Genomic DNA, 56,209 nt, shown 5'->3' on the forward strand with positions numbered 1-56,209 from the left:
CGTCGAACGGCGGGACGCCCTCGGCCACGGCCGGTTCCGCGCCGGAACCGTCAAGATCATGCTGGACGGCGTCGCCGAGAACGGGACCGCCGCCCTGCTCGACCCCTACCTGGACCGCTGCGGCTGTGCCACCGCCAACCGGGGCACCAGCTTCGTCGACCGGGACCGACTGCCCGACTACGTCACCGAGTTGGACGCCCGCGGGTTCCAGGTCCACTTCCACGCGCTCGGCGACCGCGCCGTACGCGACGCCCTGGACGCCGTCGAGGCCGCCCGCAGCGCGAACGGGCCCAGCGACACCCGGCCGCACCTCGCCCACCTCCAGGTCGTCCACCCCGACGACGTCCCCCGCTTCGCGCGGCTCGGCGCCACCGCCACGATCCAGCCGCTGTGGGCCGCGCACGAACCGCAGATGGACGACCTGACCATCCCGTTCCTCGGGCCCGAACGGGCCGCCCGCCAGTACCCGTTCGGCGGCCTGCTGCGCGCCGGGGCGAGGCTCGCGGCGGGCAGCGACTGGCCGGTCAGCAGCCCGGACCCGCTCGAAGGCGTCCACGTCGCCGTCAACCGCGTCCTGCCCGGGACGGCCGGGCCGGTCTTCCTGCCGGAGCAGCGCATCGGCCTGACCGCCGCCCTCACCGCGTACACCGCCGGCTCGGCCCACGTGAACCACCTCGACGACACCGGCAGCGTACGGACCGGGGCCCTGGCCGACCTGGTCGTCCTGGACCGCGACCCGTACGCCGGACCGCCGGAGGCCATCGCCGGCACCCGGGTCGCGCTCACCTACGTCGGCGGCGAGCGCGTCCACGCCGCCCCCGACGCCTGAGGAACGCGGGCTCAGCCCAGGTGCTTCAGCAGCTCGGCCGCGAGCGGGGCGGAGGAGGCCGGGTTCTGACCGGTGACCAGATTGCGGTCGACGACCACGTGCGGCGCCCACGGCTCGCCCTCCCGGAAATCGGCGCCGATCTCCACCAGGCGGTCCTGGAGCAGCCACTTGGCCTTGCCGGCGAGCCCCGCCTGGGTCTCCTCCGCGTTGGTGAAGCCGGTCAGCCGGTAGCCCGCGAAGGCGTTGGTGCCGTCCTCCCGGCGGGCGGCGAGCAGCGCGGCCGGGCCGTGGCAGACCACGCCGAGCGGCAGGCCCGTCTCCAGCGCGCGGGTCAGCAGGCGGCCGGAGGCGGCGTCGGCCGACAGGTCCTCCATCGGGCCGTGCCCGCCGGGGTAGAACACCGCGGCGTACTCGCCGAGGTCCACGTCCGCCACGGCCACCGGGCGCTGGAGCGCGGTGAGGGACGCGAGGGCGTTCGCGACCCGGTCGGCGCCGTCCTGGCCGCCGTTGACCTCCGGGGCGAGGCTCCCCCGGTCGACGGTCGGAACGACGCCGCCCGGGGTGGCCACCACGACCTCGTGGCCGGCCGCCGTGAACGCCTCGTACGGGGCGACGACCTCCTCGGCCCAGAAGCCGCTCGGGTGCTTGGTGCCGTCCGCCAGCGTCCAGTGGTCGGCGCCGGTCAGCACGAAAAGGATCTTCGACATGGTGTGTCTCCCTGGTGGGTGCGGTCGATGTCCCGACCGTAGGCCCGGACACCCATAGGGAGCCAATGGGGAATCCGATCGCCGGTATCGGCATTCCTATGCCTGAAAAGTGTGGATCACCCGCTTTCCTATGCCTGCCTCGCCGGGTGCGCCGCGATCGACGCGACCGGCGCCGTGTCGCTCAGGTGTCCCACCTGGTGGCGCGCCCGGTCCGCCGCGGCCGGGGTGCCGGAGATGGCCGCCGTCGTGGGGGCGGGCGGCGCCGCCTTGCCCCGGTCGTCGGGCGCGTTCGCCACCGACGACCAGGTGCGCAGCCGGTGGCTGACCGCGTCGTCCAGGCTCACCGGGGCGCCGCGCTGCTCGGCCAGCCGGCTGGCCTCCCGGCCGAGCGCCGCGATGTCGTCCCAGCGCAGCCGCAGTACCACGGACACCTCCGCGCCGCCGTCCGGAAGTCCTCGCATCGCCGGCTCGTCGCGCTCGCTCATCACCGCTCCTGTCGTTGCCGCAGAGACGTTTCACCGCACTAGTACGGAGCACCCGTGCAGCCCGTTCAGTTCGTCGCCGCGGCGGCCTGTCCCCCGAATGGGCGTGCGGCCACCCGCAGGTGCACGCTGGAGGGGTGACGGAGTGACCTGGAGGTGTGTGGGATGAAGACGATCGTCGGATGGCACGTGGACATCGAGTTCACCGAGGACGAGGTCGCGGGCAAGACCCGGGCGGCCTGCATGGTCCGGCTCCCGGACGGCACCGAGATGCGCGCCCACGGCCACGCCAAGCGGCACCCGGACGACATGGAACAGCAGCGCGTCGGCGAGGAGATCGCCGCGGCTCGCTGCCTGAACGAACTCTCACGAAATCTGATGAAGAAGGCCGGGGGTGAGATCGAGGAGGTGACGCACGTCCCGGCCCACCTGGCCATGTGAGCACGCGCGAGCCGGTTGAACGGACGGTCGCGGCAGGCAGCCTGCCGCGACCGTCCGGCATGTGGCGACCCGTCCGGCGAGTGGCGACCCGTCCGGCACGTGGCCGGGACGACCGGCGTGCGTGTGGCCGGGACGACCGGCGTGCGCGTGGCCGTGACAACCCGGCGTGCGCTGGGCCGGGATGAACCCTGCGTCAGGACGCCCGCGCCTCGCGCGTGCGTGACCGGTTCTCCTTCCGGATGGCCTCCAGGAGCTCCGGCTTCGACATCCGCGACCGGCCGGCGATGTCCAGTCGCCCGGCGAGCTCGTAGAGGTGCTGCTTGGACGCGTTCTCGTCGACGCCCTCACCGCTGCGGCCGCCCTGCTGCCGGGGCCGCGCCGCCAGCGGGTCCGACGGGCCCTTGCGGCCGCCCTCCTTGCGCTCCCAGTGGTCGCCGACCTTCTCGTGGGTGTGCTTCAGGGCGCTGTACGCCACCCGGTGGGCCCGCTCGCCCTCGCCGTACTCCTCGACGGCCGAGTCGTGCGCCTTGACCCACGTACGCTGCGCGCTCTTCGGCGAGCGCCGCAGAGTCGACGGCAACTCCTGCTCTCCTGGCACACTCCTCACCTCCGTCCGCTCCACCGTGCTCCACTCTCGGAACGAGTGTCCGCGCCGCGCCGGGACAAACGGCCGCGACGCCGGTCCGGCCGGGTGACACGGCGCCGGTCCGGACGGGTGACGCGGCGCCGCGTCCGCGCCGCGCCTGCCCGGCCACGGCGGGCCCCGCTGGCAGAGTCGGCCCCGTTAACTCCAAGCGCCCCGCCCATGGGGCTGCTGGGCCGGGCCCCCGGACGGGTCGGACATCGTCCGGGGGCCCCGGCTTGCCCGGAAGGTGTGCCTCTACGATGAGGGCCATGAGCCCCGGTCAGCGCCGACGCCGCGTACGCCCCCCGGCGTACCGCGGGGCGCTGCTGATCCTGGCCGTGCTCGCCGGGGTCCTCGCCATGCACGGGCTCGCCCCCGGCACCGCCGCCCCGGCCGCCTCCGGTCACGCCCACGCGCGGCCGGCCGCCCACGTGCCCGGCGACGCCTGTGACCACGTGGAGGAGGGGCGCGGCGGCGCGGGCCATGCCGAGCACGCCGACTCCACGTGCGCGGCCGGCGGGGTTCCCACCACGCCCGGCCACCCACCCCTGCTCGGCGGTCCCGTCTCCCCGGGCGCCGACGCCGGGCGTCTCGCCGCCCCGCGCGGGGCGAGGGCGACCGACCGCGCTCCGCCCGACCTGGCCGAGCTGCAACTCCTCCGCATATAGGGACGCCCGCGCGGCGCACCGCCCTCCCGGTCCGACGGTGAGGACCGGCGCCGTGCCCCGAGCCGTTCCCGATACGCACACGCGAGGAGTTCCACCACCATGACCGCACGACGTCCCTCCAGCCGTACCCGCACGGTCGCCGCCCCGGCCTTCGCCGTTGCCGCCGCGCTCGTCCTCGCCGCCTGCGGCACCGACGGCGGTGACGCCGGCCACACCGGCCACGGCAGCGCGCCCGCCGCCTCCCCGTCCGCCTCCGCGCCGGCCGAGCAGGGCGGCCACAACGCCGCCGACGTGGCGTTCGCCCAGGGGATGATCCCGCACCACCGCCAGGCCGTCGACATGGCCGACATGGCAGCGGAACGGGCATCGTCCAAGGAGGTCAAGGAGCTCGCGGCCGCCATCAAGAAGGCCCAGGACCCCGAGATCCGGACGCTGTCCGGATGGCTCACCTCCTGGGGTGAGCAGGTGCCCGGCGAGGACGCCTCCGCCGACCACTCCGGCCACGGCGACGGCACGGCCGGGATGATGACCGAGCAGGAGATGGACCAGCTCGAGAAGTCGTCCGGCAAGGCCTTCGACACGGCGTTCCTGAAGCTGATGATCAAGCACCACGAGGGCGCCGTCGCCATGGCGAAGACCGAGCAGGCCAAGGGTTCCTACCCGCCCGCCAAGAAGATGGCCGACGGCATCATCGCCTCCCAGTCCGCCGAGATCACCCGGATGAAGCAACTGCTCGGCACCGGCTGACCCCGGCGCGCGGCACACCTACCCGAGGCGCTCCAGCACCTCCCGGCAGGCCTCCCCGACACGTACGTCGCCCAGGTACGCGGCGATGCCGTGATGGTTGGCGCTGTCGTTGGTCACCAGCACGTCCGTGATCCGGTCGACCGGGGCGTACTCGGGGCGCAGGGTGTGGTCCAGGGCCACCAGGTCCCTCGGGTCCGAGGCGTTGAGCCAGGCGTGAACGCCCGGCGGCACCGCGGGCCGTGCGGCCAGGTGGCCCTGGACCTCCGCGACGGCCAGCGGGGAGCCGAGGGTCACCAGGAGCTCGGCCTCCCGCCCCGACTCGGCGAGCACCTCGTACGCGACGACGGAGCCGAGGCCGTGGCCGACGACGACCAGCGGGGTGTCGCCGGCCTTCCCGAGCTCCGTGGTGAGGGCGTCCCGGATGGCGTCCCGGGCTCCGCCGAAGAAGTACGCGTGGGTGTCCTTGAAGGTGTGCTTGACCAGGGTCCGGAGGAGGGCCCTGCGGGCCGCCACCGACTCGGCCATCGTGTCCGCCAGGTACGTCATGTCGCGCAGCCAGCCGCCGAGCGGGTCGCCCGGCTCCCCGGTCCACGGCCCCTCCGGCGCGGGGGATGCCGACTCGAACCAGGCCTCGCCCAGGGTGCGCGCGACGAACTCCTCGGGCGGCTCGTCCCGTACCGGCGCCGGCATCTCGTCCTCGGCGCCCTTGACGCTCTCGGGCCCGCCGTCCAGGGTGTCGGGCCCCGCGTCGGGCAGCGGGGTCCCGTGCCGCACGGGCGCCCAGTACGCCATCAGGGAGTCGTCGCCCAGGTCCCGGCCGAACAGCGCCTGGTCCCACCGCGACTTCAGCAGCTCCGCACGGACCTTGCTGCCGCTGCCGTGGACGTAGATCATCCTGGCGCCCATGGTTCCTCCCGCCCCCCATGAAGAAGCATGAAGAAGACGGTCACTGTCAGTTTATGCCGCCTTATGCCGCCGCGTGGGCCGGGGCCCGGTCGCGGCCGCCCGGGTGGCGGTGGCGCCAGAACCAGAAGACGCCGCAGGACACCAGCGCCCACGCGCCCAGCACCGCGAACGGGAACACGTGCTGGTGGCCGCCGAAGTAGACGGCCGTGTGCTGGGCGTTCACCGAGGCCCCGGGCGGCAGCCAGCGCCCGATGTGGCCGAGCGCGGACGGCAGCAGCGGCCACGAGACCGCGCCGCCCGACGACGGGTTGCCCAGCAGCACCATCAGGCCCCAGGTGGGCAGCATGGCCCACCGCCCCATCAGGGTGTTGAACATGGTGAAGACCATGCCGGACGCGAACATCGTCAGGGCCAGGATCAGCCAGGACTCCACGAACGGCAGGTCGACGGCGCCCAGCAGCCAGTCGACGGTCGCGGCGACGGCGAAGCCGCCGAGCAGCGCGTACGCCAGCGTGAAGGCGATCCGCTCGGCCGGGTTCAGCGCACGGGCGTGCACGCTGAGCTGGATCGCCCCGACGAAGCCGATGATCACGGCGGCGAGGGAGATGTAGAACAGCGCCAGCCCCCGTGGATCGCCCTTCTGCAACGGCTCGACGTCCCGCACCTCGACCGGCACGCCCGTCGCCCGGCCCACGGCCGCCCCCGCCTCGGCCAGCACCTGGGCCACGGAGGCACCCGACGCCCCGACCACGTCCAGCAGGACACCGGCGGCCCGCGGCCGGACGGTGAGCACCGCGAAGACCTCCTGCTCCTCCACCGCGCGGCGCGCCTCGGCCCCGGTGCCGTACCGGCGCAGCTCCAGCGAGGCGTGGAGCGCCCGCTCCATGCCCCCGACGAACCGCCGGCCCTCCGCCGTGTCCGTGGCGCCGACCACCGCCGTCGGGATGTGACGCGGCGTCGGATTGGCCATGGTGTACGTGTACGAGCCGGCGAACAGCGCGGCCGCCACGGCCAGGATCAGCACCAGCACGGTGGCCGGCAGGAAGGGCGACTCCCTGAACGCCGCCCAGGTGTCGGCCCGTGTCGGCGGGCGTCCGTGGGCGCCATGGGCGGCCCGGTCGTCCCCGGCGTCGTCATGCGTATCGGACATGCCGTCAGGCTAAGGCGAACAGATCGGACAAAAAGCCCGGAACGCGCGCGTGGCTCCTCTTCCCGGCCTGAACCGGCTTCGTCCGCGGCGGCAGTGGGGGTACCGTCGGGGTGGGCCGGACGGAGATCGCGGAGGGACCATGGCGGTGCTGCACACCGAGGACGCGTCCTGGCCCGGGCGGCCTTCCCGCCGCTCCCTGGTGTCCGAGGAGTCCCGGCGAGACGGCGTCGTCCACGTGTCGGGACAAATCTACCTGGACACGCTCACGGAGTGGGAGCGGATTCTGGCCGGTCTGTTCCAGCGCGAGGGGGACGTGCACATGGACCTGTCGGAGGTCACCTTCGTCGACGTCGCGGGTGCGACGGCGCTCGCCGGCAGGGCGCAGCGGCTGCCCCGGGACCGGCGGATCGTGATCCACCACCCGCCCGCCTCGCTGAGCCGAGTGCTGGAGCTGTTCTGGCCTGATCTGGTGGCGATCGAGGTGGTGAAGTGAACGACATGGGGGCGACGGCCGATCCGTTCACGCACCCAGCCCTGTTCTACGCGGACGAGGCCGGGTACCTGGCGGGAACCGTCCCGTTCGTCGAAGCGGGCCTCGCCGCCGGTGAGCCGGTCGCGGTGGCCGTCCCCGGCGAGAACCTCGCCCTGCTGCGCAAGGCGCTGGGCCAGGACGCCCGCCGCGTCCGGCTGCTGGACATGACGGAGGCGGGGCGCAACCCGGGGCGGATCATCCCGCGCGTGCTGCGCGGATTCGCCGACGCCCACCCCGGCCGCCGCGTACGGATCATCGGCGAACCGATCTGGCGGGGGCGCACGGCCGACGAATACCCCGCCTGCGCACAGCACGAGGCGCTGATCAACCACGCGTTCACCGGCCGCGCGGCCACCATCCTGTGCCCGTACGACACGTCCGGCCTGGACGCGGTGGCGCTGGCCGACGCCCGCGTCACCCACCCGGTGCTCATCGAGGACGGCGTCGAGCGGGCCAGCGACGCCTACGCACCCGACCGGGTCGTGGCCGGCTACAACCTGCCGCTGTCCGCCCCGCCCGGCGCCCGCGCCCTGCCCTACGACGCCGACCTGCTGCCTGACGCGCGTGGCTTCGCCCTGCGCCACGCGGACGCGCTCGGCCTGCCCCCGGACCGCCGCGACGACGTGGCCCTGGCCGTCTCGGAGCTGACCACCAACAGCGTCATCCACGGCGGCGGCACGGGCACCCTGCGGGTCTGGGCCGAGGCCGGCCACGTGGTGTGCGAGGTGCGCGACCGCGGCAGGCTGACCGACCCCCTCGCCGGCCGCCGCCCAGCCGCCCCCGGCCAACTCGGCGGCCGGGGCCTGCTGTTGGTCAACTACCTCGCCGATCTCGTACGCGTCCACACCGCGGACGACGGCACCACCATCCAGTGCCACTTCCGGCTGCACGCCTGAGTCCTGTGCCCAAGTCCTGTGCCCGGCGCGGGTCCTAGAGTGATCCGCATGAACTCCATATCGCTGGACGGCGTCACCATCCGCTACGACGACTCGGGGCCGCAGGACGGGCTGCCCGTCGTCCTCGTGCACGGACACCCCTTCAACCGCACCCTGTGGGCACCGCAGACGAAAGCGCTGGTGGCGGCCGGGTACCGCGTCATCGCACCGGACCTGCGCGGTTACGGGGACAGTGACGTCGTCCCCGGCGTGACCCCGCTGTCCCGCTTCGCCGACGACATCGCCGCCCTCCTCGACCACGTGGGCGTGCGGCGCGCCGTGATCGGCGGGGTGTCGATGGGCGGACAGATCGCCATGGAGTTCCACCTCCGCCGGCCCGAGCGCGTACGGGCCCTGGTACTGTCCGACACCTCCCCGGCCGCCGAGACCGAGGAGGGCAAGGCCTTCCGCAACAGCCTGGCCGACCGGCTGCTCGCCGAGGGCATGGACGGGTACACGGCCGAGGTCATCGACAAGATGATCGCCCCGTACAACGTCGCCGGGCAGCCGGACGTGGCCGCCCATGTGACGGGCATGATGCGCGCGACCGATCCCGAGGGCGCCGCGGCGGCCCTCCGCGGCCGGGCCGAACGCCCCGACTACCACGCGAGCCTCGCGTCCGCCGCCGTACCCGCGCTCGTCCTGGTCGGCGCCGACGACGTCTACACACCCGTCGCCGGCGCCGAGGCCCTGCACGCGCTGATCCCGCACTCCACGCTCGCCGTCGTCGAGGGCGCCGGACACCTGCCGGGCGTGGAGCGCCCCGAGCGGTTCAACGCCGAGCTGCTGCGGTTCCTCGACACCCTGTGAGGGCCCGCCCCGCCCTGACCGGTGGTCAGTAGGCGGGGGCCGAAGGGGCGGACGGCGAGCCGTAGTCGGGCGACTGCTCGGTGGTGGTCTCGCCGGGAGGAGGCTCCGTGGTCGTCGTGTCCTCCGTCTCCGGGCTCACCGGGGACTCGGGGGTCTCCGGGCTGGGGGAGGACGGTGGCTTGGGCACGGGCGACGACGGGGGCGGGGAGGTCGCGGTGTCGGTGGGGCTGATCGTCGGCGGCTCGGTCTCCCGGTCCCGGTCGGCGTTGGAGTCGCCCGGGTGGCGGGTCACCCACTCGCCGGTGCGGACGTCGACGATGATGAAGACCTTCACGACCTGGGTGGCCGGCTTGACGACGACCGTGTTCGACATGCTGTAGCCGGGCCATCGGTCGCCCACGGGGCGCGGCGCGGTCCTCGTGACGACCGGGTCGCCCAGCGGATTGCCGCAGGCGCACCGCACGCGCGGCGCACCACGGTTGTCGACGAGCACGGCCGTGCCGGCCTGGAGGACCGCCTGGTACGCCCGCGGGGCCCCGTCCCGGTAACCGTGGTTGGTGACCCACGTGTCGGCGCGCAGCCGCAGCGGGGTCAGCGACCGCAGGTAGTCGGGCACGGTGGGCGGCTGGATGCGCAGGGCCGTGGCGAAGGCGCGGTTCTTGGCCGGCTCGGCCGCCAGGTACTCGATCTGGCGCTCGACGTCGCAGCTCGCCACGTTCTTGGTGCCGCCGTAGAGGCCGCGCCGCGAACCGTCGTACTGCCGGACGGCGTTGTCGCCAGGGGGCGGCTGGGTCGTGGGCACCTGGACCGTGGGGGACGGCGAGTCGGCCGGGTCGCGCGCCGTGGAGTCGGTGAACGGGTCGGGGCCGGTGGCCGCGGCGTTCTGGAGGGAGATCGTGCCGCCCCCGCCGCCGCCCCCGCCGTCCCCGTCACCGCCGGGGCGGGTCAGGACGACGGCCACCACCACGGCCACGACGATCGCGGCCGCGGCCAGGGCGATACGGGGGACGGACCGCCACCACGGGCGGCCACCGCCACCCGTGTCACCCGGACCGCCGCCGGGGCCGCCACCCGGACCACCCGGGCCGCCCGGACCACCAGGACCACCGGGTCCGCCGGGGCCACCGGGCTCGCCCGGACCGGCCGGGCCGCTCGGGCCCTCGCCTCCCGGGCGCGTCGGGGGACCACCCTGAGGGTGCGTGGAGTGGCCCGAGATGGGCCCCGGGGGAGGACCGCTGGGGCGATCGGAGGGCGGTTGGGAAGTCACGTTTTTCCCTTTCTTCCGTATCCGCGCCCATTGTGTGTCCCGTAGGGGCGCGGACCGCAAACGCACCGCACCCGCCCAGTGACACACCGCCACCCTCCGCAGGCGAGCCTCCGGCCGCGCGCTTACCGTGGGCACCGTGAGCCGTCACGGACCCAGCACAGAGAGTCAGGCGCCGAGCGGAGCGCGCGGCGCCCTGCACGACTGGGGCGACGCCCTCGTCACCGTGCTCGCCGCGCTGGCCGCCATGGCCGTCATGGCCGCACTCGGCCTGTGGGCGGCGGGCGCCACCGCCCTGCCGGACGGCGCGTTCCCGCGCGTCGTCGCGGCCGTCGTCGTCATCGCCGCCGGCGGCGACGTGGACGTCTCCGGCGCCGCCGGAGGCCTCGCCGGAACGGACGCGGAACTCACCCTGATGCCGCTGTCCGTGACCCTCACCGGGGCACTCGTCGCCGGGAGCCTCTTCCTCCGGCCGCTGCGGCACCGCGCCGTCGCCTCCACCGGCGAACTCCTCGCCCGCGTCGCCCGAACGGCCGTCCTGTGGCTCGCCGCGCTCGCCGCCCTCACCGCCCTGGCCCGGCACACCTTCTCCATCGCGCCGCCCGGCTCGCCCGTCGACATCATCGGCGGCCTGCTGGACGCCACGCCCACCGTCGGCTTCCGCGCGAACGTCGGGCTCACCCTCCTGTTCGGCCTGATCTGGCTGCTCGGCGTCCTCGCCATGGCCCTGCTCGTCTCCCGCAAGGCCCCGCTCCCCGCCCGGCTGCTGCGCTATCAGGAACCCGTCCGCCCCGCCGCCTTCGCGATGCTGCTCCTGCTCCTGGCGTACGTCGCCGCCGGCCTCGTCGCGGGTCTGATCGTGGCGGCGACCCGCGGCCATGCCGCCGAGACGTTCGCCGTGATCCTGCTGGGCCTGCCGAACGTCGTCTGGCTCGCCCTGGGCCTCGGCATCGGCGCCTCCTGGGAGGGCAGGGTCGAGGGCCCGTTCGGGCTGCCGATGCCGCACGTCCTGGACCAGGCGCTGCGCGGCTCGAGGGACACCACACTGGACGTCACCGCACTCGCCCAGCACGACGGGCGGGCCTGGTGGCTCATCCCCGTCGCCGCCGTCCTGCTGCTGGCCGCCGCGGTCGCCATGGCGGTCCGCTCACCCGCCGGCACCAGGCTGTGGCAGTACGCCCTCCACCTGGGCGTCGCCTTCGCGCTCACCATGCTCGTCGTCACGCCCGTCACCCGGGTCGTCGCCCGGCTGGGCCTGTCGATCCTCGGCATCGTGGAGGTCGACGACCTCGGCGGCCAGGTGGCGCTGCGGCCCCATGTGTGGACCGCGGTCGGCCTCGCCCTGCTCTGGGGGCTGGTCGCCGGGGGCCTGGGCGGCCTGCTCGCCGCGCGGGTACGCCGCCCCGGGAAGGTCCCCGCGCCACCGGACGCGCCGTCACGGCCGTAACCCGTTCGGGCTCTCGCCGGCGTAACCCTCATCCTCACCTTGAGCGTCACAGCTCCCGGAACACCGGCAGCGCCCAGGCGGGCGGTGCGGGGGGCGGCCGTTGCGGGCCGCCGTCGCCCACCAGCGCCGCCCGCAGCTCGGCCACGAACTGCAGGCACGTCTCGTACCGCTCCTCCGGAGTCTTCGCCAGCGCCTTCGCCATGATGGCGTCCACGCCGGACGGCAGCTCCGGCCGCTCCCCGGTCAGCGGCGGCGGAGGATCGTACTGGTGCGCCCAGAGCAGCGCCATGTCGTCGTCCCGCCGGAACGGCGGCGCCCCCGCCAGCGTCTCGAACACCACGCAGCCCAGGCTGTACACGTCGCACCGGCCGTCCACCGGCCGCCCCGAGATCTGCTCCGGTGCCACGTAGTCGAGCGTCCCGACGAACTGGCCCACACTGGTGAACCCGGTCAGCGACAGGGACTTCTTCGTCAGGCCGAAGTCCGTGAGGTAGACGTGCTCCGGATGCTCGCTGTCGGTACCCGGCGCGACCAGGATGTTGCCGGGCTTGACGTCCCGGTGCACCAGGTCGTGCGCGTGCGCCGCGTCCAGCGCCGAGGCCACCTGCGCGGCGATCCGCCCCGCCTTGTCGGGCGGCAGGGGACCCTCCCGGTCCAGCAGCGCCCGCAGGTCCTGCCCGGCCACGTACCGCATGGCGATGTAGAGCACGCCCTCGGTCTCGCCCGCGTCGAACACCGGCACGATGTGCGGGTGGTCGATGGCGGCCGCCACCCGCGACTCGTGCGCGAACCGCTTGCGGAAGGTGTCGTTGCGCGCCAGCTCCGGGGCCAGCAGCTTCAGCGCCACCATCCGGTCCAGCCGCAGGTCCCGCGCCCGGTACACCACGGCCATGCCGCCGCGCCCGATCTCGCTCTCCACCCGGTAGTCCGCGATCCGCTTGCCGACCAGCCCGGACGGCCGCCCGGCGGGCAGGTCGTCGCGCGTGACGCGGTCGGTCATCGGCCGTCACCCGTCCGGTCCGGCGGACCGGCCTCGTCCTCGCCCGCCTCCACCAGCCGGGTCGGCTCCTCGCCCGCGTCGGGCACCGCCGCGTGGTCGACCACCTGCGTCGGCTCGTACCCCGCGGGCGGGCCGGAAGCCACGGGCGGCTCCTCGGCGGCGCCCGGGCGCGCTCCGGCAGCCGGCGGCGCACCGGACTCGGGGACGACGGCCGTCGCACCGGCGGCCGGGACGGCCTCCGGGACGGCTTCAGGGGCCGCTTCGGGGCCCGCCGCGCGGTCGGCCGAGCCGTCGGCCGGGGCGGCCGCCGACGGGCCGCCCGAGGTGGCGTACGTGCCCAGCCGCGCGCCGTCGCAGTACAGCCACCGCTCACGCCGCGTGTCGTACATCCACAGCGCCTCGCCGTCCACGACCAGGCCGATCCGCAGCCCCTGCGTCCGCCGCTGGAACGTCTCGCCGTCCAGGCGCCCCGCCGCCAGCTCCTCCGCCGCCCGCCGGTAGCGGCCCACCGCCTCCTCGGCCCGGGCGAGCAGCGGCCGGGGATCGGATGCCGTGCCCATCGGCTGCCCCGCGGCCGGGGGGTCCGGCGGTACGGAGACCAGCAGCCGCCCGTCCACCCAGGCGGACCAGCCGTTGGAACACAGCACCTGGCCCCAGTCGCCGACCCGGTCCAGCAACTGCACGGGCAGGAACGGGTCCAGCGGCACGGTCGGGCGGCCCGGATCGGGCGCCTCCCAGGCCGGCAGCCCCTCGGCGGGTACGACATGGCTGGGCCGGAAGCCGCCGGGAGAGCGGGCAGCGCCCGAGGAGGAGCCGGGGAAGACCATGAAGGGTGCCTACTTTCGCATGATCACCGGCTCGTGCCGGCGCAGCAGCCTCGCGACCACGAACCCGAGGACGACGGACAGCACCACGAGCATCCCCATGTCCAGCAGCCAGGTCGCCATCGTGTGCTCGAACAGCGGGTCCGCCGTCTTGCCGGTCGGCGACAGCCGCCGGATGTCGACCGTCGAGCCCATCGCCCCGAACGCCCACCGGGACGGGATGAGCCACGACAACTGCTCCAGGACGAGCGACCCGTGGATCTTCAGCAGGCCGCCGCAGAACACCACCTGGACGATCGCGAGGAGCACCAGGAGCGGCATGGTGACCTCCTCCTTGCGCACCAGCGCGGACACGAACAGGCCGAGCATCATCGCCGTGAACGACAGCAGCGCCACGGCCAGCGTGATCTCGATCAGCGGTGGCATCAGCACGCCCTTGCCGCCCGGGGCGTTCAGCGGGATGCCGATCAGCGCGACCAGCGTCAGCACGACGGCCTGTACGACCGTGATCAGGCCGAGCACCACCACCTTGGACATCAGATACGCCGATCTGGACAGGCCGACGGCTCTCTCCCGGCGGTAGATCGTGCGCTCCTTCACCAGCTCCCGCACCGCGTTGGCGGCGCCCGTCAGCACACCGCCGACGCACAGGATGAGCAGCACGTTCATCGTCGACTCGCGGCCGAATCCGCCCTCGGACAGCGCCCGGGCCATCGCGCCCATCACGAACGGCAGCGCGATCATGATGGCGATGAACGTCCGGTCGGCGCTCAGCGCGGCCGCGTACCGCCGTACGAGGGTCCGCAACTGGGCGCCCCAGCTCTGGGCCTTCGGTGGCGGGGCCGGCGGCGCGGCGGCCGCCTGGCCGTCCGGCAGCGGCGGCCGTTGCATGGCGCCCGCGATGTACTGCTGGTGCAGCCGGGAGGCGCGGTAGCCGCCCGCCCAGTCGCGGTCCCGGTCGTTCTCGAACGCCTCGAACGCCTCCGGCCACTGCGCGAAGCCGAAGAAGCCCAGGGCGTCCTCGGGGGGCCCGTAGTACGCGATCCGCCCGCCCGGCGCGAGCACCAGCAGCCGGTCGCAGACGTCCAGGCTGAGCACGCTGTGGGTGACGACGATGACCGTACGGCCGTCGTCGGCGAGCCCGCGCAGCATGTGCATCACCGACCGGTCCATCCCGGGGTCGAGGCCCGAGGTGGGCTCGTCCAGGAACAGCAGCGACGGCTTCGTCAGCAGCTCCAGCGCCACGCTGACCCGCTTGCGCTGCCCGCCGGACAGACTGTGGATCGGCTGGTCGGCACGCTGCCCGAGGCCCAGCTCCGCGATCACCTCGTCCACCCGGGCCTGCCGCTCGGCGCGGGCGGTGTCCTCGGGGAAGCGCAGCTCGGCGGCGTACGCGAGGGCGCGCCGCACGGTGAGCTGGAGGTGCAGGATGTCGTCCTGCGGTACGAGGCCGATACGGCGGCGCAGCTCGGCGTAGTCCCGGTACAGGTCACGCCCGTCGTACAGGACCGTGCCCCGGTCGGCCGGGCGCAGCCCGGTGAGCGCGTTGAGCAGCGTGGACTTGCCCGAACCGCTGGGCCCGACGACGCCGAGCAGGCACTTCTCCCCGACGGGGAAGGTCACCTCGTCGATGAGGGTCTTGCGGCCCCGGTCCACCGTGACCGCCAGGTCCTGTACGTCCAGCGACACCTCGCCGGTGTCGGTGAACTCCACGAGCTGGGCCCCGACCAGGCAGAACGCCGAGTGCCCGATGCCGACGATGTCGTCGGGCGTCACCCGCGCCCGGGTGACCGGCTGGCCGTTGAGGAACGTGCCGTTGTGGCTGCCGAGGTCGTGGATCCAGTACGTCCCGTCCGGCTGGGCGAGCAGTTCGGCGTGCCGGCGGGAGACCGTCAGGTCGTCGACGACCAGGTCGTTGTCGGGGCCGCGCCCGATGCGTACCGTCCGGGCCGGCAGCGGGCGCACGGAGGTCGGCTGCCGGAACGTTCCGGTGGCGGCGGGCATCGACACCGAGGACGGCCGCGGCGCGGGGGACGGGGCGGGGGACGCGGGCGGGGCCTGCTCCCAGGCCGGCGAGGGGGGTGCCTGCGACCAGGACGGCGAAGGGGGCGCCTGTTCCCAGGAGGGTGCCTGGCGTTCGGGCTCCGGAGGCGGGGCCGGCGGCGCGGCCTCCTCGGGCGCCGACAGCAGGGCGCAGGGCCCGTCCGCCGGATGCCCGAAGTGGATGACGCTGCCGGGGCCCACGCCCCAGACCTGGACGCGTCTGCCCTCGGCGAAGGTGCCGTTCGTACTGCCCTCGTCCTGTACGGTCCACCGTCCGCCCTCGGGGCGCAGCACCGCGTGGTGCCAGGAGATCCGGGCGTCCGCCAGCACAATGTCGCTCGCTGGGTCACGCCCGATGCGGTACTCCCGACTCGGACTCATCACGGTGGAGTCCCCGTCGATGTCGAGGACCAGCTCGGGCGCGGTGGGCACTTGTGGCCGCTCTCCCATAGGGGAATTTTATCTTTCCGGCCCGACATACGCCTGGGAAGTGCGAAATTCCGGGCCTGGCGCCGCCTCCGACCCCCTGCTCACCGGCCCGGTCGGCGGCGGTAGTCGGCCACGATGCGGACCACGGCGTTGAAGGTGCGCACGCTGTCGGCGGGCCTCGGCTGCCCCAGGGGGGTACCGAGCCGTTCACCCCGGTAGGTCTGGCGCGGGTTGGAGTAGCGGTTGATGCGCCGGCAGGGGCCGCCCGTCGCCCTGCGGCAGCTCGACTCGTACGCCTCCAGCGTCGACCACCTGCCCGACGGCGGGAAGTAGCCACGCGCGCTGTTCACCCCCCGGGGCGCGGTCACGTAGTCGTGCATGGCGCCGAGGTTGTGGGCGATCTCGTGGGCGAGGGAGTGGTGCGCGAGGGCCTTCTGCGCGACGACGCTGTAGCCGTGGCCGCTGGTCCGGGACGTCACGCGCCGGGGCCGGTTGGCGAGCCCGGCGGCGCCCTTGCTGCCGGTCACCACCGTGACCAGGTCGGCCCCCACGCTGTCCCGGAGGCGGGGCAGGTGGTCGGCCACGCCGTCGCCGCGCCGCGCGACCGCCTTCAGCAGGCCGGCCCCGGAACGGTCCAGCCGGGTGGGCACCGGGGCCCGCACGACGCCGAGCAGCCGGAGGCGGGCGTGGACGGCGCCGGCGGCGAACGCCTGGGAGGCGGAGGTGACGGCCTGCCGGATCCGGGCGCGCACGGTGCGCTCGCCGCCCGCCTCGCGGGCCGCCCGGACGGTGAAGCCGGCCAGGACGTCGATGGTGACGATCCGTTGCGCCTGGTGGGGGCGGGGCACGCGCATGCAGTGACGTTTCTTCTTCGTTGGGGCGCGGCACGTCCCGGCTGCCCCCTCCGCCTCGGGCGCGGGCGCGGCCACGGGCGGGGCGGAGGAGGCGGACGGCCGCTCCTGGGCGGGCGAGCAGCCGGTGGTGCTCAGCACCAGGGCCAGCGCGGCGGCCCCCAGTGAGGAATGGGCAAGGCGCATCTCCATCCTTTCGCAGAGCGGAACCCTCAAGGTGTCCTTGCGAGAAGGGTGGTGCCGCATGCGCGGCCCGGCGCCGATTCACCGGTTCGGCCGGGTCGGAAGGGCTACGGAGCCGGAGCCGTCGGAAGGGCTACGGGAGCCGGAGCCGCTTCTCCAGGAGCGTGACCGCGTACGTGTGGCCCGCGCCGCCGTCCTTGGCCGGCTGCTCGCCCACGGCCTCGTACCCCGCCGCCTCGTAGTAGGCGCGCAGCCGCGCGTTGCCGGCCAGGCAGTCGAGCCGGCACAGGCTCCGCCCGGCGGCGGCGACGCGCCGTTCCGCCTCGGCGAGCATCCGGCGTCCGGTGCCGGGCGGGCCGGTGCGGTGGTCGGTCATCAGCCGGTGGACGTAACCGGCCGTCGGGGGCTGCGGCCCCCAGGCGGCGGGGTCGTCCCACCACAGCTCCCAGGCCCCGGCCACCGGCCCGCCGGGGCCGAGCGTGGCGATCCAGACCTCGCCGTCGGCCAGGCGCGCCCGGAAGTGGTCCTCGCCGAGCTGCCCGGGCTTCCACTGGTCGATGCCCCGGGCGAGTAGCCGGCGCGCCGCCTCGTCACGCAGCCGGACCAGCTCAGCCAGGTCGCGCTCGTCCGCGCGCCGGAAGGACAGCGGCGGCTCCCCGGCCGGTTCGAGCAGGCGGGCGCGCAGGGCGGCGACCAGCTCGTCGTCGACGCCCAGCAGGCCCGTGGCGTAGTCCCGTACGGAACCGTGCCGTTCGGCCAGGGCGGCCAGGAACAGGCGCATCACGTCGGCGGGCGCGCGGCCGTAGCCGGGCCAGTCCGGGAGGCGGCCGGAATGGGCGGCCCGCCAGTCGGCGACCAGCCGCTCGGTGGCGAGCTCGGTGAGGGTGAAGTCCTCGACGATGTCGGTCTCGTCCACGCCCATCAGGGCCAGGACGAGCGCGGCCAGCAGACCGGTGCGGTCCTTGCCGGACGCGCAGTGGAAGACCACCGGGCCGTCCTCCGCCCCGGCGATCACCTCCAGGGCCCGGCGCAGTTCCTTGACGCCGTCGTGGGCCACTTCCATGTAGCGCTGGACGAGGTACGGGCCGGGCTCGACGTCCGGGCCGAGGCCGGCCTGGTTGTAGGGCCGGTGCTCGACGCTGAGATTGTGGTAGGCCAGCGAAGGATGGTCGGGGACGCGGCCGTTGGCCTCGATCTCCCAGGGGTAGCGCAGGTCGATGACGGTACGGACGCCCAGCGCGAGGAAGCGGTCCCAGTCCTCGCCCCTGTCCCCGTCCCCGTCCGCCAGCTTCGCCAGGGAGTCGGAGCGGAACAGCGCCCCCCACCGCACGCGCCGGCCGTCCTCCGTGGCGTACCCGCCGAGGTCCCGGAAGTTGTGCAGCCGCTCGAAATTCACATGTCTGTTCACAACGGGGCACTCTATGCGGGGACTTGCCGCAGCAGCAGGGCCGCCGCCTCCCGCGCCTCCCGCGCGGGCGCGGACGAGCCGGCGATGGCGGCGGTGGCCATGGCGCCCTCCGCGAGCAGCGCGACATGGGCCCCCGTCGAGGCGGGGGCGCCCGCCTCGGTCACCAGTTCGGTGAGGTACCGCCGGAACTCCTCCTTGTGCCGGCGCGCGGCCTCCGCGACCTCCGGCGAGGTGGCGCCCAGTTCCCCGAAGGAGTTGATGAACGCGCAGCCTCGGAAGCCCGGTTCCTCGAACCATCCTCGCAGCCAGTCGAAGACCGCGAGCACCCGCTCGCGCGGCGGGGCGTCCAGGGAGTCCACGTACGCGGCCAGGCTGTCGCGCCAGCGGGCGTCGCGGCGCAGCAGGTACGCCTCGACCAGGGCGCCCTTGGAGGGGAAGAGCTGGTACAGGCGCCGCAGGGTGACTCCGGACGCCGACCGGACGGCGTCCATGCCCACGGCCTGGATGCCCCGGCCGTAGAACAGCTCCTCGGCCGCGTCGAGCACCCGGGTCCTGGCCGCCTCGGTGTCCATGTCGCCACTCCCTTGCGTGAGAACCATCGTTCTCGTACGGTACTCGATCAGGTGAGAACGATCGTTCTCGCCCGAGAGGAGACCACTGTGCGCCCGCCCCTGCCGCCGTTCACCGAGGAGACCGCCCGCCTGAAGGTCCGGCTCGCCGAGGAGGCCTGGAACACCCGTGACCCCCGGAAGGTCGCCCTCGCCTACACCGAGGACTCCGAGTGGCGCAATCGCGATGTGTTCCTGCGCGGCCGGGACGAGATCGTCGCCTTCCTCACCGCCAAGTGGCAGCGCGAGCTCGACTACCGGCTCCGCAAGGAGCTGTGGGCCTTCACCGGCGACCGCATCGCCGTGCGCTTCGCGTACGAGTACCACGACGCCGCCGGGCAGTGGTTCCGCGCGTACGGCAACGAGAACTGGGAGTTCGACGAGCACGGCCTGATGCGCAAGCGCTACGCGAGCATCAACGACGTCCCCATCGCCGCCGCCTCGGCACGGATCGTCGTCTGATTCGCGGCGAACGCATCGGTCGTCAAGTCTTGGGAACGCGAGAAGTCGACCCCTGATGATCGGAAAGGCGGACCATGACCGACCCCCGCGAGCCCCAGGACCCCGTCACCCGTCACCCCCGGCCGGACTTCCCCGAGCAGGAACAGCCCCACCCGGGGTGGACCGGCCCGATGGACCCGCCGCCCGACCACGGCGAGGAGTCCTACCGGGGCAGCGGACAGCTCGTCGACCGCGTCGCGGTCATCACCGGCGGCGACTCCGGCATCGGGCGCGCGGTGAGCCTGGCGTACGCGCGCGAAGGCGCGGACATCCTCTTCACCCACCTTCCCGAGGAGGCCGACGAGGCACGCGAGACCGCGAGGCTCGTCGAGGAGTCCGGCCGCAAGGCCATCGCCATGGCGGCCGACAACCGCGACGAGGAGCAGTGCCGCGCCCTGATCCGGCGGGCCACCGACGAGTTCGGGCGGATCGACATCCTGGTGAACAACGCCGCCTTCCAGATGGCCCAGCCGGACGGCATCGAGGCGATCACGACCGAACAGTTCGACCGGGTGATGAAGACCAACCTGTACGGAATGTTCTGGCTGACCAAGATGGCGCTGCCGCACATCCCCCGGGGCGGCTGCGTCATCAACACCACCTCCGTACAGGCGTACAAGCCCAGCCCGCCGCTGCTCGACTACGCCATGACGAAGGCGGCCATCGTCAACTTCACCCACAGCCTGGCGCAGATGGTCGCCGATCGCGGCATCCGGGTGAACGCGGTCGCCCCCGGACCGGTCTGGACACCGCTCATCCCGGCGACGATGCCCGAGACGGCCGAGTTCGGGAAGCAGTCGCCGCTCGGGCGGCCCGCCCAGCCGGCGGAGATGGCGCCGGCGTACGTCTTCCTCGCCTCGTCCGGCGCGAGTTACATCACCGGAGAGATCGTCAACGCCACCGGCGGCACCCCGCTGCCGTGAGCCCCGCGGCCCGCGCGCGAGAGCTGTGGCACCGGGCAGGGTGGGAGGCGGCGGCGGTCGGCCGGTCCGTACGGCGCGCGCTGACCGGCCCCGGGCCGGAGCGGGACCTGGCCGTCCAGTCCATCAAGGCCGCCGGCGCCGCGATCCTCGCCTGGGCGGTGGCCGGCTGGTGGTGGCAGGCCCCGCTGGCGCTGATGGCGCCCTGGACGGCTGTCGCCCTCGTACAGAGCACCGTCTACCGCTCGGTGCGCACCGGCGTCCAGCAGGTCGTCCTCATCGCCACCGGCACCGTCCTGGCCGCCGCGGCCGCCGGGCTGACCGGCAACACCATGGCGGCGATGGCCGTCGTGCTGCCGGTCACCGCCCTGCTCGGCAACTACTCCCGCTTCGAGGACCAGGGTGTCTACGCCTCCACCACGGCGCTGTTCGTCCTGGTGTACGGCTCGTTCAGCGGCTTCGACATCGTGCACCGGCTGCTGGAGACGCTCCTCGGCGCGGTCATCGGCATCGGCGTCAACGCGCTGATCCTGCCGCCCGTCCACCTGCGCCACGCCCACGAGTCGCTGTGCCGGCTGCCCAGGGACGGCGCGGAGCTGCTGCGGGCGATGGCCGCCGAGATGGAGCGCGGCTACGACCGGCCTAAGGCCCAGGAGTGGCACGCGCGCGCCCGGCGGCTGCCGCAACTGCTCGCCGACCTCCGCAGGGCGCGGCTGTGGACCCGCGAGAGCCTCCGCCTCAACCCGGCCGGGCGCCGTATCCGCCGCCCGGTTCCCGAACTGCCCTCCACACAGTGGGACGCGGCCTGGGAGAGCGCCGCCGACCACCTCACGGCGCTCACCCGCATGCTCGCGGAGGCGGCGGGGGACCGCCCCCGGCTCAGGCCGCCGCCGGACACGGTCCTCGGGGACGTACCGCCGCTGCTGCACGCCCTCGCGGACGTGTGCGAGGCGGACTGCGCGGCGCTGGACGCACCGGCCGATGCGGGCGCGGGTACGGGCGGCCGGGACGGCGGTGTTCGCGACGAGGCCCTGGCGCGGGCCTGGGGGGCCCAGCGGCGCCTGAAGGCCCGGCTCACCGAGCAGGACGACGAGACCGCCACGTCGGTCGGGGGCCTGGCGGCCGAGCTCCAGCAGCTCCTGCACGACCTGGAGGAGGCCCGCGTCGCCCCGCGGGGCACATGAGCGTGAAGGCGGCCGTCACCCGGGGCCTTCGTCGGAGCGTTCGTCGTCCGAGCGTTCCTCGTGCCGGCGGGACATCTCCGGGGGCCACTTGCGGGTGTCCCGGGGCTCGACGTAGGGCTCCTCCGACTCCGGCATGCCGCCGCTGATGGCCCGCTGGCGCGCCAGCTCCGCGTCGAGCTCCAGCCCGAGCAGGATGGCCAGGTTCGACAGCCACAGCCAGATCAGGAAGGTGATGACACCGGCCAGGGTGCCGTAGGTCTTGTTGTACGAGCCGAAGTTCGCCACGTACAGCGCGAAACCGCCCGAGGCCAGCAGCCACAGCAGCACCGCCAGCACACTGCCCGGGCTCAGCCAGCGGAAGCCCTGGCCGTGGACGTTCGGCGCCCGCCAGAACAGCAGGGCGATCATCAGGATCACCAGGACGATCAGTACCGGCCACTTGGCGATGTTCCACACGGTGACCGCCTCGTCGCCGAGGCCGATGGCCTGGCCCGCGCGCTCCGCCAGCGGGCCGGTGAACACCACGATCACCGCGCTCACCAGGAGCAGCACCATCAGCACCAGGGTCAGGCCGACCCTCAGCGGGGTCAGCTTCCACACCGGACGCCCCTCGGGGAGGTCGTACACGGCGTTCGCGGTACGGATGAACCCGCCCACGTACCCGGACGCCGACCAGATCGCCGCCACCAGGCTGACCGCCGCGACCACGCCGCTCGCCCCCGGGCTGTCCTGGAGCTGGCGCACCGCGTCCCCGAGGATGTCCCGAACGGAGCCGGGCGCGAGCTGCTGGAGGTTGTCCAGGACGGCGCGTGTCGCCGAGTCGCCGATCATGCCCAGCACCGACACCATGACCAGCAGGGCCGGGAAGATCGACAGCACGCCGTAATAGGTCAGGGCGGCGGCTCGGTCGGGGAGCTCGTCGTCCATGAACTCCTTGCCGGTCCGCTTGAGTACCGCTCGCCAGGAGCCGGCGGACAGGTCGGTGGGCTCGTCCGGCGCCCGCCTGCCCTTCACCCCCGCCGCATTTTCCTTGTCGTCACCTGTGTGTGCCATACCGGCACGGGTTACCCGGGAGGCCTGGCTCAACCCGCCGCCGTAAGGTCGGGACAGCGACTGCGAGGAGGATCCGCCCATGCCCATCGCGACCGTCAACCCCGCCACCGGCGAGACGCTCAAGACCTTCGAGGAGCTCACGCCCGACGGGATCGAGCGGTGCCTGGCCGCCGCCGACGCGGCCTTCCGCCGGTACCGCACCACCACGTTCGCCGACCGGGCCCGCCTGCTCGAACGCGCGGCCGACCTGCTGGAGGCGGACCAGGAGGACATCGCCCGCACGATGACCACCGAAATGGGCAAGCCCCTCACGGCCGCCCGCGCGGAGGCGGCCAAGTGCGTGAAGGCCATGCGCTGGTACGCCGCCAACGCCGAGCGGCTCCTCGCCGACGAGCACCCGCCCGAGGCCGAGGTCCGGGACGCCGGCGCGGCGCACGCGCGCGTGCACTACCGCCCGCTCGGCCCCGTCCTGGCCGTCATGCCGTGGAACTTCCCCCTCTGGCAGGTCGTCCGGTTCGCCGCGCCCGCGCTCATGGCGGGCAACGTCGGGCTGCTCAAGCACGCGTCGAACGTCCCGCAGACCGCGCTCTACCTGGAGGATCTCTTCCGCCGGGCGGGCTACCCCGAGGGCGTCTTCCAGACGCTGCTGGTCGGCTCCCGCGCCGTCGAGGGCATCCTGCGCGACGACCGGGTTGCCGCCGCCACCCTCACCGGCAGCGAACCGGCGGGGCGCTCGGTCGCCGCCATCGCGGGCGACGAGGTCAAGAAGACCGTCCTGGAGCTCGGCGGCAGCGACCCGTTCGTGGTGATGCCGTCGGCGGACGTCGAGAAGGCCGCCCAGGTCGCCGTCACCGCCCGCGCCCAGAACAACGGCCAGTCCTGCATCGCCGCCAAGCGGTTCATCGTCCACGCGGACGTGTACGACGCCTTCGCCGAGCGCTTCACGGCCGGCATGGCGGCGCTCATCGTCGGCGACCCGATGGAGGAGTCCACCGACGTCGGGCCGCTCGCCAGCGAGGCCGGCCGGGACGGCCTGGCGGAGCTCGTCGACGACGCCGTACGCCAGGGCGCGACCGTGCTGTGCGGCGGCCGCCGCCCCGAGCGCCGTGACCCGCGCGGCTGGTTCTACGAGCCGACCGTCCTGGCCGGCATCACCCCCGCCATGCGCATCCACCAGGAGGAGACCTTCGGGCCGGTCGCCACGCTCTACCGGGTGGCGGACATCGACGAGGCGGTGAAGGTCGCCAACGACACCTACTTCGGGCTCAGCTCCAACGTCTGGACCCGCGACGACGCGGACGTCCAGCGGTTCGTCCGCGACCTGGAGGCGGGCGGCGTGTACGTCAACGGCATGACCGCCTCCCATCCCGCGCTGCCGTTCGGCGGGGTGAAGCGCTCCGGGTACGGGCGTGAGCTGTCCGGGCACGGCATCAAGGAGTTCTGCAACGCCACCACCGTCTGGCAGGCGGCCTCCTAGCCACGGCTACAGCGGCTGGACGACCTCGCCGGACGGGGGAGGGGGCGGCGGCGTACCGTCACCGAACGGGCGCCCGCCCAGCTCCTCGCGGTGGTGCGGGGCCCGCCAGCCGCGCAGGTCCGGGCCGCGCGGCACGATCCGCGTCGGATTAATGTCCTCGTGGACCATGTAGTAGTGCCGCTTTATGTGGTCGAAGTCCACCGTGTCGCCGAAGCCGGGCGTCTGGAACAGGTCCCGTGCGTACGCCCACAGCACCGGGTCCTCGGTGAGCTTGTTGCGGTTGCACTTGAAGTGACCGTGGTACACGGCGTCGAACCGGACCAGCGTGGTGAACAGCCGGACGTCCGCCTCCGTGATCGTGTCGCCCACCAGGTAGCGCTGCCCGGCCAGGTGCTCCGAGACCTGGTCCAGCCGGGCGAACAGCCGCGCGTACGCCGCGTCGTAGGCCTCCTGGCTCTTGGCGAACCCGGCCTTGTACACCCGGTTGTTGACGTCCTGGTAGATGCCCTCCATCCGCTCGTCGATCTCGTCCCGCAGCGCTTCCGGGTAGAGGTCGGGCGCGCCCTCGCGGTGCAGGGCCCGCCACTCGGTGTCCAGGTCCAGGGTGATGCGCTGGTAGTCGTTGGTCACCAGTCGGCCGCTCGGTACGTCGACGACCGCCGGGACGCTGATGCCGCCGTCGTACCCCTTCTCCCTGGCGTGGTACGCCTCGCTCAGGAACCGGATGCCGAGCACCGGGTCCCGGCCGTCCGGGTCGAGGGTGAAGCGCCAGCTCCGCTCGTCCTGGACCGGGTCGGCCACGGCGACGGACAGGGCCTCCTCCAGCCCCAGCAGCCGCCGCACCACCAGCGAGCGGCTCGCCCACGGGCAGGCCCGGCTGACCACGAGCCGGTACCGCCCGGCCTCGACCGGCCAGCCGTCCCGGCCGTCGGCGGTGATCCGGTCCGTGAAATGGCTCGCGGACCGCGTGAACTCGGCGGAATCGCGCACGATGCCTGCCCCTTCCGGCGACGAGGACGGACTCACGGCGCCCGGGTACCCGTCCCCGGCGGGGCTTCACTCGGGTTCCGGAGGCCCGCCGAGCGCCTCGTCGATGGCCGGCATCGGTTCGCCTCCGGGGCGCCACCTGCCGAGGAATGGGGCTTGCCGGGCGACGTCGACGAGCTCGACGCGCGCACCGATGCTGTCCACCCGGTGATAGACGAACGGCCGCCCATGGGGACAGCCGGAGAACTCCACCGGCAGGCCGGCCCCGGCCAGGCGCCGGGAACCCTGCCGGACATCGGTGGACCAGAACCCGATGTGATCGAACCTCGCTCCGGCCGACGCGTCCCACGGGCTGCCCGGCGAGCCTTCGATCAGTTCGATGAACGGCGGCCCGCCGGTGGTGAAGACGATGCGGAAATCCCACTCCCCGAGGCGGTCGGACAGCGGATCGCCCCACCCGACCCCGGCCGAGCGCTCGAAGTCCACCATCGCCCGTTCGAGGTCCGGCACGGCGAAGTACACATGGTAGAAGGCAGTCATCCACCCATGATCGAACACCCGCGCCGCGCGGATCGAACATTCGGCTGAGGACAGATCGAGCCGGAAGAGGTGGGCCCGGCAGCACCCAGGCAGCCACGGGACCCTGGATCCGGACACCCCGCGCGCCCCGCCATACCCGCGGCCCGCCGCACCACACGCCAACGGCTCCTCCCGCAAGATCGCCGATGTCCCGGGCGCGTACGGAGTCGCGCTCGACGCGGCGGGCAAGGCCTACGTCGCCAACTGGACGGACGGGCAGCTCATCGCCGTCGAACTGCCGGGCGGAGAGATGAGCACGGTCGTCACCGGCCTGGGGACGTGCGAGGGTCTCGCGCTGGACACCGTCAACGGCTGGATCTACGTCAGCAACCGTGAAGGCCAGTTGTGGCAGATCAGCCGGCGTGCCACCCAGGCCATGGGAGGCGTCGGCAAGGTCGTGCCCCAGGCGGCGTTTCCCGCCTAGTCGTCGGTGCGGGCGCGCAGCGCCGGGGGCCGGCCGCGGCGGCGGCGCGGGCCGGGGCGGAAGGCCAGCATGATCAGCCGCGATCCGGGGGCCGCCAGCGGCTGGGCCGCGCACATCGTCACCCATCCCGGGCCCAGCTCGGGATGGGACAGCGGCCGCTCGTCGCCGTCCAGGGGGCTGTACGCGCTCGCCGACTCGTAGAGGGGTTCCGCCACCGGGTCGGCCAGGACGTCCTGTTCGATCGCGCACAGGGTCTTGTCGGACGGGTCGGCGGCGAGCGCGACACGCAACTGGGGGAGCACCAGGGGCGCCCACGCCGTCTCCCAGTCCGTCAGGACGGTACGGGCCTCCGGCTCGACGGCCATCCACCGCATGGTGTTGGCGGGGACCCGGCGGTGCGGGAAGAGAGCCCCGAAGGGGGCGTTGTGGGCGAGCAGGTTCCAGGAGCGGTCGTTGATGTACGCCGGGTGCGAGATGCCGTCGAGGATCTCCTGCCACACGCCCGGGAGCTCCTCGCCGGAGCGGGAGTCCAGCGGGCGGGGCGGGTCCTGGCCCAGCGCGTACCGCCACAGCGCGATCCACTCCTGCTCGTTCATGCGGAACAGCTTCGCCACGTCCTGGAGGAGATCGACCGGCGGGTTGGGGTAACGGCCGGACTCCAGGCGGCCGTACGTGTCCGGGGCGCGGTGCAGGATCTGGTCGATCTGCGCCTGGGAGAGCCCCCGGGCCCGCCTGCCCTGCCGGGTGGGGCGCGACAGGCCGTGGCTCTCCGGCGTGATCGACGCCCGGCGCTCGCTGAGCAGCAGACGCAGTGCAACCTTGTCCATGACGTTTCTTCCCCGAGGGGGCGGCCGCCGGTTGTGCCGTGGCCGCCGTGGTGTGCCGTGGGCCGTTCCGGGAACATCCGGGACAGGTACCCGGAAGGGCCACACCGGTACGCTGGCCCGTTGTGCGTCAGCGATCAAGCATTCGCGTGGTGCGTACATGCGCACGGCGCACACACGCAGGCGTAAAACGGGGGCAAGGGCAATGGACCAGGACAATTCCGTGCGCGGTGATTCCGTGCCGCCCGCCGGCGCAGGCGGGCACGACGCTCTGTCGGCGGCCGCCAGGGCCCTGTACGCCGCGATCACCAGGGGCGAGCCGCTCGGCCCGGCGGACGGCGCCGCGCTGCGTGAGCTGCTGGAGTGGCGCCTGGTCGCCGTCGACCCCGACCGGCCCGAGGCGCCGATCGCCCTGGACCCGCAGGAGGCGGGCCGGCGCCGGCTCGACGAAGGGCTGCGCGAACTGGCCGCCCGGGCGGCCCGGATGGCGGCGGTACCCGACGTCGCCGACGAGCTCGCCCTGCACTTCGAGCGCGCCAAGTGGCGCTCCGGCGCGGGCAGCGAGTTCCTCGCCGGGCCCGAGCAGGTCGGCGCCCGGATCGGCGAGGCCGTCGGCCAGGCCGAGACCGAGCTGCTGACCGCCCAGCCGCTCGGCCCGCGCGGCGACGACGCCATGGAGGCCGCCCTCGCCCGCGACGCCCGCGCCCTGGCCCGTGGGGTGAGCGTGCGCACCCTGTACCGCGACGGGGAACGGGACGATCCGGCGACCCGCGACCGGGTGACCCGGCTGACCGCGCGGGGCGCCCAGTTCCGTACGCTCGCCGCCCCGTTCCAGAGCTGCGTCGTCGTCGACCGGCGCCAGGCGTTCATCCCCGACCACGTGGTCAACTCCAGCCCCACGCATGCCGCCTGGCACGTGATGGACCGCGCCCTGGTGGCATTCATCGCCGAAGGGTTCGAAGGCGCCTGGCGCCGCGCCGACATCTGGCACGGCGACCCCCGGCGGGCCGTCCCCGACGGCGGGGCAGGGCTGACGCACCGTCAGCGCGAGATCCTCATCGACACGGCGGCCGGTGTCGACCAGCGCATCACCGCCCGGCGCCTGAGCATCGGGCTGCGCACCCTGACCAAGGAGCTCGGGGTGCTGCGCGCCCGCTGGGGCGCCCCCACCCTGGCCGCGCTCTCCTACCAGTGGGCCCTGTCCGCCGAACGGCGGCGGATGACGGAGGAGACGGCCGCTCCGGAGGAGTGAGGGGGCGCGATCCGGCCTCCGGTGGACACGTGGTGGCTGAAGCTTTTTCACCGAAGAAGCATCAGAAGAAATCCCCGGAGGATTCCTGCATCCTGGACGAGTTGATCGGCACGCCTTCCGGGCGCTGGCGGTCCGCGAAACCGCTATTACGGGGGGCGTTGTCCGCGCCTCATGCCAGAAACGGGCAACGCAGGGCACGGGCAGCGTGTCCTGCCGGGCATCGCGTGGATACCGCAAGGTCGAGCCAGGGCCTTCCGGGCCGCCACACCGGATCATCGGTACGTCCCCCGTGATAGGGCGGGCCCTTGCGGCGAACCATGCAGCGACTCATGCGGCGCCCCTTGTGGCGACCTCAACCCACCTGCACGGACGGGGAGTTCACGGGGGCGGGTGCGGCGGCCGGCGGCGGGAGCAGTACTGTGCGCGGCACGCCGCACGTCGTGGCGGCGTACGACCACGTACCGGCACCCGTAACCGTACGGAGGAACCCCCCATGCCCCTGCCCACCGGACCGAGGCGGAACGCCGCCGCCGTCGTGACCGCCGCGCTCCTCGGCGCGGCCGGCACGGTGTTCGCCGCCGCTCCCGCCTGGGCCCACACCCCCTCCTGGTCCGTGACCTGCTCCGAGGTCCAGGTCGACCTCACGGGCTACCAGGACCAGGCCCCCAACGAGGTGACCGTCACCGTGGACGGCAAGGACCTGCTGCCCACCGAGAAGTTCGGCCGGGAGTTCCACAAGAAGCTGCCGCTGCCCGACCACGACAAGGAACTGACGGTCCGCCTGGTCGTCAAGGCCTCCGACGGCGACCAGTTCTCGCGCGACGAGACCAAGACCGCCCCGGTGTGCGAGAACTCCACGCCCACCCCGACGCCCACCCCCAGCACCACGCCGCCCACCAGCCCGCCCGCCACGCCCACCGCCACACCGAGTCAAACGCCGCCCACCGAGACGTCCCCGGCCCCGTCCGCCCCGCCCTCCGCCCCGGCCCCGTCCGCGCCCGCCCCCGGCGGCGGGGACCTCGCCGAGACCGGCTCGTCCGGCGCCACGCCCGTGATCGGCGGCGCGGCGGTGGCCGTCGTCCTGGCCGGCGGCGGCATCCTCTGGGCCGTCCGCAAACGCCGCGCCACCGGCAGCTAGCCGCTCTCAGGCGCTCTTCGGCGCCTCGCGCGTGCGGGTCCAGGTGAGCAGCTCCTCGGCCGGCCAGGTGTTGATCACCCGGCCGGCCGGTACGCCGCACTCCTCGGCCCGCGCGCAGCCAAGGATCTGCCAGTCGAGCTGACCCGGCGCGTGCGCGTCGGTGTCCACCGCGAAGAACACCCCCGCTGCCACGGCCTGCCGCAGCAGCCGCCGTGGCGGGTCCAGCCGCTCGGGGCGGCTGTTGATCTCCACCGCCGTTCCCGACTCGGCGCACGCGGCGAAGACCCGTTCCGCGTCGAACTGCGACTCCGGCCGCTTGCCGCCCACCAGCCGGCCCGTGCAGTGGCCGAGCACGTCCACCAGCGGATTCGTCACCGCCCGCACCATCCGCCGCGTCATGGCGGGCGCGTCCATCCGCAGCTTGGAGTGGACCGAGGCGACCACCAGATCCAGTCGGTCCAGCAGCTCCTCGTCCTGGTCGAGTGAGCCGTCCAGCAGGATGTCGCACTCGATGCCGGTCAGCAGCCGGAACGGCGCCCAGGTCTCGTTCAGCGCGGCCACCACGTCGAGCTGCTCCCGCAGCCGCTCCGCCGACAGGCCGCGGGCCACCGTCAGCCGGGGCGAATGGTCGGTCAGCACCGCCCACTCGTGGCCGAGTGCCGCCGCGGCCCGCCCCATGGCGTCGATCGGGCTGCCGCCGTCCGACCAGTCGGAGTGCAGGTGGCAGTCGCCGCGCAGCGCCGCCCGCAGCGCGGCACCCCGCTGCGGCGCGTCGCCCACCTCGCTCTCCAGCCGCTTCAGGTAGGCCGGTACGTCCCCGGCCAGCGCCTCCCGCACCACCTGCGCGGTCTTCGGCCCGACCCCCTTGAGCTGCTCCAGCGTCCCGGCCGCCGCCCGCTTCGCCGCCTCGCCCTCCCCGAGCGCCGACAGCGCCGCCGACGCGGTGCGGAACGCCTTCACCCGGTACGTCGGCGCCTGTGACCGCTCCAGCAGGAAGGCGATCCGGTCCAGTGCCTCGACGGGGTCCATGCGTTCCTCCTCGGCTAGCCGGGCCGTGACGACGGGCCGATCTCGCACCACACCGCCTTGCCCTCGCCGCGCGGCTCGACACCCCAGCGCAGCGCCAGCGCGTCCAGCAACAGCAGCCCCCGGCCCGACGTGGCCGCCTCACCGGGCGTACGGCGCCGGGGCCACGCGCTGGAACGGTCCTGCACCGTCAGCCGCACCCGCCGGACCGGTTCCGGCAGCACCTCCAGGGTCAGTACGGCGCCGCCCTCCGTGTGCAGGAGCACATTGCCCAGCAACTCGCCGGTCACCAGCTCGGCGTCGTCGGCGAAGCCGCGCATGTCCCAGTCCCGCAGTGCCCGCCGCACCACCGCCCGCGCCTCCGACAGGCCCTGCGGGTCCGCCTGGTGGATGTACTGGTGGATGCGTGGCGCCCGCGGCGTACCCGGGTCCGGGCTGCGCCGCAGCACCAGCAGCGCCACGTCGTCGCCCGCCCCCCACCGCTCCCAGAACCGCTGCGACAGGTGGTCGGCCAGCGCCTCCGCGCCCGGCGGCCCGCTGCTCACCGCCGCCTCCAGCGCGGCCATCCCCTCCCCGATGTCCGCGCCCGGCTGCTCGACCAGCCCGTCCGTGCACATCACCAGCGTCTCGCCGGGCACCAGGTCCAGCCGCGTCTCGGGGAACTCCTCGTCCCCGAAGACCGACGCCACGCCCAGGGGCAGGCCTCCCGGCAGCTTGGGCTGCCCCACGCGCCCGTCCGTGTGCCGGATCAGCAGCCCCAGGTGGCCGGCCCGCACCACGCGTACCGTGCCCGAGTCCAGGTCGACCTGCGCGTACGTACAGGTGGCGAACCGCTCCGTGTCCAGCTCGGCGAGGAACCGGGACGCCCGGGCCAGCACCGTCGAGGGGGCGTGGCCCTCGCCGGCGTACGCCCGCAGCGCGATGCGGAGCTGGCCCATGATGGCGGCGGCGTGCGTGTCGTGGCCCTGCACGTCGCCGACCACGACACCCACGCGCCCGCGGGGCAGCGGAATCACGTCGTACCAGTCGCCGCCGACCTGCCGGCCGCTCCACGCCGAGTGGTAGCGCACGGCGATCTCGCCGCCCTCGACGGCCGGGATGCGGCGGGGGAGCATCGTGGCCTGGAGGCCGGTGGCGAGCTCGCGCTCCTCGTCGAAGAGGATGGCGCGCTGGAGCGACTGGGCCACGATGGCGGCGAGGCCGAGGGAGAGGTTGCGCTCGTCGGCGCTGAAGGCGGTGCGCCCCTTGTAGAACAGCGCCATCCCGCCCAGCGTGCGGGCCTGGGCGACCAGCGGCAGATAGGCGGCCGCCCGGAACCGCAGCCGCCCGGCGAACGGGGCGAGCTCCGGATAGTCCTTGATCAGCTCCTGGAACGAGCTGCTGAACAGCGGGCGCCCGCTCAGCACCGTCTCCGCCAGCGGCATCCCCGGCTCCAGGCGTCGCATCCGCAAATGTTCCAGGACGTCCAGGGACTCGCCGCTGAGCGCGATGATGTTCAGCGAGCCGTTCTCCACCAGACCGAGCGCGAAGCCGTCCGCGCCGAGCCGGGCGAGGCCCCCGGGGCCGGTCAGCGCGGCGGTGACGTCGTCGACCGTCACCGCGCGGGAGAGCGCCTGCGTGGTGCGTTCCACCATGTTCGTCTGCCGCTGCCTGCGCTTCTCCAGCTCCATCACGAACGTGGAGTGGGTGATCTCGGAGGTGGCGTCCCGGACGATCCCGACGATCCGGTGGGCCCGTCCGTCCCGGTCGCGCAGGATGCGGGCCTGGACGTGCGTCCACTGGACCGACCCGTCGTCGAGCGGGATCTGGAAGCGCGCGGCGTACGAGGACCGGCCGCTGACCAGCGCCTCCTTGATCACGGCGTCCAGGCGGGCGCGCTCGTCCGGTTCGAGCCGGTGCACCAGGGAGGCGGGCCGGGAGTCGAACGTGCCGGGCGCGAGGCCGAACACGAGGAGCCCCGCCTCGTCGATGTCGATGGTGCCCGCGTCGAGATCCCAGTCGAAACTGCCCGTGCGGTTCATGGCGAGCCGCTCGGTGGGCCCGATCTCGCCGCTGTGTGCCCGGTTGTCCGTCATCCCCCTCATTGTCGAGCCCGCCAGGTGGGAACGCCAAGGCATCGGCACGTCCCGGTGCGCCGAGCGGGCGGCGCGCGGAGCCGTCGCGGCGGACGCAGAGCCGTCCCGGTGGGTTGACGCCTCAACCGGTCCTCCCTATCTTCCTGTTCGAAGTCCTGGTCAATGTCCGATATATCGAACGCTCTTGTCGAGCGATCATCGCGAACAACTGAAGAAATCCAGGAGCACACACATGGCATCCATACGGCCGAGGCTCGTCCTCGCGCTGGCGGCCCTGATGGTGGGCACGGTGATGGCCGCCCCCACCCGGGCCGATGCACCGCCCCCGGCCGACTACTCGCTCACGGTCAGTCCCGACCGGCCCGGCCCGGCGATCGACCCGACCATGTACGGCGTCTTCTTCGAGGACATCAACAACGCCGCCGACGGCGGCCTGTACGCCGAGCTCGTCCAGAACCGCTCCTTCGAATTCGGCCCCGCCGACAACCGGTCCTACACGCCGCTCACCGCCTGGCAGCAGACCGCCACCGGCGGCGCCACCGGCACCGTCCAGGTGGTCGACGACGCCGAGCGGCTGAACGAGCGCAACCGCGGTCACCTCCGCCTCGGCCTCGCCGGAACCGGCGGTACCGGCGCCCGCTTCGGGGTCGTCAACAGCGGCTACGGAGCCGGGATGGCCCTCCGGGAGGGCGCGCGGTACGACTTCTCCGTCTGGGCGCGCACCGACAACGGCGCCGGCACCCGCCTCACCGCCGAGCTGCGGGCCGCCGACGGCACCGTCCTGTCCGCGCCGCTCGGGATCACCGTGCGCGGCGACCGCTGGACCAAGTACACCGGCACGCTGATCCCCAAGGTGTCCACCACCGGCGGCCGCCTCGCCGTCACCGCGGCCGGCGGCGGCGCCGGCCCCAGCACCGTACGCCTCGACATGGTCTCGCTCGTCCCCCGCGACACCTACAAGGGGCGGCCGAACGGGCTGCGCAAGGACCTGGCCGAGAAGATCGCCGCCCTCAAGCCCGGCTTCCTCCGCTTCCCCGGCGGCTGCCTGGTCAACACCGGCAGCCACCAGGCGTACGAGGCCCCCACCTGGGAGCGCCGCCGCTCCTACCAGTGGAAGGACACGATCGGCCCCGTCGAGCAGCGGGCGGTCAACGCCAACTTCTGGGGCTACCACCAGAGTTACGGGCTCGGCTACTACGAGTACTTCCAGTTCGCCGAGGACATCGGGGCGATGCCGCTGCCCGTCGTCCCCGCCCTCGTCACCGGCTGCGGCGAGAACAAGGCCACCGACGACCCGGCGCTGCTGAAGCGGCACATCCAGGACACCCTCGACCTGATCGAGTTCGCCAACGGGCCCGTCACCTCCGAGTGGGGCCGCAAGCGGGCCGCCATGGGCCACCCCAAGCCCTTCGGCCTGACCCACCTGGGCGTGGGCAACGAGGAGAACCTGCCCGACCAGTTCTTCGCCCGCTTCACCGAGTTCCGCGAGGCCATCGAGGCGAAGTACCCGGACATCACCGTGATCAGCAACTCCGGACCCGACGACGCCGGAGGCGTCTTCGACCGCGCCTGGCAGCTCAACCGCGAGGCCGGCGTCGACATGGTCGACGAGCACTACTACAACAGCCCGCAGTGGTTCCTGGAGAACAACGACCGCTACGACTCCTACGACCGCCACGGCCCCAAGGTCTTCCTCGGCGAGTACGCCTCACGCGACAACCGGTTCTTCAACGCGCTGTCCGAAGCCGCCTACATGACCGGCCTGGAGCGCAACGCCGACGTCGTCAAGCTCGCCTCCTACGCGCCGCTCCTCGCCGACGTGCACCAGAACCAGTGGCGGCCCGACATGATCTGGTTCGACAACCACCGCTCCTGGGGCTCGACCAGCTACGAGGTCCAGAAACTGTTCATGAACAACACCGGCGACCGGGTCGTCCCCAGCCGGGCCTCGACCACGCCCGCCGTCTCCGGCCCCATCACCGGCGCGGTCGGCCTGTCCACCTGGGCGACGAGCGCCGCGTACGACGACGTGGAGGTCACCGCCGCGGACGGCACCACGCTCCTGAAGGACGACTTCTCGGCCGGTGACACGCGCTGGACCCGGGCCGCCGGACGCGGTAACTGGTCAGTCCAGGACGGTGCGTTCGTCCAGACCGACGCCGCCGCCGAGGACACCCTGGTGACGGCCGGCGACACCGGCTGGCACGACTACGACCTCCGCCTGAAGGCCACCAAGAAGTCCGGCCGCGAGGGCTTCCTCATCGCCTTCGGCGTGCGGGACACCGGCAACCACTACTGGTGGAACCTGGGCGGCTGGAACAACACCCGCTCCGCCGTCGAGAAGGCCGTGGACGGCGGCAAGGAGACGCTGACCGAGAACGGCACGACCATCGAGACGGGCCGTACGTACGACGTCCACGTACAGGTGCGCGGCCGTCAGGTCACGCTCCACCTCGACGGGAAGAAGTGGGGGAGCTTCACCGACGACAAGGCGGCCGAACCCTTCCGGCAGGTGGTGACCCGGGACGGCGGCGACCTCGTCGTCAAGGTCGTCAACGCCCAGGCCACACCCGCCCGTACCCGTATCGACCTCGGTACGGCGAAGGTCGCCCCGACCGCCCGGCTCACCACCCTCCAGGGCGCGCCGGACGCCGTGAACACCGCCGAGGCGCGACCCGTCCAGCCACGGGAGACGACTCTGCGCGGGGTCGGCGAGGAGTTCACGTACACCTTCCCGGCGCACTCCGTCACCTTCATGCGGATCAAGGCGGGATAGGGGCGCGGGGCACAGCCCTTTCACTGCCCTGGCCGGGAGGGCGTCCGCCCTCCCGGCCCTTCCATGACGGTCGTCGAAGCGCTTCGGCACACCACCTCACCGTTCTGGAGAGCCGAATGGTCACCCTCGCCGATGTCGCTCAGCATGCCGGAGTCTCCGCCGGCACGGTGAGCTACGTCCTCAGCGGCAAGCGGTCCATCTCCGCCTCCACCCGCGAACGTGTCCAGCGCAGCATCGAGCAGCTCGGCTACCACCCCAACGCCGGTGCCCGCGCGCTCGCGAGCAGCCGGTCCGACATCATCGCCCTGATGATCCCGCTCCGCACCGACATGTACGTACCGGTGATGATGGAGATCGCCATCGCCGTCGCCACCACCGCCCGCGCCCACGGTTACGACGTCCTGCTGCTGACCGGCGAGGAGGGCCACCGCCGCCGTACGCCGCATCGAGGGCAGCGCCCTCGCCGACGCGATGATCCTCATGGACGTGGAGCTCGACGACGACCGGCTGCCGCTGCGAGGGCAGCTACGCGGGCGTCGCCGCCACCCTCGCCCGCGTCCACGACGAACGTCCCGGCACCACCGCCTTCGTCGTCCAGAACGAGGCCGCAACCGACCCGCTGCTCGCCCTGCTCCGCCGGCAGCGCCGCGCGGTCCCCGAGGACGTCTCGGTGATGGCCATCTGCCCCGACCAGGTCGCCGCGCACGCCTCCGTACCGCTCACCTCCGTCGCCGTACCCGCCCAGAAGATGGGCCGGTACGCCGTCCAGCAGGTGGTCGCCAAGCTGGAGGGACGCGGCACCGACGAGGTCGTCCTGCTCGCGCCGGAGCTGACCGTACGCGACAGCACGGGCCCCGTCAGCGCGCGCTGAGCGGCAGGACGCGCTCCTCGCCCGCGACCAGGCCGAGCGGCCCCGCGACGGCGGGCGTGCCCAGCTCGACCCGCACCGTGCGCGACTGACGTCGCGGGGGTGAACGACATACGCGTCGGGCTGACCGGCACCGTACGGCCGGCGTCCCTCGCCTTCACCCCCTGAGGGCACGCGACCCGACCTGCGCCCGGCGGCCGGGCGGGGCACGCTTGAAGCGTGAAGAATCCCGAGGAGGCGGGCTCGGGCCTGCGGTCGCTGGGCGCCGCGCTGTCGGACGTGATGCGGCGGACGGGCGCCTCCGTCGGCATGGTGTACCTGCTGCCGCCGGGGGACAGCGCCCTGCGCCTGGCGCTGCTGAGCGGCGTCTCCCTGGAGTTCGCCGCCCCCTGGATGCGGGTCGGGCCCCGCGACCCCGTGCCGGTGGCCGACGCGGTGGCCGAGCGGCGCCTGGTGTGGATCGGGGACCGGGAGGAGATGGCCCGCCGCTACCCCCGGCCCGGGCTCGTCCTGCCGTACCCGTTCTCGCTGGCCGCCGCCCCGATCCCCGGCGACGGCGACGGGGCCGGCGACGGGGCCGGGGCCGGGGCCGGGGAAGGCGACGGCGGCGTCCGGGGCGGGCTGGTGCTGCTGTGGCCGGGGGACCATCCGCCGCGGCTCGCCGGGCACGAGGAGGACGCCGTCCGGGACGTCTGCGACCGGATGGCGCTGGTGCTGGAGCGGGCCGCCGGCCGCGGCACCCCCGTACTGCCGGACCCGGAGCCCCGGGTGGTACGGCCCGGCCGGCGTACCCCCGGCCCCATCGAGGCGACGGCGGCGGTGGAGTTCATCGGCCGCCTGCCCGGCGGGAGCTGCGCGCTGGACCTCAACGGGCGCATCACCTACCTGACCGACGCCGCCGCCGACCTCCTGGGCGCCGGGCCCGCCGAACTGACCGGGGCGCTCCCGTGGGAGGCGCTGTCCTGGATGGACGACCCCGCCGTGGAGGACCGGTACCGGGCCGCGGTCATCAGCCGCCGGACCACGTCGTTCACCGTCCTGCGCCCGCCCGACCACTGGCTGTGCTTCGAGCTGTACCCGGACGCCTCCGGCATCAGCGTCCGCATCACACCGGCCCCACCCGGACCGGAACCCGGCGCGGCCGCCACCGACCCCGAGCACACCGCGCACTCCCCGCTGCCCAGCCGGGCCACCGCCCTGTACCACCTGATGCACCTGGCCGCCACGCTCACCGAGGCCGTCGGCGTCCAGGACGTGGTCGACCAGGCCGCCGACCAGATCACCCCCGCCCTCGGCGCCCGATCCCTCGCCCTGCTCACCACCGAGGACGGCCGGCTGCGGGTCGTCGGCCACCGCGGCTACGCCGCCGCGACCCTGGCCCGCTTCGACCACGCGCCCCTGGCCTCCGACACCCCCGCCGCACGCGTCCTGACCACCGCGACCCCGCTCTTCTTCGGCAGCCGCCCCGAACTGGAGAGCGCCTACCCGTCCGCCATCGTCCTGGACGCCGCCGACGCCGCCTGGGCCTTCCTGCCGCTGATCGCCTCCGGCCGGCCGGTCGGCTCGCTGATCCTCGCCTACGACCGGCCGCGCACCTTCCACCCCGGCGAGCGCGCCATCCTCACCTCCCTCGCCGGGCTGATCGCCCAGGCCCTGGACCGCGCCCGGCTCTACGACAGCAAGCAGGAGCTCGCCCACCGCCTCCAGGCCGGCCTCCTCCCGCACACCCTGCCCCACATCCCGGGCCTGGAGGTCGCCGCCCGCTACCTCCCCGCCGGACACGGCATGGGCATCGGCGGCGACTTCTACGACCTGATCCGGCTCAGCGGCACGAGCGCCGCCGCGACGATCGGCGACGTCCAGGGCCACAACACCGAGGCGGCCGCCCTCATGGGCCAGGTACGGACAGCCGTCCACGCCAGCGCCGGCGCACCGCCCGGCGAAGTCCTCGCCCGCACCAACCGGCTGCTCACCGACCTCGACCCCGGCCTCTTCACGAGCTGCCTGTACGCGCACATCGACCTCAAGCACCACCGGGCGCTGCTCGCCACCGCCGGGCACCCTCCTCCCCTGGTGCGCCACCCGGACGGGCACACCGAGGCGCTCGACCTGCCTCCCGGCCTCCTCCTCGGCATCGACCCGGCCGCCGACTACCCCACGGCCGGGGTCACCCTGCCCATCGGCACCGTGCTGGTCCTCTACACCGACGGCCTCGTCGAGGCACCCGGAGTCGACATCGACGACGCGACCGCCGAACTCGCCGGGAAACTCGCCGAAGCCGGGGCCCAGGGGCTGGACGACCTCGCCGACACGCTCATCGGCCACGCCCACGGCTCGGCACCCCGCGACGACGACATCGCCCTGCTCCTCGTCCGTACGGTTCCGCCGGTGTAGGAACCGTCAGCGCGCCGAGAAACCGTGCACCGTCACCGACCGGTACGTCTCGCCCGGGCGCAGCACCGTCGAGGGGAAGGACGGCTGGTTCGGCGAGTCGGGGAAGGCTTGCGTCTCCAGGCACAGCCCGTCGCCCTGCCGGTAGGTGCGCCCCGACGGCCCGGCCAGCGTGCCGTCCAGGAAGTTCCCCGAGTAGAACTGCACGCCCGGCTCCGTCGTGGCGATCGTCATCGTGCGCCCCGAACCCGGGTCGCGCAGCGTCGCGACGGGCTGCGGACGGTCCGTGACGCCCTTGTCCAGCACCCAGTTGTGGTCGTACCCCTTGGCGAGGACCACCTGCGGGTGTGCCGTGCGGATGTCCTCGCCGATCGTCTTCCCGTGCCGGAAGTCGAACGGTGTGCCCGCCACCCGCGCCCGCTCGCCGGTCGGGATCAGGGTGGCGTCGGCGGGCGTGTACCGGGAGGCGGCGAGCCGCAGCTCATGGCCGAGGATGTCGCCGCCGCCCTCGCCGGCGAGGTTGTAGTACGTGTGGTTCGTCAGGTTGACCACCGTGGCCCGGTCGGTGGTCGCCGCGTAGTCGATCCGCCAGTCCCCGCGCGCGGTGAGGGTGTACGTCACCGTCACCCGCAGCGTGCCCGGGTACCCCATCTCGCCGTCCGCGCTCACGTACCGCAGCACCAGCCCGACCCCGGCGGCGCCGGTGAACGGCTCCACGTCCCACACGCGCTTGTCGAAGCCCTGGGCGCCGCCGTGCAGGCTGTTCGGCCCGTCGTTCACGGACAGCCGGTACTCCCTGCCGTCCAGGGTGAAGCGGCCGCCCGCGATGCGGTTGCCGTACCGGCCGATCAGCGCGCCGAAGTACGGCGACGACGACACGTAGGCGTCCAGGTCGTCGAAGCCCAGCGACACATTGGCGTACCGGCCGTGCCGGTCCGGTATCTCCAGGGACTGCACGATGCCGCCGTACGACAGCACCTTCATCCGCGTGCCGCCGTTCCGGAGCGTCCAGCGGTGCACCTCGGTGCCGTCGGCGAGCGTTCCGAAGAGCTCCTTCACCGGCTTGCTCCGACCGCCGTCCGAGGCGTACGACGGGGAGCCCGCCGCCACCGTGAGTCCCGTGGCGGCAGCCGCCGCCAGCACCGTCCGTCTGCTCGTTTCCATCCGAACTCCCAAAGGGTGAGGGTTACTTACCGGCCTTGCGCTTGTTCCAGACGTCGAACCCGACCGCCGCCAGCAGCACCAGGCCCTTGATGACCTGCTGGTAGTCCGTACCGATGCCGACCAGCGACATCCCGTTGTTCAGCACGCCCAGCACCAGGCCGCCGATCACGGCGCCCATCACGGTGCCGACCCCGCCGCTCATGGAGGCGCCGCCGATGAACGACGCGGCGATGGCCTCCAGTTCGAAGTTCAGCCCCGCCTGCGGGGTGCCCGCGTTCAGCCGCGCCGCGTACACGCAGCCCGCCAGCGCGGCCAGCACGCCCATGTTGACGAAGACGAGGAAGGTGACCCGCTTGTCCTTGACGCCCGACAGTTGCGCCGCCGCCTTGTTGCCGCCCAGCGCGTACACATGGCGCCCGATCACCGCGTTGCGCATCACATAGCCCAGACCGATGAGCAGCGCGCACATGATGAGCATCACCACCGGTACGCCGTGGAAGCTGGCCAGCGTCAGGGTGAACGCCACCACCGCGGCCGTGATGGCCGTGCACTTCAGCGCCCACAGGCCGAACGGCAGCACCTCCAGCTCGTGGGCGAGCTGCCGCCGCCGGTCGCGCCACTCGCGCAGCAGCAGGAAGACGACCGCGACGAGACCGAGCAGCAGGGTGGGGTTGTGGTACTGCGTGTAGGGGCCCATCTCGGGGATGAAGCCCTTGGCGATGTTCTGGAAGCCCTCGGGGAACGGGGCGATCGACTGGCCCTCCAGCACGATCTGCGTGAGCCCCCGGAAGAGCAGCATGCCGGCCAGCGTCACGATGAACGACGGGATGCCGACGTACGCGATGAAGAAGCCCTGCCAGGCGCCCGCGACCGCGCCGATCAGCAGCGACAGCACCAGGGCCAGTACCCACGGCATGTCGTGCTTGACCATCATCACCGCCGACATGGCGCCGACGAAGGCGACGACCGACCCGACGGACAGGTCGATGTGGCCGGCGATGATGACGATCATCATGCCCATGGCCAGGATGAGGATGTAGCCGTTCTGCTGGATCAGGTTGGAGACGTTGTTCGGCAGCAGCAGGGTGCCGTCGGTCCAGATCTGGAACAGCACGACGATGAACGCCAGGGCGATCAGCATGCCGTACTGCCGCATGTTGCCGCGCACCCCGTTCAGCAGCAGTGCCGCGGCCGACGGTTGCGGTGGCGCGTCCTTCGGCTGCGGACGCGGGGAAGTGGTCGTGGTGGTCATGACGGGGCCTCAGCTTCTGTTCATGGTCATCTGGCGCATCAGGACTTCCTGGCCGGCGTCGGCGCGGGCGACCTCACCGGTCAGCCGGCCCTCGGCCATCGTGTAGATCCGGTCGCACATCCCGAGCAGCTCCGGCAGTTCGGAGGAGATGAACAGCACGGCCTTGCCCTGCGCCGCGAGCCGGTCGATGACGGTGTAGATCTCGTACTTGGCGCCCACGTCGATCCCGCGCGTCGGCTCATCGAGGATCAGCACCTCCGGGTCGGCGTGGATCCACCTGCTGAGGACGACCTTCTGCTGGTTGCCGCCCGACAACCGGCCCACCTGCTCGAAGACCGTCGGCGCCTTGATGTTCATGGTGGTGCGGTACCGCTCGGCGACCCTGCGCTCGTGGTGCTCGTCGACGACGCCGCGCCGCCGCATCCCGGACAGCGAGGCCAGGGAGATGTTGCGGTTGATGTTGTCGATGAGGTTCAGGCCGTACGCCTTGCGGTCCTCGGTGACGTACGCGAGACCCGCCTCGATCGCCGCCGGCACGGTCTTCGTCACCACCTCGCGCCCGCCCACCTCGACCGTCCCGGCCACGTACTGGCCGTAGGAGCGCCCGAAGACGGACATCGCGAGCTCCGTGCGGCCCGCGCCCATGAGCCCGGCGATGCCGACGATCTCGCCGCGCCGCACGGTCAGCGAGACGTCGTCGACGACCGTGCGCTGGTGGTCGACCGGATGGCGGACGGTCCAGCCGCGCACGGCCAGCGCGACCTGTCCCGCGTCCTGGCCCTCGTACGGCGTACGGTCGGGGAAGCGCTGGTCGAGGTCGCGGCCGACCATGCCCCGGATGATCCGGTCCTCCGACAGCGTCGGCTCGTCGTCCGGCGTCTCCCGGACCGTCAGGGTCTCGATGGTCCGCCCGTCGCGGAGGATCGTCACCGCGTCGGTGATCCGCCGGATCTCGTTCAGCTTGTGCGAGATGATGATGCTCGCGATGCCCTGGTCACGCAGCTCCAGGATCAGATCGAGGAGCTTCGCGCTGTCCTCGTCGTTGAGCGCGGCCGTCGGCTCGTCCAGGATGAGCAGTTTCACCTCCTTGGCCAGCGCCTTGGCGATCTCCACCAACTGCTGCTTGCCCACACCGATGCCGGCGACCGGCGTCTGCGGCTTCTCGCGCAGCCCGACGCGCTTCATCAGCGCGCTCGCCCGGCGCAGCGTCTCGTTCCAGTCGATGACCCCGCGGGTGGCCCGCTCGTTGCCGAGGAAGATGTTCTCGGCGATCGACAGGTGGGGGACGAGCGCCAGCTCCTGGTGGATGATGACGATGCCGTGCCGCTCACTGGCCCGGATGTCCCTGAAGGCCACCGGTTCGCCCCCGAACCGGATCTCGCCGTCGTACGAACCGTGCGGATGGACCCCGCTGACCACCTTCATCAGCGTCGACTTGCCCGCGCCGTTCTCGCCGCAGATCGCGTGGATCTCCCCGGCCCGCACCGTCAGGTTCACCTCGGAGAGCGCCGTGACGCCGGGGAACGTCTTGGTGATCCCGCGCATCTCCAGTACGGGTGTCCCCGCCACGGGCCCCGTCACTTGAGCTGCCCCGCGGTGAAGTAGCCCTCGTCGACGAGGAGCTTGGTGTTCGACTTGTCGATGCTGACCGGGTCCAGCAGGAACGACGGAACGGTCTTCTTGCCGTTGTTGTAGTCGGTGGTGTTGTTCACCTGGACCTCGCGGCCGTTGAGGACGGCGTCGCCCATCTTCACCGCCTGCGCGGCGAGCTTGCGCGTGTCCTTGAACACGGTCTGCGTCTGCTCGCCCCGGATGATCGACTTCACCGAGGCCAGCTCCGCGTCCTGCCCGGTCACCACCGGCAGCGGCTGGCTCTTCGTCCCGTAACCGGCGCTTTTGAGGGCCGAGATGATGCCGATGGAGATGCCGTCGTACGGGGAGAGGACCGCGTCGACGCGCTGCTCGCCGTAGTTCTTGCTGATCAGGTCGTCCATCCGCTTCTGCGCGGTGCCGCCGTCCCAGCGCAGCGTGGTCGCCTGGTTCATCCGGGTCTGCTTGCTGCGCACGACGAGCCGGCCGCCGGCGATGTACGGCTGGAGCACCTTCATGGCGCCGTTCCAGAAGTACTTGGTGTTGTTGTCGTCCGGCGAGCCCGCGAACAGCTCGATGTTGTACGGCTTCCCGTCGGCGGTCGGCGGGCCGAGCTTCAGCGCGTCGACGATGTACTTCGCCTCCAGCTCGCCGACCCGCTCGTTGTCGAACGACGCGTAGTAGTCGACGTGCTCGCTGCCCATGATGAGCCGGTCGTACGCGATCACGGGGATGCCCGCGTCCTCCGCCCGCTGGAGCACCTCGGTGAGGGCCGAGCCGTCGATCGCCGCCACCACCAGTAGCTTGCGCCCCTTGGTGATCATGTTCTCGATCTGGGCGATCTGGTTTTCGACCTTGTCGTCGCCGTACTGGAGGTCGGTCTCGTACCCCGCCTTCCGGAACTGCTCCGCCATGTTCTGGCCGTCGGCTATCCACCGCTCGGAGGCCTTGGTGGGCATGGCGAGCCCGATGGTGCCGCCCTTGCCGCCGGACGGCTTGTAGCGGCTGCCACCCCTGGCCTCCTGGCCGCAGGCGGTGAGCGAGACGGTGAGCAGCGCGGCGAGCGACGCCGCCACGGCGGTTCTGCGGGACATGCTGCGGGAGATGCGCATGGTCATTCGCCTTCCGGGACGGTGACCGGGACGGGGAAACGGTGGAGTTCGCCCGGCAGCCGCGCGCCGAGCGGGGACATCCCGCCGTCCGCGCCGTGCCGGGCCAGCAGGTCGAGGACGAGCCGCCCCCGGCGCACCCGCTCGCGGGCGGTGGCGAGCGCGGTGTCGCGCAACTGCGCGCCGTACGGGTAGATGCCGGGGGAGCGGCTCAGTCCGAACTTCAGGTACAGCGGGGCGCCGCGCCGGATCAGCTCGGCCGCCTCGTACATCCGGATGTAGCCGCCGAGGTCGTCGGGTGCCTCGACGTACATGTCCATCGGTGCGCGGGCGGCCAGCCGGATCTCGGTGAGGTGGTCCAGGGTCAGGTCGGAGGGCACGTTGATGGAGTCCGCGCCGAGCCGCTCGTACACGGCGTACGAGGCCGGGTTGACCGGTCCGGTGAGCGCGGACAGCTTGAACGTGGTGCCGGCGGGCAGGTGCCCCGCCACGCGCAGCCGGTGCAGCGTCCACAGCACGCCTTCGTCGGCGACGAGCAGGCAGCGCACGCCGAGCGCGGTGGCGCGGCAGGCGTCCTCCACGCAGCCGGCGAGCGCGTCGTGGCCGCGGGCCCGCAGCCCGGCGCCGCCCGAGTCGGTGCGGGTGCCGGCTCCGATGTCCCAGGTGCCGCGCGGGCCGGTGAACAGGCACAGCTCGATGTCGCGTTCCGCGCAGGACTCCACCATCTCGGTGATCTCGGCGTCGGTGAGCATCCAGACACCGCTGCCCTGGCTGATCCGGTGGACGGGGACGTCGAGCCGGGAGCTCTCCTTGAGGACGACGGCCAGGGCCTCCGGGCCCTCCACGGACGGGATCTCGGTGCGCCAGGTGCCCCCGTCGGGGAACGTGTGCGGCGAGGCGTCGGCCGGGTCGGCGACGGGTGCCGGATGGCCGATGGCGGCCAGGGCGTCGGCGCCGGGACGGCGGGGTGCTGACGGGGCGGTCACAGGGCTCCTATGTTCGGTATCTCGGACGTGGTTCGTGGTGGTGGGTGTACGGCGGTACGGAGTGCGAGCAGGGCACCCCGTACCGCCGTACGGCCTGGGGAGCCGCCGTACACGCGCCGGGCGGCTGGGGCAGGGCACGTGCGGCAGCTCGCGGCCCGCGGGAGGGCGTGCGGAGCTTGCGGCCTGAGGGAGGGCTTCCGGCAGGTGGCTTTGGGCAGTGGCTTACGGCAGGTGTTTACGGCAGGGGGCACGGCGGCGGCCTACGGCCGCAGCAGCACCTTGCCGGTCTTCGGGTCGCCGCCGCCGACCAGCGCGACGGCGTCCGCGAACCGCTCCAGCGGGAACTCGTGCGTGATCAGCGGCGCCGGGTCGAGCAGCCCGAGCCCGAAGGCCCGCACCGCGTCCGACCAGGCCGACGACGGGGCGCCGAAGACGCTGCGGATCTCCAGTTGGCTGAGCGACAGGTGGACCGGGTCGATCCCGGCCGCGCCGGGCGTGAACATCCCGGTCAGCACCACCCGGCCGCCGCGCCGCGCCAGCAGGCAGGACGAGGCGGCCGTGGTCGGTGCCCCCGCCGTCTCGACCACCAGGTCGAACCGGCCGTGCAGCCCCTCCGCCTCGGCCGGGCCCACCGACTCGCCGGCGCCGAACCGCAGCGCCTGCTCGCCCCGCGCCGCCCGCGGATCGATCACCGTCAGCTCGGCGGGGGAGGAGGCGGCCAGCAGTTGCACGGCCAGCAGCCCCAGGGTGCCGGCACCCACCACGGCGACCCGCTCCCCCGGGCGCGGGCGCCCCGCCCGTACCGCCGCCGCGACCACGGCGGCCGGCTCCAGCAGGGCCGCGGCCCGCAGGTCGGCGTCGTCGTGCAGGGGGTGCAGCAGTCGCGCCGGCAGGGTGACGTGGTCGGCGAAGGCGCCCGGCTCGGTGAACCCGGTCTCCGCGTAACCCCCGGCGCACAGGCTCGTCTCGCCGCACCGGCACCGCTCGCACACCCCGCACGCCCGGAACCCCTCCGCGACCGTCTTGCGGCCCACGAGCGCCGGGTCGACGCCCGCGCCCACCGCCTCGACCGTCCCGGCCCACTCGTGGCCCGGGACGACCGGATACCGGACGTGCGCGGCGTCCCGGTGGCCGTCGTACACCTCGCGGTCGCTCATGCAGATCCCGGCCGCGGCGACCCGCACCAGGACCTCGCCGGGCCCCGGCTCGGGTACGTCCCGCTCGACCAGCCGGTGCGTTCCCGGCCGGTCGACGACCAGCGCGCGGCTGCGCGGCGGGAGGTTCGGGCGGCGTGGCGCGGTGTCCGGGCCGGGTGGCGGGCCGTCCAGGCCGGGCGGCGGCCCGTCCAGGCCGCGTGGCGCGCCGCTCACTTCGGCGCCCTCTTCTCCCAGCCCTCGGCCCACAGGTCGAACCGGGCCCGCTGCTGCGGGAACTCGGCCGCCGCGTCCACGTCCAGCTCGACGCCGAGACCCGGGGCGTGCGACACCTCGAAGCAGCCGGTGGCCGGGTCGACCTGGGGCGCGCCCTTGACGACCTTCTTGATCTCCGCGTCCGCGAAGTCGTTGAAGTGCTCCAGGATCTTGAAGTTCGGGGTGCAGGCCGCCAGTTGGAGCGAGGCGGCGGTGAGCACGGAGCCGCCCACGTTGTGCGGGGCGACCAGCATGTAGTGCGTCTCGGCGGTCGCCGCCAGCTTGCGGGTCTCCAGGATGCCGCCGATGTGCCCCAGGTCCGGCTGGATGATGTCGGCCGCCTGCGACTCGAACAGCTCCCGGAACTCGATCCGGTCGTGGATCCGCTCGCCGGTGGCCACCGGCAGGTCCACCTTCTCGGCGACCTTCGCCAGCGCCTTGAGGTTCTCCGGCGGCACCGGCTCCTCCAGCCAGGCCGGGGCGAACGGCGCCAGCTCCTTCGCCAGCCGTACCGCCGTGGCCGGGCTGAACCGCCCGTGCATCTCCAGCATCAGCTCGGCGTCCGGCCCGATCGCGTCCCGCACCGCCTCGATCAGCGACACCGCGTACCGGGTCTGCGCGGCGTCCAGCTCGAAATGGCCGGTACCGAACGGGTCGATCTTCAGTGCCCGGTAACCGCGCGCCATGACCTCCTTCGCCGCCTGGTGGTACGCCTCGGGGGTCCGCTCCGTGGTGTACCAGCCGTTCGCGTACGCCTTGACCTTGTCGGTCACCTTGCCGCCCAGCAACTGCCAGACCGGCACGCCCAGCGCCTTGCCCTTGATGTCCCAGCAGGCCATTTCGACGACCGCGATGCCCGACATCACGATCTCACCCGCCCGGCCGTAGTCGCCGTACTTCATCCGGCGTACGAGATCCTCCACCGCGAAGGGGTCGGACCCGGCGATGTGATTGGCCTCGGCCTCCTTGAGGTAACCGATCAGCGCGTCCGTATGGCCCAGCATGCGCGTCTCGCCGACACCGGTGAGCCCTTCGTCGGTGTGGACGAGCACATAGGTGAGATTGCGCCAGGGGGTCCCGACGACATGAGTGCTGATTCCCGTGATGCGCACCGCAGTTGCCCTCTCGAGCTCGTTCGATATTTCGTCACACGTTCGAAATCTTGGCGTGACCGTAATCAGCCACTCGGAGGGTGTCAATGGTTGGTGCAGGGTCTGTTTGCCGACCGGAGCCTGTGCGCCGTCCGCATGGCCATTGCCCGGCGAAGTGGGCTGCGGTTAGCCTGTGTTCGTCATACCGGTCAAGGGCCGGAGTTTCGAACGAAGGGGTGGGTGGACGGTATGGGACGTCTCGTTCCCGCTGTGACCAGGGCGCTCGACATCCTGGAGCTGTTCCTGGAGGGCGACGGCACCCTCTCGGCACCGGAGGTCACCCGCAAGCTCCAGTTGCCCCGCACCACCGTGCACGAACTGCTCACCACCCTCGCCGCCCGCTCCTACCTGGTCCCGCTCCCCGAGCAGCCCGGCCGCTACCGCCTCGGCGTACGCACCTACCAGCTCGGCAGCCGGTACGCCGAGCAGCTCGACCTCGCCGCCGAGGGCCAGCGGGTCGCCCGGGAGGTCGCCGAGACCTGCGACGAGACCGTCCATGTCGCCATCCTGGAGGACACCGACGTCATCTACATCGCCAAGGTCGACTCCACCCACGCGGTCCGCATGGTCTCAGCCGCCGGCCGCCGGCTCCCCGCCCACTGCACCTCCGTCGGCAAGATGCTCCTCGCCTCCCTGCCGCAGGCCGAGCTGGACGCCCGGATCGAGGGGCGCGAACTGGCCGCGATGACCTCCAACAGCATCACCGACCCCGACGAGCTGCGGGCCGAACTCGCCGCGATCCGCGAGCGCGGCATCGCTTCCGAGCACCAGGAGTCCAACCCGGACGTGAGCTGTGTCGCCGCCCCCGTGCGCGACGGCGCCGGCCGGGTCGTCGCCGCCCTGTCCATCTCCGTCCCCATGATCCGGTGGAACGAGGAGCGGGAGGCCGAGCTCGCCGAGCTCGCCGCCAAGGGCGCCGACGACCTTTCCGTGAGCCTCGGCCACCGGGGCGGAGTCCGGTGACGACACGTCGGGCCGTGGAGATCGCCGTGCGGGAGTACGCCGAGCTGGGCGAAGGCCCCACCTGGGACGCGGCCGCCCAGCGCCTGCTCTGGGTCGACATCCTCGGCTCCCGCGTCCACACCTACGCCCCGGAGAGCGGCCGCCGGACCCTCACGGCCACCGAGCAGCACGTCGGCGCCGCCAAGCCACGGGCGGGCGGCGGACTCGTGGTCAACCTCAGGGACGGTGTCGGACTCTACGACGAGGGCGGGGCCGGGGGTGCGGGTGACGACGGGGGCGGCGCGGCCTTCCGCTGGCTGGTCCACGACCCCGTCCCCGGGCGGCGCGGCAACGACGCGGCCGTCGCCCCTGACGGGGCGCTGTGGGCGGGCACGATGCGCTACGACGAGGCGGCCGGCGGCGGCACCCTCACCCGGATCGCCCCCGACGGGACCGCCACCACCGTCTTCCCCGCCGTCGCCGTCAGCAACGGCACCGGCTGGAGCCCCGACGGCACCTTGATGTACTACATCGACAGCCCCACCCGCCGTATCGACGTGTGCCGCGTGACCGACGGCGGCGAACACGTCACCGACCGGCGGCCGTTGGCCACCGTCGAGCGCGGCGCGGGCTTCCCCGACGGCCTCACCGTCGATGCCGACGGCTGCGTCTGGGTCGCCCTCTGGGACGGCGCCGCGATCCGCCGGTACACGCCGGACGGCACCCTGGACAGGGTCGTCGACCTGCCCGTGCGCCGCCCCACCGCGTGCGCCTTCGGCGGCCCGGGGCTGCGGGACCTCTACATCACCACCGCCCGCACGGGCCTGGCCCGCCCCGAGCCGCTCGCCGGTTCGCTGCTGGTGCTGCCGGACGCGGGACACGGCCTGGAGGGCACGCCGTTCAGGGGCTGACACACGGTGGCAAGCGCTTGCTACGATCGCGCCCTCGCCTCGGCCTCGGGGGGCCCGGCCGAGCACACCACACCACCGACGCAGGGCGCGACGACGCGCAGGGAGAGGCCGCCGTGGGGACACCCTCCGACGACGACGCCACGGAGTTCCACGACTTCTTCGAGCGTCACTACGCCGAACTGGCCCGCCTCGCCCACCTGCTGACCGGTGAGGCCGACGCCGCCGACGACCTCGCCGCCGACGCCCTGCTCGCCCTCTGGCACCGCTGGGACCGCGTCCGCGCCGCCGAACACCCCGCCGCCTACGCCCGGGGCGTCGTCGCCAACCTCGCTCGCAGCCGCGTCCGCAGCGCCGTACGCGAACGCCGCCGCATCGCCCTGTTCTGGTCCCAGCACCCCCCGCACACCGACGGCCCGGACATACCGTCCGTCGTGGACGTCCAGGGCGCCCTGCGCACCCTGCCGTTCCGCAAGCGCGCCTGCGTCGTGCTGCGCCACGCCTTCGACCTGTCCGAACGGGACACCGCCCTCTCCCTGGGGATCTCGGTCGGTACGGTGAAGAGCCAGACGTCCAAGGGCATGGCCCAGCTCGAACGGCTCCTCGGCAACCGGGCTGCGACGCACCTCGTGGGGGAGACATGGACGAGCTGAAGCGCCAACTGCGGGAAGCGGCCGGGGCGCATCACCCGGACCGCGCCCGCATCCACGCGCGCGTGGAGCGCGGCATGGCGGCCACCCGGGCCACCCGGGGCGGCGCCCGCCACCGGCCGTCGGCGCGCACGTCCTCGGCTGCGCGCCCGTCCTGGGCCAGGGTCGCGGGTGCCACCGCCGCCGTCGCGGCCGTGCTGGCCGCCGGGGGCCACACGGCGGCCACCGTCCTGGGAAGCGACCGGCCGGACCGGAGCGTCACCGCACAGCCCGCCGCCCCCCTCCGTGCCGACGGGACCGTCGACCCGCACAGCAACCGCTTCTGGGCCCAGAGCAACCTCACCCTGACAGCTCCCCGGCCCCTGACCACCCTCACCGTCGACCTACGGGTCGCCCAGACCGGCGGCGTCGCGAGCACCGGCCACTGGCGCACCCTGCCCGCCGACGACTTCACCGTCTCCGTACGCGAGGACGAGGCCGGCGCCCTCCACTACACCTGGACGCTGAAACCCGGCCGCACCGCACCGGCGGGCCGCCACGTCTTCGCGGGCCAGTACAACCACGCCGAGGGCGCCCGCGCCGCCGACCGGGACCGCTACACCGTCACCGCCACCGACAGCGGAGGCGAACGGACCTCGCTGCGCGGCGACTTCGCGCGGTGACCGCGCCGTCCGCGCCCAGGAACTCACCGGCCGGCGGCAACCCTTCCGGTGGTGGCGGCGACCAGCAGGTGCAAGGTCTCACCCCCACACGAAGGAAACGGGACACATGAGTCAACGAGCCGCCGCACGGCCCGCACGTCCTGGACGGGCCCACCGCTCCACCCGGCGTACCGGCCGCCGCGCCATCGCCGCGCTCACCGGCGCGGTCGCCCTGACCGGAGCCGCCATAACCGCCGGCGTCACCCTCACCACCGCCGGTGCCGCGGCCGCCTGGCCGGCCCCCAACGGCAGCAAGCCCGTCCCGGCGACCATCTCGGTCCCCGCCGGCAGCCCGTACGACGGTGGCATGAAGCGGCACTACGGCACCGGAGACCTGGGCGACGGCGGACAGGACGAGGGCCAGGCCCCGCTGTTCAAGCTCGCGGACGGCGCCGTCCTGAAGAACGTCGTCCTCGGCTCCCCGGCCGCCGACGGCGTCCACTGCATGGGTAGCTGCACCCTTCAGAACGTCTGGTGGGAGGACGTCGGCGAGGACGCCGCCACCTTCAGGTCCAAGTCGGCCGGCGCCACGTACACGGTCACCGGCGGCGGCGCGAAGAAGGCCTCCGACAAGGTCTTCCAGTTCAATGGCGCGGGCAAGCTCACCATCACCGGATTCCAGGTCTCCGACTTCGGCAAGCTGGTCCGTTCCTGCGGCAACTGCTCCACCCAGTACAAGCGCACCATCGTCGTCGACAACGTCGACGTGACCGCGCCGGGCGGCAGCATCGCCGGCATCAACACCAACTACGGCGACACCGCAACCCTCCGCAACATCCGCATCCACGGCGACAGCAGCAAGAAGATCAAGCCGTGCGTGCGCTTCACCGGCAACAACACCGGCGCCGAGCCGGTCCAGACGGGCAGCGGCCCCGACGGTACGTACTGCCGGTACACGGCGTCGGACATCACCTACAAGTGACGGCGCGCCCCTGCCGGCCGGTGCCGCCCGTGCCGGCAGGGGCTCCGACGGTAATGTCCCGGTCCATGGCGGATTCGGACGTACGGCAACTGGTGATCATCGAGGCGCCTTCGGTGCTGGGGCTGCGGCCCTCCGGCGTCCAGGACCTGCCGACGGCGCTTCTCGGCGCCGGTCTCGCCGACCGCGTCGGGGCGGTACGGGCAGGCCGCGTCGAACCGCCCCCGTACGACCCGAGGCGCGACGACGACACCGGGGTACTCAACCCGGACGGCATCGCGCGGTACTCCGCCGACCTGGCCGACGCGGTCGGCGACGTCCTCGACTCCGGCGGCTTCCCCGTCGTGCTCGGCGGCGACTGCACCGTCCTGCTCGGCAACCTCCTCGCGCTGCGCCGCCGCGGCCGGCCGGGACTGCTCTTCCTGGACGGTCACACCGACTTCTACCAGCCGGCGGCGGAACCGGCCGGCGAGGCGGCGTCGATGGAACTCGCCCTCGCCACCGGCCGGGGGCCACGGCCCCTCACCGACCTCGAAGGCCGTGGGCCGCTGCTGCGGGACGAGGACGTCGTCGCCCTCGGCTTCCGGGACGCGGAGGAATCCGCCGCGGCCGGGATGCACCCCCTCCCGCCAGGGCTGCACGCCATCGACCTCGACGGCGTACGGGCGATGGGCGCCGCCGCGGCGGCACGCCGGGCGGTCGGCCGGCTCGCCGGAGGCGGCAACGACGGCTACTGGGTCCACCTCGACGCCGACGTACTGGACGACGCGGTCATGCCCGCCGTCGACTACCGGCTGCCCGGCGGGCTGAGCTGGGCGGAACTCGAAACCGTGCTGCGGACGGCACTCGCCGACGAACGTGCCCGGGGACTCGACGTCACCATCTTCAACCCCCGCCTCGATCCCGACGGCCGCATCGCCGCCCGCCTGACCGAGTGCCTGGCCCGGGGACTGGCGGCGCGCGCCGCCGCGGACACTTGAGCCGCAGACACTTGACTGGTGGTCAGCGGGGTGGGCAGCGGGTGGGCCGCGGTGGGGGCAGCACCACCGGAGGGGCGGTGGCGCGCACCATGGTCCCGGGGCGGTGGCGTTCGTAGTGTGTGATCACCTGACTGGAGGGACCACACATGTTCGATGCCCTGTCCCCGCTCGTCCGCAAAGTCGCCCTGGTGGTCGCGACGTCCGCCCTCGCGTTATCCACGGCGGTCACCCCGGCATCCGGTGCGCCCGGGTATGGGCGGGCGGAGCTGCAACGGGACCTGGACGCCATCCGGGAGACCGGAGTGGTCGGTGTTCAGGCCCAGGTCACCACCGACCGCCGGCGGATCCACGCCCGCAGCGGAACAGCCGTGCTCGGCACCCCGCGCCCGGTGCCGTACGGGGGCCACTTCCGGATCGGCAGCAACACGAAGACGTTCATCGCCACGGTCATCCTCCAACTGACGGCCGAGAAGCGGCTGTCGCTGGAGGACCCGGTGGACCGGTGGCTACCGGGAGTGGTGCGCGGCAACGGAAACGACGGACGGAGGATCACCGTACGGCAGTTGCTCCAGCACACCAGCGGCCTGCCCAACTACACCGACGGCATGGCGAAGGACTTCCTGGACGAGCGGGCGTTTCTCCAGCAGCGGCACAGGACGTACACGCCGGCCGGCCTCGTCGCCCTGGCCCTGCGTCACGAGCCGCTCTTCCCGCCCGGCAGCGGGCACTCCTACTCCAACACCAACTTCCTGCTCGCCGGCATGATCGTGGAGAGGGTCACCGGGGAGTCCTGGCGCAGCCAGGTCCATCGCCGGATCATCGCACCCCTGGGCATGCGCCACACCTCCACCCCGGGCCTCGCCGCCTCGCTGCCATCACCCCATGCCGAGGGGTACACGCGCGAAAAGGCCACCGGCAGGCTGTTCAACAGCACGGAACACTACCCCAGTTGGGCCGAGTCGGCCGGCGAGATGATATCGACCACGGAAGACCTCACCACCTTCTGGCGGGCCCTGCTCGGCCACCGTCTCCTCCCGCCCGCCCAGCTCAGGACCATGCTGACCACGGTCCCGGCGGACCGGCCGGGGGAGGAGGCAGGGCTCGGTATCTTCCGGCACCGCCTCAGTTGCGGCGGCTGGTACTACGCGCACTCCGGCGGAACACCCGGGTACATCACCAACAACGGTGTCACCGCCGACGGCAGGGTCAGTGTGGTGATCTCGTCGAGCACGCTCACGGAACACCAGGATGCCCGGGCCGAGGCGGCGGTCGACCACGCGCTGTGCGCCCTGCGCGGCGGCGCCGACCGTGCGGGAGGGTGACAATGAGCCGGTGACAGAGGGTTCCGGGAGAGTCGGTTCGGCAGGCGGTTGGATGACGGAAGGGCCGGAGGCGGAGGGTTCGGCGGCGGACAGCCTGGCGGTGGAGGGTTCGGCGGTGGGGGGTTCGGTGACGTCCCGCTACCGCGTGCTCGGGCCGACGCGGGTGCTGCGCCCCGACGGGACGGAGGTCCCGGTCGCCGGGGTGCGGTTGCGGGCGCTGCTCACCGCGCTCGCGGCGGCCGGCGGGCGGGCCGTGCCGGTGGGGCACCTGGCCGCGCAGGTGTGGACCGTCACCGCGCCCGCCGACGAGACGGCCGCGTTGCAGGCCCTCGTCGGGCGGCTGCGCCGGGCGCTGGGGCCCGGCGCCGTCGTCTCCGTACCGGGCGGGTACCGGCTGGACGTCCGGCCCGAGGACGTCGACCTGTTCCGCTTCGAGCGGCTCGCCGCCGACGGTGCCGCCGCGCTCCGTGACGGCGACCCCGCGGCCGCCGTGCGGCTGCTGGACGAGGCGCTGGGCCTGTGGCGCGGCCCCGCCCTGGGCGGCCTGCCCGGCCGGGACGGCGACCCCCTCGCCGTACGGGCCGAGCGCCGCCGCACCGAGGCGCGCCGGGACCGGCTCGCCGCCGAGGTCGCGCTCGGCCGCGCCGAGAACGCCCTGCCGGGCCTCGCCGAACTGGCCGCCGAGCAGCCGCTCGACGAGTCGCTGGCCGCGCTGCGCCTCCGGGCGCTGCGGTCGGCCGGCCGCCCCGCCGAGGCACTGGCCGCGTACGAGGAGGTGCGGACCCGCCTCGCCACCCGGCTCGGCACCGACCCCGGGCCGGAGCTCAAGGCGCTGCACGCCGAACTGCTCGCGCCGGACGCGGCACCGGAACGCCCCCGCGCCGCCCGCCCCACGCCCGGCAATCTCCGGGCCCAGCTCACCTCCTTCGTCGGGCGCGCCGACGACCTGGCCGCCCTCACGGCGGCGGTCCGCGAACGGCGGCTGGTCACCCTGCTCGGGCCCGGGGGCGTGGGCAAGACCCGCCTGGCGCTGGAGGCGGCCGAGGCCGTGGCGGACGCCTGGCCCGACGGCACCTGGGTAGCCGAACTCGGCCCCGTACGCGACGAGGCCGGCGTCCCCGAGGCCGTGCTGAACGCCCTCCGGGCCCGCGAACCGCTGCGCTGGGGCGCCGAGAACCCGGCCCGTGACCCGGTCGGCCACCTCGTGGACCACTGCGCCCGGCGCCGCCTCCTGATCGTCCTCGACAACTGCGAGCACCTCGTCGGCGCGGCGGCCGCCCTCGCCGACACGCTGCTCACCGACTGCCCCGGCGTCACCGTCCTCGCCACCAGCCGCGAACCGCTCGGCGTCCCCGGCGAAGCCGTACATCCCGTCGAACCCCTGCCCCGGGACGCGGCGCTCCAATTGCTCGCCGACCGGGGCGCGTCCGCCCGCCCCGGCTTCCGCACCGACGACGACCCGGAGGCGTGCGCCGAGATCTGCCGCCGCCTCGACGGGCTGCCGCTCGCCATCGAACTGGCCGCCGCCCGGCTGCGCGCCCTGACCCCCCGCCAGATCGCCGGCCGGCTCGACGACCGCTTCCGCCTCCTCGACCGGGGCAGCCGCACCGCACCGCCCCGCCGGCAGACCCTCCGCGCGGTCGTCGACTGGTCCTGGGACCTGCTCGACGAGACCGAGCGCGCGGTCCTCAGGAAGCTGTCGGTCTTCTCCGGCGGCTGCTCCCTTGCGCAGGCCGAGGAGGTCTGCGCCGAACCGGACACGCTCGGACGCCTCACCTCGCTGGTCGACAAGTCGCTCGTCGTCGCCGCCCCCTCGCAGGCGGGGGACGTGATGCGTTACCGGCTCCTGGAGACCGTCGCCGACTACGCTGCCGAGCGGCTCGCCGAGGCGGGGGAGCGCGAGCGCACGGCCCGCCGCCACCTGGCCGCCGTCCGCGAACTCGTCCGCACCGCCGACCAGGAACTGCGCGGCCCGCGCCAGACCGCCTGGCTGGAGACGCTCGACACCGAGCACGACAACATCCGCGCCGCCCTGCGCACCGCCGTCGACCTGGGGGAGGAGCAGGAAGGACTGTGCCTGGCCCTGTCCATGAGCTGGTTCTGGCAGTTGCGCGGCCACCTCGGCGACGCCCGCACCTGGCCGTCGGCCGTCGCCGCACTCGGCCCCGACCCGTTCGTACCGCCGGAGGGCCACGCCGTGCGCCCCGCCGTGCCGCTGCCCGGACGGTGCACCGACACGCCGCCGCCGTGGCCCGAGGAACGGGTGTGGGAGGCCCGGCGCGGCGTACGGCTGATGATGCTGGCGGCCGACGGCAGCCAGGGCGCCGCCCGCCCGTATCTGGAGGCGGTCGCCGACGCCTACCGCCCCGGTATGCCGCAGAACGGCCGCCAGCCGGGCGCCATGTGGTTCTTCGTCCGGCTGATGCTCGGCGAGTTCGACGGCCTCGGCCGGACGATGGACGCGTACGTGACGTGCTCCCGGGAGTACGGCGACGACGCGGACCTCGGGTTCGCCCTGCTGATGCGGGCCAGGCTGGTGCCGGACGCCGAAGGCGACGCCACCGAAGCGCTGGAACGGTTCGAGAAGGCCGGCGATTCGTGGGGCGTCGCCGAGGCGCTGTCGGCCAGGGGCGAGGCGCACGACCGGGCGGGCGGGTACGCCGAGGCCGCCCGGGACTTCGAGCGGGCCATGGAGGGCGCCGAACGGATCGGGGCGCGCGGCCAGGCCGCGGTCTTCCGGGCCCGGCTGGCGTCCGTCCGGC

50 protein-coding genes and 1 pseudogene (2 of these 51 only partly in view) are annotated in these 56,209 nt (G+C 73.3%); 26 read left to right on the plus strand and 25 right to left on the minus strand.

Going from position 1 to position 56,209, the window contains the following annotated elements; translation table 11 throughout:
* Positions 1–829: the 3' portion of an amidohydrolase gene (locus AB0J57_RS07305; protein ID WP_366127023.1), read on the plus strand. The gene continues 827 nt to the left of window position 1, outside the view; the window shows 829 of its 1,656 coding nt (coding positions 828–1,656); the start codon falls outside the window, past its left edge; it ends in the stop codon at positions 827–829.
* 11 nt (positions 830–840) lie between these two features.
* Here the strand turns inward: AB0J57_RS07305 and AB0J57_RS07310 are convergent, their stop codons facing one another.
* Together AB0J57_RS07310 and AB0J57_RS07315 are read right to left on the minus strand one after the other, a co-directional pair.
* Positions 841–1,536 (minus strand): type 1 glutamine amidotransferase domain-containing protein, encoded by a 696-nt coding sequence (locus tag AB0J57_RS07310; RefSeq protein ID WP_366127024.1) that lies wholly within the window; start codon positions 1,534–1,536, stop codon positions 841–843.
* Between the two features lie 128 nt (positions 1,537–1,664).
* On the minus strand, positions 1,665–2,021 hold the full coding sequence (locus AB0J57_RS07315; protein WP_366127025.1) for a hypothetical protein: 357 nt from the start codon (positions 2,019–2,021) through the stop codon (positions 1,665–1,667).
* Positions 2,022–2,183: 162 nt separating this feature from the next.
* On the opposite strand from AB0J57_RS07315, the gene AB0J57_RS07320 reads away from it, so the two are divergent.
* Positions 2,184–2,459 (plus strand): DUF1876 domain-containing protein, encoded by a 276-nt coding sequence (locus AB0J57_RS07320; RefSeq protein ID WP_366127026.1) that lies wholly within the window; start codon positions 2,184–2,186, stop codon positions 2,457–2,459.
* A gap of 193 nt (positions 2,460–2,652) precedes the next feature.
* Here AB0J57_RS07320 and AB0J57_RS07325 read toward each other — a convergent pair whose 3' ends face one another.
* Positions 2,653–3,057, minus strand: a complete 405-nt coding sequence (locus tag AB0J57_RS07325; protein ID WP_366127027.1) for a ChaB family protein — start codon at positions 3,055–3,057, stop codon at positions 2,653–2,655.
* 296 nt (positions 3,058–3,353) lie between these two features.
* On the opposite strand from AB0J57_RS07325, the gene AB0J57_RS07330 reads away from it, so the two are divergent.
* Together AB0J57_RS07330 and AB0J57_RS07335 are read left to right on the plus strand one after the other, a co-directional pair.
* Positions 3,354–3,752 carry a DUF6153 family protein gene (locus AB0J57_RS07330; RefSeq protein ID WP_366127028.1) on the plus strand — a complete coding sequence of 133 codons (399 nt, stop codon included), beginning with the start codon at positions 3,354–3,356 and terminating at the stop codon, positions 3,750–3,752.
* A 99-nt stretch (positions 3,753–3,851) separates the two neighbouring features.
* Positions 3,852–4,499 carry a DUF305 domain-containing protein gene (locus tag AB0J57_RS07335; protein WP_366127029.1) on the plus strand — a complete coding sequence of 216 codons (648 nt, stop codon included), beginning with the start codon at positions 3,852–3,854 and terminating at the stop codon, positions 4,497–4,499.
* 18 nt (positions 4,500–4,517) lie between these two features.
* On the opposite strand, the gene AB0J57_RS07340 is transcribed toward AB0J57_RS07335, so the two are convergent.
* The gene (locus AB0J57_RS07340; RefSeq protein ID WP_366127030.1) at positions 4,518–5,405 is read right to left on the minus strand and encodes a hypothetical protein; all 888 of its coding nucleotides are present in this window, start codon (positions 5,403–5,405) and stop codon (positions 4,518–4,520) included.
* A 61-nt stretch (positions 5,406–5,466) separates the two neighbouring features.
* Positions 5,467–6,555 (minus strand): ABC transporter permease, encoded by a 1,089-nt coding sequence (locus AB0J57_RS07345; protein ID WP_366127031.1) that lies wholly within the window; start codon positions 6,553–6,555, stop codon positions 5,467–5,469.
* Between the two features lie 139 nt (positions 6,556–6,694).
* Between AB0J57_RS07345 and AB0J57_RS07350 the strand changes: the two genes are divergently transcribed.
* From AB0J57_RS07350 to AB0J57_RS07360, 3 genes are read left to right on the plus strand one after another with little or no spacing between them, the layout of a single operon-like run.
* Positions 6,695–7,048, plus strand: coding sequence for an STAS domain-containing protein (locus AB0J57_RS07350; protein ID WP_366127032.1), 354 nt, complete (start codon positions 6,695–6,697; stop codon positions 7,046–7,048).
* A gap of 5 nt (positions 7,049–7,053) precedes the next feature.
* Positions 7,054–7,983 carry a sensor histidine kinase gene (locus AB0J57_RS07355; RefSeq protein ID WP_366127174.1) on the plus strand — a complete coding sequence of 310 codons (930 nt, stop codon included), beginning with the start codon at positions 7,054–7,056 and terminating at the stop codon, positions 7,981–7,983.
* A 48-nt stretch (positions 7,984–8,031) separates the two neighbouring features.
* The gene (locus AB0J57_RS07360) at positions 8,032–8,832 is read left to right on the plus strand and encodes an alpha/beta hydrolase (protein ID WP_366127033.1); all 801 of its coding nucleotides are present in this window, start codon (positions 8,032–8,034) and stop codon (positions 8,830–8,832) included.
* A 25-nt stretch (positions 8,833–8,857) separates the two neighbouring features.
* Here the strand turns inward: AB0J57_RS07360 and AB0J57_RS07365 are convergent, their stop codons facing one another.
* Positions 8,858–9,799, minus strand: coding sequence for a DUF6777 domain-containing protein (locus tag AB0J57_RS07365; protein ID WP_366127034.1), 942 nt, complete (start codon positions 9,797–9,799; stop codon positions 8,858–8,860).
* 493 nt (positions 9,800–10,292) lie between these two features.
* Here AB0J57_RS07365 and AB0J57_RS07370 point away from each other — a divergent pair, with 493 nt between their 5' ends.
* Positions 10,293–11,543: a streptophobe family protein gene (locus tag AB0J57_RS07370; RefSeq protein WP_366127175.1), complete on the plus strand. Its 1,251-nt coding sequence runs from the start codon at positions 10,293–10,295 to the stop codon at positions 11,541–11,543.
* 46 nt (positions 11,544–11,589) lie between these two features.
* Here AB0J57_RS07370 and AB0J57_RS07375 read toward each other — a convergent pair whose 3' ends face one another.
* The 6 genes from AB0J57_RS07375 to AB0J57_RS07400 form a co-directional block, all read right to left on the minus strand.
* Entirely contained in the window at positions 11,590–12,543 is a 954-nt protein-coding gene (locus tag AB0J57_RS07375) for a serine/threonine-protein kinase (protein WP_366127035.1), read from the minus strand.
* Positions 12,540–13,370: a hypothetical protein gene (locus tag AB0J57_RS07380; RefSeq protein WP_366127036.1), complete on the minus strand. Its 831-nt coding sequence runs from the start codon at positions 13,368–13,370 to the stop codon at positions 12,540–12,542. The genes AB0J57_RS07375 and AB0J57_RS07380 overlap by 4 nt, the downstream gene beginning before the upstream one ends.
* A 9-nt stretch (positions 13,371–13,379) precedes the next feature.
* Positions 13,380–15,860: an FHA domain-containing protein gene (locus AB0J57_RS07385; protein ID WP_366127037.1), complete on the minus strand. Its 2,481-nt coding sequence runs from the start codon at positions 15,858–15,860 to the stop codon at positions 13,380–13,382.
* Positions 15,861–15,940: 80 nt separating this feature from the next.
* Positions 15,941–16,876, minus strand: a complete 936-nt coding sequence (locus AB0J57_RS07390) for a reprolysin-like metallopeptidase (protein WP_366127038.1) — start codon at positions 16,874–16,876, stop codon at positions 15,941–15,943.
* A 130-nt stretch (positions 16,877–17,006) separates the two neighbouring features.
* Positions 17,007–18,281: a tyrosine-protein phosphatase gene (locus AB0J57_RS07395; RefSeq protein ID WP_366127039.1), complete on the minus strand. Its 1,275-nt coding sequence runs from the start codon at positions 18,279–18,281 to the stop codon at positions 17,007–17,009.
* Positions 18,282–18,292: 11 nt separating this feature from the next.
* The gene (locus AB0J57_RS07400; RefSeq protein ID WP_366127040.1) at positions 18,293–18,853 is read right to left on the minus strand and encodes a TetR/AcrR family transcriptional regulator; all 561 of its coding nucleotides are present in this window, start codon (positions 18,851–18,853) and stop codon (positions 18,293–18,295) included.
* 51 nt (positions 18,854–18,904) lie between these two features.
* Here AB0J57_RS07400 and AB0J57_RS07405 point away from each other — a divergent pair, with 51 nt between their 5' ends.
* The 3 genes from AB0J57_RS07405 to AB0J57_RS07415 all read left to right on the plus strand — a co-directional run bounded on the left by AB0J57_RS07405 (position 18,905) and on the right by AB0J57_RS07415 (position 21,494).
* The gene (locus AB0J57_RS07405; RefSeq protein WP_366127041.1) at positions 18,905–19,351 is read left to right on the plus strand and encodes a nuclear transport factor 2 family protein; all 447 of its coding nucleotides are present in this window, start codon (positions 18,905–18,907) and stop codon (positions 19,349–19,351) included.
* Positions 19,352–19,425: 74 nt separating this feature from the next.
* A complete protein-coding gene (locus AB0J57_RS07410) occupies positions 19,426–20,313 on the plus strand; it encodes an SDR family oxidoreductase (protein WP_366127042.1) in 888 nt (295 codons plus the stop codon).
* Positions 20,310–21,494, plus strand: coding sequence for an aromatic acid exporter family protein (locus AB0J57_RS07415; RefSeq protein ID WP_366127043.1), 1,185 nt, complete (start codon positions 20,310–20,312; stop codon positions 21,492–21,494). Before AB0J57_RS07410 ends, AB0J57_RS07415 begins: the two co-directional genes overlap by 4 nt.
* Positions 21,495–21,509: 15 nt before the next feature.
* On the opposite strand, the gene AB0J57_RS07420 is transcribed toward AB0J57_RS07415, so the two are convergent.
* Positions 21,510–22,547 (minus strand): YihY/virulence factor BrkB family protein, encoded by a 1,038-nt coding sequence (locus AB0J57_RS07420; RefSeq protein WP_366127044.1) that lies wholly within the window; start codon positions 22,545–22,547, stop codon positions 21,510–21,512.
* Between the two features lie 79 nt (positions 22,548–22,626).
* Between AB0J57_RS07420 and AB0J57_RS07425 the strand changes: the two genes are divergently transcribed.
* Positions 22,627–24,024 carry an NADP-dependent succinic semialdehyde dehydrogenase gene (locus AB0J57_RS07425; RefSeq protein ID WP_366127045.1) on the plus strand — a complete coding sequence of 466 codons (1,398 nt, stop codon included), beginning with the start codon at positions 22,627–22,629 and terminating at the stop codon, positions 24,022–24,024.
* A 6-nt stretch (positions 24,025–24,030) separates the two neighbouring features.
* Here the strand turns inward: AB0J57_RS07425 and AB0J57_RS07430 are convergent, their stop codons facing one another.
* Together AB0J57_RS07430 and AB0J57_RS07435 are read right to left on the minus strand one after the other, a co-directional pair.
* Positions 24,031–25,050, minus strand: a complete 1,020-nt coding sequence (locus AB0J57_RS07430) for a glutathione S-transferase C-terminal domain-containing protein (RefSeq protein WP_366127046.1) — start codon at positions 25,048–25,050, stop codon at positions 24,031–24,033.
* 30 nt (positions 25,051–25,080) lie between these two features.
* Positions 25,081–25,551: a VOC family protein gene (locus AB0J57_RS07435; protein WP_366127047.1), complete on the minus strand. Its 471-nt coding sequence runs from the start codon at positions 25,549–25,551 to the stop codon at positions 25,081–25,083.
* 289 nt (positions 25,552–25,840) lie between these two features.
* Between AB0J57_RS07435 and AB0J57_RS07440 the strand changes: the two genes are divergently transcribed.
* Positions 25,841–26,014, plus strand: a complete 174-nt coding sequence (locus AB0J57_RS07440) for a hypothetical protein (RefSeq protein WP_366127048.1) — start codon at positions 25,841–25,843, stop codon at positions 26,012–26,014.
* On the opposite strand, the gene AB0J57_RS07445 is transcribed toward AB0J57_RS07440, so the two are convergent.
* Complete coding sequence (locus AB0J57_RS07445; protein ID WP_366127049.1) at positions 26,011–26,841, minus strand: helix-turn-helix domain-containing protein; 831 nt, start codon at positions 26,839–26,841, stop codon at positions 26,011–26,013. The genes AB0J57_RS07440 and AB0J57_RS07445 overlap by 4 nt on opposite strands.
* 220 nt (positions 26,842–27,061) lie before the next feature.
* On the opposite strand from AB0J57_RS07445, the gene AB0J57_RS07450 reads away from it, so the two are divergent.
* Together AB0J57_RS07450 and AB0J57_RS07455 are read left to right on the plus strand one after the other, a co-directional pair.
* The gene (locus tag AB0J57_RS07450; protein ID WP_366127050.1) at positions 27,062–28,090 is read left to right on the plus strand and encodes a hypothetical protein; all 1,029 of its coding nucleotides are present in this window, start codon (positions 27,062–27,064) and stop codon (positions 28,088–28,090) included.
* A 493-nt stretch (positions 28,091–28,583) separates the two neighbouring features.
* Positions 28,584–29,228: an LAETG motif-containing sortase-dependent surface protein gene (locus AB0J57_RS07455; RefSeq protein ID WP_366127051.1), complete on the plus strand. Its 645-nt coding sequence runs from the start codon at positions 28,584–28,586 to the stop codon at positions 29,226–29,228.
* Between the two features lie 6 nt (positions 29,229–29,234).
* On the opposite strand, the gene AB0J57_RS07460 is transcribed toward AB0J57_RS07455, so the two are convergent.
* Positions 29,235–30,257 carry a PHP domain-containing protein gene (locus AB0J57_RS07460; protein WP_366127052.1) on the minus strand — a complete coding sequence of 341 codons (1,023 nt, stop codon included), beginning with the start codon at positions 30,255–30,257 and terminating at the stop codon, positions 29,235–29,237.
* Between the two features lie 14 nt (positions 30,258–30,271).
* Positions 30,272–32,329: a SpoIIE family protein phosphatase gene (locus tag AB0J57_RS07465; RefSeq protein WP_366127053.1), complete on the minus strand. Its 2,058-nt coding sequence runs from the start codon at positions 32,327–32,329 to the stop codon at positions 30,272–30,274.
* Between the two features lie 277 nt (positions 32,330–32,606).
* On the opposite strand from AB0J57_RS07465, the gene AB0J57_RS07470 reads away from it, so the two are divergent.
* The 3 genes and pseudogenes from AB0J57_RS07470 to AB0J57_RS07480 all read left to right on the plus strand — a co-directional run bounded on the left by AB0J57_RS07470 (position 32,607) and on the right by AB0J57_RS07480 (position 38,367).
* Positions 32,607–35,105, plus strand: a complete 2,499-nt coding sequence (locus tag AB0J57_RS07470) for an alpha-L-arabinofuranosidase C-terminal domain-containing protein (RefSeq protein WP_366127176.1) — start codon at positions 32,607–32,609, stop codon at positions 35,103–35,105.
* 116 nt (positions 35,106–35,221) lie between these two features.
* Positions 35,222–35,976: pseudogene (locus tag AB0J57_RS07475) on the plus strand (LacI family DNA-binding transcriptional regulator).
* A gap of 279 nt (positions 35,977–36,255) precedes the next feature.
* On the plus strand, positions 36,256–38,367 hold the full coding sequence (locus AB0J57_RS07480; RefSeq protein ID WP_366127177.1) for a SpoIIE family protein phosphatase: 2,112 nt from the start codon (positions 36,256–36,258) through the stop codon (positions 38,365–38,367).
* 6 nt (positions 38,368–38,373) lie between these two features.
* Here AB0J57_RS07480 and AB0J57_RS07485 read toward each other — a convergent pair whose 3' ends face one another.
* The 7 genes from AB0J57_RS07485 to AB0J57_RS07515 form a co-directional block, all read right to left on the minus strand.
* Positions 38,374–39,528, minus strand: coding sequence for an aldose epimerase family protein (locus tag AB0J57_RS07485; protein ID WP_366127054.1), 1,155 nt, complete (start codon positions 39,526–39,528; stop codon positions 38,374–38,376).
* A 22-nt stretch (positions 39,529–39,550) separates the two neighbouring features.
* Positions 39,551–40,780, minus strand: coding sequence for a multiple monosaccharide ABC transporter permease (gene mmsB, locus AB0J57_RS07490; RefSeq protein ID WP_366127055.1), 1,230 nt, complete (start codon positions 40,778–40,780; stop codon positions 39,551–39,553).
* A 9-nt stretch (positions 40,781–40,789) separates the two neighbouring features.
* Positions 40,790–42,325, minus strand: a complete 1,536-nt coding sequence (gene mmsA, locus AB0J57_RS07495) for a multiple monosaccharide ABC transporter ATP-binding protein (RefSeq protein ID WP_366127178.1) — start codon at positions 42,323–42,325, stop codon at positions 40,790–40,792.
* Between the two features lie 32 nt (positions 42,326–42,357).
* A complete protein-coding gene (chvE, locus tag AB0J57_RS07500; protein WP_366127056.1) occupies positions 42,358–43,482 on the minus strand; it encodes a multiple monosaccharide ABC transporter substrate-binding protein in 1,125 nt (374 codons plus the stop codon).
* 2 nt (positions 43,483–43,484) lie between these two features.
* A complete protein-coding gene (locus AB0J57_RS07505) occupies positions 43,485–44,465 on the minus strand; it encodes a hypothetical protein (protein ID WP_366127057.1) in 981 nt (326 codons plus the stop codon).
* A 260-nt stretch (positions 44,466–44,725) separates the two neighbouring features.
* A complete protein-coding gene (locus tag AB0J57_RS07510) occupies positions 44,726–45,724 on the minus strand; it encodes an alcohol dehydrogenase catalytic domain-containing protein (RefSeq protein ID WP_366127179.1) in 999 nt (332 codons plus the stop codon).
* Positions 45,725–45,831: 107 nt separating this feature from the next.
* Entirely contained in the window at positions 45,832–46,986 is a 1,155-nt protein-coding gene (locus tag AB0J57_RS07515; RefSeq protein ID WP_366127058.1) for a mandelate racemase/muconate lactonizing enzyme family protein, read from the minus strand.
* 228 nt (positions 46,987–47,214) lie between these two features.
* On the opposite strand from AB0J57_RS07515, the gene AB0J57_RS07520 reads away from it, so the two are divergent.
* The 8 genes from AB0J57_RS07520 to AB0J57_RS07555 all read left to right on the plus strand — a co-directional run.
* Positions 47,215–47,988: an IclR family transcriptional regulator gene (locus AB0J57_RS07520; protein WP_366127059.1), complete on the plus strand. Its 774-nt coding sequence runs from the start codon at positions 47,215–47,217 to the stop codon at positions 47,986–47,988.
* Positions 47,985–48,878 (plus strand): SMP-30/gluconolactonase/LRE family protein, encoded by an 894-nt coding sequence (locus AB0J57_RS07525; RefSeq protein ID WP_366127060.1) that lies wholly within the window; start codon positions 47,985–47,987, stop codon positions 48,876–48,878. Before AB0J57_RS07520 ends, AB0J57_RS07525 begins: the two co-directional genes overlap by 4 nt.
* Positions 48,879–48,991: 113 nt before the next feature.
* Positions 48,992–49,528, plus strand: coding sequence for a SigE family RNA polymerase sigma factor (locus AB0J57_RS07530; RefSeq protein WP_366127061.1), 537 nt, complete (start codon positions 48,992–48,994; stop codon positions 49,526–49,528).
* Positions 49,516–50,187, plus strand: a complete 672-nt coding sequence (locus tag AB0J57_RS07535) for a hypothetical protein (protein WP_366127062.1) — start codon at positions 49,516–49,518, stop codon at positions 50,185–50,187. The genes AB0J57_RS07530 and AB0J57_RS07535 overlap by 13 nt, the downstream gene beginning before the upstream one ends.
* 106 nt (positions 50,188–50,293) lie before the next feature.
* Positions 50,294–51,148 carry a pectate lyase gene (locus tag AB0J57_RS07540; protein WP_366127063.1) on the plus strand — a complete coding sequence of 285 codons (855 nt, stop codon included), beginning with the start codon at positions 50,294–50,296 and terminating at the stop codon, positions 51,146–51,148.
* Between the two features lie 65 nt (positions 51,149–51,213).
* A complete protein-coding gene (locus AB0J57_RS07545; RefSeq protein WP_366127064.1) occupies positions 51,214–52,125 on the plus strand; it encodes an arginase family protein in 912 nt (303 codons plus the stop codon).
* A gap of 146 nt (positions 52,126–52,271) precedes the next feature.
* A complete protein-coding gene (locus AB0J57_RS07550; protein WP_366127065.1) occupies positions 52,272–53,447 on the plus strand; it encodes a serine hydrolase domain-containing protein in 1,176 nt (391 codons plus the stop codon).
* A 52-nt stretch (positions 53,448–53,499) separates the two neighbouring features.
* Positions 53,500–56,209, plus strand: the 5' portion of a protein-coding gene (locus AB0J57_RS07555; protein ID WP_366127066.1) for a BTAD domain-containing putative transcriptional regulator. The gene runs 608 nt beyond the window's last position; the window shows 2,710 of its 3,318 coding nt (coding positions 1–2,710); it begins with the start codon at positions 53,500–53,502; the stop codon falls past the right edge of the window.

The organism is Streptomyces sp. NPDC049837, from assembly GCF_040674455.1.
Lineage (GTDB): Bacteria > Actinomycetota > Actinomycetes > Streptomycetales > Streptomycetaceae > Streptomyces.

Excerpts from the sequence above, each read along its gene's own strand:
- AB0J57_RS07425 (WP_366127045.1), top strand. The coding sequence starts at position 22,627 with ATGCCCATCGCGACCGTCAACCCCGCCACCGGCGAGACGCTCAAGACC.
- AB0J57_RS07345 (WP_366127031.1), bottom strand. The coding sequence starts at position 6,555 with ATGTCCGATACGCATGACGACGCCGGGGACGACCGGGCCGCCCATGGC.
- AB0J57_RS07420 (WP_366127044.1), bottom strand. The coding sequence starts at position 22,547 with ATGGCACACACAGGTGACGACAAGGAAAATGCGGCGGGGGTGAAGGGC.
- AB0J57_RS07460 (WP_366127052.1), bottom strand. The coding sequence starts at position 30,257 with ATGGACCCCGTCGAGGCACTGGACCGGATCGCCTTCCTGCTGGAGCGG.
- AB0J57_RS07350 (WP_366127032.1), top strand. The coding sequence starts at position 6,695 with ATGGCGGTGCTGCACACCGAGGACGCGTCCTGGCCCGGGCGGCCTTCC.
- AB0J57_RS07465 (WP_366127053.1), bottom strand. The coding sequence starts at position 32,329 with ATGACGGACAACCGGGCACACAGCGGCGAGATCGGGCCCACCGAGCGG.
- AB0J57_RS07485 (WP_366127054.1), bottom strand. The coding sequence starts at position 39,528 with ATGGAAACGAGCAGACGGACGGTGCTGGCGGCGGCTGCCGCCACGGGA.
- AB0J57_RS07550 (WP_366127065.1), top strand. The coding sequence starts at position 52,272 with ATGTTCGATGCCCTGTCCCCGCTCGTCCGCAAAGTCGCCCTGGTGGTC.
- AB0J57_RS07435 (WP_366127047.1), bottom strand. The coding sequence starts at position 25,551 with ATGACTGCCTTCTACCATGTGTACTTCGCCGTGCCGGACCTCGAACGG.
- AB0J57_RS07330 (WP_366127028.1), top strand. The coding sequence starts at position 3,354 with ATGAGCCCCGGTCAGCGCCGACGCCGCGTACGCCCCCCGGCGTACCGC.
- AB0J57_RS07470 (WP_366127176.1), top strand. The coding sequence starts at position 32,607 with ATGGTGGGCACGGTGATGGCCGCCCCCACCCGGGCCGATGCACCGCCC.
- AB0J57_RS07440 (WP_366127048.1), top strand. The coding sequence starts at position 25,841 with ATGAGCACGGTCGTCACCGGCCTGGGGACGTGCGAGGGTCTCGCGCTG.
- mmsA (WP_366127178.1), bottom strand. The coding sequence starts at position 42,325 with ATGCGCGGGATCACCAAGACGTTCCCCGGCGTCACGGCGCTCTCCGAG.
- chvE (WP_366127056.1), bottom strand. The coding sequence starts at position 43,482 with ATGCGCATCTCCCGCAGCATGTCCCGCAGAACCGCCGTGGCGGCGTCG.
- AB0J57_RS07360 (WP_366127033.1), top strand. The coding sequence starts at position 8,032 with ATGAACTCCATATCGCTGGACGGCGTCACCATCCGCTACGACGACTCG.
- AB0J57_RS07335 (WP_366127029.1), top strand. The coding sequence starts at position 3,852 with ATGACCGCACGACGTCCCTCCAGCCGTACCCGCACGGTCGCCGCCCCG.
- AB0J57_RS07310 (WP_366127024.1), bottom strand. The coding sequence starts at position 1,536 with ATGTCGAAGATCCTTTTCGTGCTGACCGGCGCCGACCACTGGACGCTG.
- AB0J57_RS07455 (WP_366127051.1), top strand. The coding sequence starts at position 28,584 with ATGCCCCTGCCCACCGGACCGAGGCGGAACGCCGCCGCCGTCGTGACC.
- AB0J57_RS07410 (WP_366127042.1), top strand. The coding sequence starts at position 19,426 with ATGACCGACCCCCGCGAGCCCCAGGACCCCGTCACCCGTCACCCCCGG.
- AB0J57_RS07400 (WP_366127040.1), bottom strand. The coding sequence starts at position 18,853 with ATGGACACCGAGGCGGCCAGGACCCGGGTGCTCGACGCGGCCGAGGAG.
- AB0J57_RS07535 (WP_366127062.1), top strand. The coding sequence starts at position 49,516 with ATGGACGAGCTGAAGCGCCAACTGCGGGAAGCGGCCGGGGCGCATCAC.
- AB0J57_RS07340 (WP_366127030.1), bottom strand. The coding sequence starts at position 5,405 with ATGGGCGCCAGGATGATCTACGTCCACGGCAGCGGCAGCAAGGTCCGT.
- AB0J57_RS07375 (WP_366127035.1), bottom strand. The coding sequence starts at position 12,543 with ATGACCGACCGCGTCACGCGCGACGACCTGCCCGCCGGGCGGCCGTCC.
- AB0J57_RS07385 (WP_366127037.1), bottom strand. The coding sequence starts at position 15,860 with ATGGGAGAGCGGCCACAAGTGCCCACCGCGCCCGAGCTGGTCCTCGAC.
- AB0J57_RS07540 (WP_366127063.1), top strand. The coding sequence starts at position 50,294 with ATGAGTCAACGAGCCGCCGCACGGCCCGCACGTCCTGGACGGGCCCAC.
- AB0J57_RS07380 (WP_366127036.1), bottom strand. The coding sequence starts at position 13,370 with ATGGTCTTCCCCGGCTCCTCCTCGGGCGCTGCCCGCTCTCCCGGCGGC.
- AB0J57_RS07520 (WP_366127059.1), top strand. The coding sequence starts at position 47,215 with ATGGGACGTCTCGTTCCCGCTGTGACCAGGGCGCTCGACATCCTGGAG.
- AB0J57_RS07355 (WP_366127174.1), top strand. The coding sequence starts at position 7,054 with ATGGGGGCGACGGCCGATCCGTTCACGCACCCAGCCCTGTTCTACGCG.
- AB0J57_RS07480 (WP_366127177.1), top strand. The coding sequence starts at position 36,256 with ATGCGGCGGACGGGCGCCTCCGTCGGCATGGTGTACCTGCTGCCGCCG.
- mmsB (WP_366127055.1), bottom strand. The coding sequence starts at position 40,780 with ATGACCACCACGACCACTTCCCCGCGTCCGCAGCCGAAGGACGCGCCA.
- AB0J57_RS07445 (WP_366127049.1), bottom strand. The coding sequence starts at position 26,841 with ATGGACAAGGTTGCACTGCGTCTGCTGCTCAGCGAGCGCCGGGCGTCG.
- AB0J57_RS07390 (WP_366127038.1), bottom strand. The coding sequence starts at position 16,876 with ATGCGCCTTGCCCATTCCTCACTGGGGGCCGCCGCGCTGGCCCTGGTG.
- AB0J57_RS07320 (WP_366127026.1), top strand. The coding sequence starts at position 2,184 with ATGAAGACGATCGTCGGATGGCACGTGGACATCGAGTTCACCGAGGAC.
- AB0J57_RS07315 (WP_366127025.1), bottom strand. The coding sequence starts at position 2,021 with ATGAGCGAGCGCGACGAGCCGGCGATGCGAGGACTTCCGGACGGCGGC.
- AB0J57_RS07545 (WP_366127064.1), top strand. The coding sequence starts at position 51,214 with ATGGCGGATTCGGACGTACGGCAACTGGTGATCATCGAGGCGCCTTCG.